The 57,671-nt window shown below is 58.6% G+C and carries 47 protein-coding genes and 1 tRNA gene (1 of these 48 running past the window's edge); 19 read left to right on the top strand and 29 right to left on the bottom strand.

Annotation, left to right across the window (positions count from 1 at the left end; translation table 11 throughout):
• Window positions 1-199: 199 nt before the first annotated feature.
• The 9 genes from BLQ12_RS06465 to BLQ12_RS06425 all read right to left on the bottom strand — a co-directional run bounded on the left by BLQ12_RS06465 (window position 200) and on the right by BLQ12_RS06425 (window position 10,342).
• The gene (locus BLQ12_RS06465; protein WP_175469543.1) at window positions 200-1,189 is read right to left on the bottom strand and encodes an ABC transporter substrate-binding protein; all 990 of its coding nucleotides are present in this window, start codon (window positions 1,187-1,189) and stop codon (window positions 200-202) included.
• Between the two features lie 311 nt (window positions 1,190-1,500).
• A complete protein-coding gene (locus BLQ12_RS06460; protein ID WP_092209446.1) occupies window positions 1,501-2,277 on the bottom strand; it encodes an ABC transporter ATP-binding protein in 777 nt (258 codons plus the stop codon).
• The gene (locus tag BLQ12_RS06455; protein WP_092209444.1) at window positions 2,274-3,062 is read right to left on the bottom strand and encodes an ABC transporter permease; all 789 of its coding nucleotides are present in this window, start codon (window positions 3,060-3,062) and stop codon (window positions 2,274-2,276) included. The genes BLQ12_RS06460 and BLQ12_RS06455 overlap by 4 nt, the downstream gene beginning before the upstream one ends.
• 338 nt (window positions 3,063-3,400) lie before the next feature.
• Window positions 3,401-4,309 (bottom strand): DMT family transporter, encoded by a 909-nt coding sequence (locus BLQ12_RS06450; protein WP_092209442.1) that lies wholly within the window; start codon window positions 4,307-4,309, stop codon window positions 3,401-3,403.
• A gap of 297 nt (window positions 4,310-4,606) precedes the next feature.
• Window positions 4,607-5,998 carry an SLC13 family permease gene (locus BLQ12_RS06445; protein ID WP_092209440.1) on the bottom strand — a complete coding sequence of 464 codons (1,392 nt, stop codon included), beginning with the start codon at window positions 5,996-5,998 and terminating at the stop codon, window positions 4,607-4,609.
• The gene (locus tag BLQ12_RS06440) at window positions 5,995-6,930 is read right to left on the bottom strand and encodes an NAD(P)/FAD-dependent oxidoreductase (RefSeq protein ID WP_092209438.1); all 936 of its coding nucleotides are present in this window, start codon (window positions 6,928-6,930) and stop codon (window positions 5,995-5,997) included. The genes BLQ12_RS06445 and BLQ12_RS06440 overlap by 4 nt, the downstream gene beginning before the upstream one ends.
• 206 nt (window positions 6,931-7,136) lie before the next feature.
• Window positions 7,137-7,445 carry a thioredoxin family protein gene (locus tag BLQ12_RS06435; protein WP_092209436.1) on the bottom strand — a complete coding sequence of 103 codons (309 nt, stop codon included), beginning with the start codon at window positions 7,443-7,445 and terminating at the stop codon, window positions 7,137-7,139.
• Between the two features lie 345 nt (window positions 7,446-7,790).
• On the bottom strand, window positions 7,791-9,314 hold the full coding sequence (locus BLQ12_RS06430) for a sulfatase family protein (RefSeq protein ID WP_092209434.1): 1,524 nt from the start codon (window positions 9,312-9,314) through the stop codon (window positions 7,791-7,793).
• A 317-nt stretch (window positions 9,315-9,631) separates the two neighbouring features.
• On the bottom strand, window positions 9,632-10,342 hold the full coding sequence (locus BLQ12_RS06425) for a Crp/Fnr family transcriptional regulator (protein WP_092209432.1): 711 nt from the start codon (window positions 10,340-10,342) through the stop codon (window positions 9,632-9,634).
• A 702-nt stretch (window positions 10,343-11,044) separates the two neighbouring features.
• Between BLQ12_RS06425 and BLQ12_RS06420 the strand changes: the two genes are divergently transcribed.
• From BLQ12_RS06420 to BLQ12_RS06395, 6 genes are all read left to right on the top strand, one after another.
• Window positions 11,045-12,565: an ATP-binding cassette domain-containing protein gene (locus BLQ12_RS06420; protein WP_092209430.1), complete on the top strand. Its 1,521-nt coding sequence runs from the start codon at window positions 11,045-11,047 to the stop codon at window positions 12,563-12,565.
• 266 nt (window positions 12,566-12,831) lie between these two features.
• Complete coding sequence (locus BLQ12_RS06415; protein ID WP_092209428.1) at window positions 12,832-14,427, top strand: aldehyde dehydrogenase family protein; 1,596 nt, start codon at window positions 12,832-12,834, stop codon at window positions 14,425-14,427.
• Between the two features lie 811 nt (window positions 14,428-15,238).
• Complete coding sequence (locus tag BLQ12_RS06410; RefSeq protein WP_175469542.1) at window positions 15,239-16,963, top strand: methyl-accepting chemotaxis protein; 1,725 nt, start codon at window positions 15,239-15,241, stop codon at window positions 16,961-16,963.
• 329 nt (window positions 16,964-17,292) lie between these two features.
• The gene (locus BLQ12_RS06405) at window positions 17,293-19,209 is read left to right on the top strand and encodes a RecQ family ATP-dependent DNA helicase (RefSeq protein WP_092209425.1); all 1,917 of its coding nucleotides are present in this window, start codon (window positions 17,293-17,295) and stop codon (window positions 19,207-19,209) included.
• Between the two features lie 440 nt (window positions 19,210-19,649).
• Window positions 19,650-20,078, top strand: a complete 429-nt coding sequence (locus BLQ12_RS06400; protein ID WP_092209423.1) for an Xre family toxin-antitoxin system antitoxin — start codon at window positions 19,650-19,652, stop codon at window positions 20,076-20,078.
• Window positions 20,075-20,551, top strand: coding sequence for an RES family NAD+ phosphorylase (locus BLQ12_RS06395; protein ID WP_092209421.1), 477 nt, complete (start codon window positions 20,075-20,077; stop codon window positions 20,549-20,551). Before BLQ12_RS06400 ends, BLQ12_RS06395 begins: the two co-directional genes overlap by 4 nt.
• Window positions 20,552-20,875: 324 nt before the next feature.
• Here the strand turns inward: BLQ12_RS06395 and BLQ12_RS06390 are convergent, their stop codons facing one another.
• The 5 genes from BLQ12_RS06390 to trhA form a co-directional block, all read right to left on the bottom strand.
• Window positions 20,876-22,111 (bottom strand): NAD(P)-dependent oxidoreductase, encoded by a 1,236-nt coding sequence (locus tag BLQ12_RS06390; protein ID WP_092209419.1) that lies wholly within the window; start codon window positions 22,109-22,111, stop codon window positions 20,876-20,878.
• Between the two features lie 437 nt (window positions 22,112-22,548).
• A complete protein-coding gene (locus tag BLQ12_RS06385; RefSeq protein WP_139163877.1) occupies window positions 22,549-23,643 on the bottom strand; it encodes a S1C family serine protease in 1,095 nt (364 codons plus the stop codon).
• 123 nt (window positions 23,644-23,766) lie between these two features.
• Window positions 23,767-25,758: a monovalent cation:proton antiporter family protein gene (locus tag BLQ12_RS06380; RefSeq protein WP_092209417.1), complete on the bottom strand. Its 1,992-nt coding sequence runs from the start codon at window positions 25,756-25,758 to the stop codon at window positions 23,767-23,769.
• A gap of 255 nt (window positions 25,759-26,013) precedes the next feature.
• On the bottom strand, window positions 26,014-26,877 hold the full coding sequence (locus BLQ12_RS06375) for an alpha/beta hydrolase (RefSeq protein ID WP_092209415.1): 864 nt from the start codon (window positions 26,875-26,877) through the stop codon (window positions 26,014-26,016).
• An 83-nt stretch (window positions 26,878-26,960) separates the two neighbouring features.
• On the bottom strand, window positions 26,961-27,611 hold the full coding sequence (gene trhA / locus BLQ12_RS06370) for a PAQR family membrane homeostasis protein TrhA (RefSeq protein ID WP_092209413.1): 651 nt from the start codon (window positions 27,609-27,611) through the stop codon (window positions 26,961-26,963).
• A 769-nt stretch (window positions 27,612-28,380) separates the two neighbouring features.
• Here trhA and BLQ12_RS06360 point away from each other — a divergent pair.
• The 5 genes from BLQ12_RS06360 (at window position 28,381) to BLQ12_RS06340 (ending at window position 33,822) form a co-directional block, all read left to right on the top strand.
• Entirely contained in the window at window positions 28,381-30,009 is a 1,629-nt protein-coding gene (locus BLQ12_RS06360) for a methyl-accepting chemotaxis protein (protein ID WP_092209409.1), read from the top strand.
• A 243-nt stretch (window positions 30,010-30,252) separates the two neighbouring features.
• The gene (locus tag BLQ12_RS06355) at window positions 30,253-30,543 is read left to right on the top strand and encodes a YciI family protein (protein WP_092209407.1); all 291 of its coding nucleotides are present in this window, start codon (window positions 30,253-30,255) and stop codon (window positions 30,541-30,543) included.
• 25 nt (window positions 30,544-30,568) lie between these two features.
• Window positions 30,569-31,117, top strand: coding sequence for an HD domain-containing protein (locus BLQ12_RS06350; RefSeq protein WP_092209405.1), 549 nt, complete (start codon window positions 30,569-30,571; stop codon window positions 31,115-31,117).
• Between the two features lie 127 nt (window positions 31,118-31,244).
• Entirely contained in the window at window positions 31,245-31,595 is a 351-nt protein-coding gene (locus tag BLQ12_RS06345) for a potassium channel family protein (protein WP_092209403.1), read from the top strand.
• 547 nt (window positions 31,596-32,142) lie between these two features.
• Window positions 32,143-33,822, top strand: coding sequence for a methyl-accepting chemotaxis protein (locus tag BLQ12_RS06340; RefSeq protein ID WP_254782003.1), 1,680 nt, complete (start codon window positions 32,143-32,145; stop codon window positions 33,820-33,822).
• Between the two features lie 14 nt (window positions 33,823-33,836).
• Here BLQ12_RS06340 and BLQ12_RS06335 read toward each other — a convergent pair whose 3' ends face one another.
• The 10 genes from BLQ12_RS06335 to BLQ12_RS06290 form a co-directional block, all read right to left on the bottom strand.
• Complete coding sequence (locus BLQ12_RS06335; RefSeq protein WP_092209399.1) at window positions 33,837-34,160, bottom strand: antibiotic biosynthesis monooxygenase family protein; 324 nt, start codon at window positions 34,158-34,160, stop codon at window positions 33,837-33,839.
• Window positions 34,148-34,642, bottom strand: coding sequence for a methylated-DNA--[protein]-cysteine S-methyltransferase (locus tag BLQ12_RS06330; RefSeq protein ID WP_092209397.1), 495 nt, complete (start codon window positions 34,640-34,642; stop codon window positions 34,148-34,150). The genes BLQ12_RS06335 and BLQ12_RS06330 overlap by 13 nt, the downstream gene beginning before the upstream one ends.
• On the bottom strand, window positions 34,639-36,117 hold the full coding sequence (locus tag BLQ12_RS06325; protein ID WP_175469541.1) for a DNA-3-methyladenine glycosylase 2 family protein: 1,479 nt from the start codon (window positions 36,115-36,117) through the stop codon (window positions 34,639-34,641). Before BLQ12_RS06325 ends, BLQ12_RS06330 begins: the two co-directional genes overlap by 4 nt.
• Window positions 36,118-36,316: 199 nt before the next feature.
• On the bottom strand, window positions 36,317-36,997 hold the full coding sequence (locus tag BLQ12_RS06320) for an amino acid ABC transporter permease (protein WP_226860042.1): 681 nt from the start codon (window positions 36,995-36,997) through the stop codon (window positions 36,317-36,319).
• A gap of 269 nt (window positions 36,998-37,266) precedes the next feature.
• Window positions 37,267-38,031 (bottom strand): transporter substrate-binding domain-containing protein, encoded by a 765-nt coding sequence (locus BLQ12_RS06315; protein WP_175469540.1) that lies wholly within the window; start codon window positions 38,029-38,031, stop codon window positions 37,267-37,269.
• Window positions 38,032-38,666: 635 nt separating this feature from the next.
• The gene (locus tag BLQ12_RS06310; RefSeq protein WP_092209391.1) at window positions 38,667-39,890 is read right to left on the bottom strand and encodes a dicarboxylate/amino acid:cation symporter; all 1,224 of its coding nucleotides are present in this window, start codon (window positions 39,888-39,890) and stop codon (window positions 38,667-38,669) included.
• A gap of 464 nt (window positions 39,891-40,354) precedes the next feature.
• The gene (locus BLQ12_RS06305) at window positions 40,355-41,653 is read right to left on the bottom strand and encodes an L-cysteine desulfidase family protein (protein WP_175469539.1); all 1,299 of its coding nucleotides are present in this window, start codon (window positions 41,651-41,653) and stop codon (window positions 40,355-40,357) included.
• Window positions 41,654-42,184: 531 nt separating this feature from the next.
• Entirely contained in the window at window positions 42,185-43,996 is a 1,812-nt protein-coding gene (locus BLQ12_RS06300; protein WP_175469538.1) for a sigma 54-interacting transcriptional regulator, read from the bottom strand.
• Between the two features lie 114 nt (window positions 43,997-44,110).
• The gene (locus BLQ12_RS06295) at window positions 44,111-44,548 is read right to left on the bottom strand and encodes a hypothetical protein (protein ID WP_139163876.1); all 438 of its coding nucleotides are present in this window, start codon (window positions 44,546-44,548) and stop codon (window positions 44,111-44,113) included.
• Window positions 44,549-44,762: 214 nt separating this feature from the next.
• Window positions 44,763-45,404, bottom strand: coding sequence for a DUF1326 domain-containing protein (locus tag BLQ12_RS06290; protein WP_092209383.1), 642 nt, complete (start codon window positions 45,402-45,404; stop codon window positions 44,763-44,765).
• A gap of 597 nt (window positions 45,405-46,001) precedes the next feature.
• Here BLQ12_RS06290 and BLQ12_RS06285 point away from each other — a divergent pair.
• Window positions 46,002-46,568 (top strand): YdgH/BhsA/McbA family protein, encoded by a 567-nt coding sequence (locus tag BLQ12_RS06285; RefSeq protein ID WP_092209381.1) that lies wholly within the window; start codon window positions 46,002-46,004, stop codon window positions 46,566-46,568.
• Window positions 46,569-46,713: 145 nt separating this feature from the next.
• Here the strand turns inward: BLQ12_RS06285 and BLQ12_RS06280 are convergent.
• A tRNA-Pro gene (locus BLQ12_RS06280) sits at window positions 46,714-46,790 on the bottom strand.
• 311 nt (window positions 46,791-47,101) lie between these two features.
• On the opposite strand from BLQ12_RS06280, the gene BLQ12_RS06275 reads away from it, so the two are divergent.
• Window positions 47,102-47,668 (top strand): hypothetical protein, encoded by a 567-nt coding sequence (locus BLQ12_RS06275; RefSeq protein WP_092209379.1) that lies wholly within the window; start codon window positions 47,102-47,104, stop codon window positions 47,666-47,668.
• A gap of 25 nt (window positions 47,669-47,693) precedes the next feature.
• Window positions 47,694-49,472: a long-chain-acyl-CoA synthetase gene (locus BLQ12_RS06270; protein WP_092209377.1), complete on the top strand. Its 1,779-nt coding sequence runs from the start codon at window positions 47,694-47,696 to the stop codon at window positions 49,470-49,472.
• Between the two features lie 389 nt (window positions 49,473-49,861).
• Here BLQ12_RS06270 and BLQ12_RS06265 read toward each other — a convergent pair whose 3' ends face one another.
• On the bottom strand, window positions 49,862-50,056 hold the full coding sequence (locus BLQ12_RS06265) for a hypothetical protein (protein WP_092209375.1): 195 nt from the start codon (window positions 50,054-50,056) through the stop codon (window positions 49,862-49,864).
• 318 nt (window positions 50,057-50,374) lie between these two features.
• Between BLQ12_RS06265 and BLQ12_RS06260 the strand changes: the two genes are divergently transcribed.
• The 4 genes from BLQ12_RS06260 to BLQ12_RS06245 all read left to right on the top strand — a co-directional run bounded on the left by BLQ12_RS06260 (window position 50,375) and on the right by BLQ12_RS06245 (window position 52,892).
• Window positions 50,375-50,863, top strand: coding sequence for a GNAT family N-acetyltransferase (locus BLQ12_RS06260; RefSeq protein WP_092209373.1), 489 nt, complete (start codon window positions 50,375-50,377; stop codon window positions 50,861-50,863).
• An 84-nt stretch (window positions 50,864-50,947) separates the two neighbouring features.
• The gene (locus tag BLQ12_RS06255) at window positions 50,948-51,133 is read left to right on the top strand and encodes a MerR family transcriptional regulator (RefSeq protein ID WP_092209371.1); all 186 of its coding nucleotides are present in this window, start codon (window positions 50,948-50,950) and stop codon (window positions 51,131-51,133) included.
• A 278-nt stretch (window positions 51,134-51,411) separates the two neighbouring features.
• Entirely contained in the window at window positions 51,412-51,990 is a 579-nt protein-coding gene (locus tag BLQ12_RS06250) for a MerR family transcriptional regulator (protein ID WP_217640247.1), read from the top strand.
• Window positions 51,987-52,892, top strand: coding sequence for a patatin-like phospholipase family protein (locus BLQ12_RS06245; protein WP_092209367.1), 906 nt, complete (start codon window positions 51,987-51,989; stop codon window positions 52,890-52,892). Before BLQ12_RS06250 ends, BLQ12_RS06245 begins: the two co-directional genes overlap by 4 nt.
• A gap of 217 nt (window positions 52,893-53,109) precedes the next feature.
• Here BLQ12_RS06245 and BLQ12_RS06240 read toward each other — a convergent pair whose 3' ends face one another.
• The 3 genes from BLQ12_RS06240 to BLQ12_RS06230 form a co-directional block, all read right to left on the bottom strand.
• Window positions 53,110-53,787 carry a lysophospholipid acyltransferase family protein gene (locus tag BLQ12_RS06240; RefSeq protein WP_092209365.1) on the bottom strand — a complete coding sequence of 226 codons (678 nt, stop codon included), beginning with the start codon at window positions 53,785-53,787 and terminating at the stop codon, window positions 53,110-53,112.
• Window positions 53,788-54,022: 235 nt separating this feature from the next.
• Window positions 54,023-54,772 (bottom strand): sulfite exporter TauE/SafE family protein, encoded by a 750-nt coding sequence (locus BLQ12_RS06235; RefSeq protein ID WP_092209363.1) that lies wholly within the window; start codon window positions 54,770-54,772, stop codon window positions 54,023-54,025.
• 18 nt (window positions 54,773-54,790) lie between these two features.
• The gene (locus tag BLQ12_RS06230; protein WP_092209361.1) at window positions 54,791-55,165 is read right to left on the bottom strand and encodes a rhodanese-like domain-containing protein; all 375 of its coding nucleotides are present in this window, start codon (window positions 55,163-55,165) and stop codon (window positions 54,791-54,793) included.
• 441 nt (window positions 55,166-55,606) lie between these two features.
• On the opposite strand from BLQ12_RS06230, the gene BLQ12_RS06225 reads away from it, so the two are divergent.
• Window positions 55,607-57,671, top strand: partial view of an alpha-2-macroglobulin family protein gene (locus BLQ12_RS06225; protein WP_092209359.1) — the start only. Its footprint extends 2,801 nt past the window's final position; 2,065 of the gene's 4,866 nt are visible here — the first part of the coding sequence; the start codon lies at window positions 55,607-55,609; its stop codon lies off the right edge, out of view.

The following is a 57,671-nucleotide window of genomic DNA, read 5'->3' as shown; positions in this document are numbered from 1 at the left end:
TGGTCAATGCTTGTTTTGACTTTGATGAAAAAAAATGATGGGTCGATTTTGGCTGGTTATTTTCAGTAAATCAGTAAAGAGAAGGCGGGGTGAGGCAATGCCTTGATGTCCTTGGGGATTGTGGCACGGAAGAAGGCCGGAATACCCGGGGCCGGAGGATCGTCTCCGGCCATTCAGGCATGGTGGTTTCATTCGTTTTTCAGCGCAGGTAGCGGTCTGTGGAGGCTGTGCTGAAATCAGGCACCTTTTGGACCTTTCCGTGGGCCTTTAAAAAGGCGGCGGTTTCCGAGAGGCTGGAGAGGATGGGCGCGTCCATGGTGAGGGCATAGGTGTGCCGCTCCATGGCCGATTGCATTACCTCCGGTGGGAGCCCTGTGGCCCGGGCCATGATGGCTGCCGTCTCCTCCGGGTGTGCCCGGACAAAGCCCTCGGCGGTTTTCAGGGCTTCCATGAAGGCGAGGGTGTCGGCTTCGCGGTTTGTCAGAAACTCGTTTTGGGCCAGGAGCATGATGGGGTACCGGTTTCCCAGCCCCCCGAAAGTCATGAGCTCCCGCCCCCCCTTGAGTTCTCCCATGGAAGGCGTGGGCTCACTGGCGGCAAAGGCTTCGATGGAGCCTGCGGCAAGGGCCTCCGGAAGGGTGGAGGGCGACAGGTCCGTTACGGTGATGGATCCGGCGGGCATGCCTGCGGCGGCCATGGCCGCAAGAAATCCCCCGTAGGTGGAGGTCCCCTTTTTGATGCCCACGCGTTTGCCCGAGAGATCGGCCAGGGTCTTGTACGGCGAGCCGTCGCGGACAATGAGGCGGTGGCGGTGTTCCCCGGTGCAGTGGCTGGCGATGATGGTGAGGTTTTCCGAGCGGGAGGCGCTGATGATGGCCGTGGTGTCTCCCATGGTGCCGAAGTCCGCCGAGCCGGAGTAAAGGGCCTCGGCGCAGGCCGGCCCGTTGTTGAACCGAAGGGGTTTGACGTCAAGGCCCTGGTCGGCAAAGAACCCTTTTTCAACCGCAATGACGGGAAGGGCACTGCCGATGCGGTTCTGGAAGGCAAAACGGATGGGCTCCGAGGCTGTTTTCGGCTTTTCCGTGCAGGCTGCAATGGCGACCAACAGCCCAAGGGTCAGGACCAGAAAAAGGGGGCGAGGGCATCGCCCCCGTGGTGTGATGGTGGTGAAAAGAGCTGTGGGTGCCATTTGCATGGTTCCTTTTGTCGTGTCGGTTGTCTGTGGAAGGGCTGGCATAAAAATTAACGGTTCAGATAGCAATGCCTTTCACGGTCAACGTGAGAAAAAAACTCCGGCGGCTAAGCTTCTAAAAAATTTAATGAACAGGCTTTAAAAAACAGATTCAGACCAATCAAAATCAATAGCGAATGTGATTTTCCCTGAGGAACGAAGGGGAAAGCGCATTCGCAACCTGCTTTCGAGGTGGCTCACCTCGCCGCCGGAGGCAAGCTTTTTCCACCCACTTTAACCATAGAAGGCATCGCTTTTGGATGCTTTATTCATGCATCGACCCTGGTGGGGCCGATGCAGCAGGGCAGGGCGTTGAGTTCGCGTCTCAGGTCCCGCACAACCGCCTCCATTTCCGGTGAGTAGCGTGTTCGGGGACGGGGCAGGCTGATGGGTTTGTCTGCTCGGATGTTGCAGGGGGACGGGCCCATGACGATGACCCGGTCTGCCAGGAAGGCGGCTTCCTCCACGCTGTGGGTGACGTAGACGACGGTTTGGCCGAATCGCCCCCAGAGTTTGAGGAGCTCGTCCTGGAGCCTCTCCCGGGTGTTGGCGTCCAGGGCGCTGAAGGGCTCGTCCATGAGCAGGACGTCAGGCTTTAAGGCCAGGACCCGTGCGATGGCCACCCGCTGCTTCATGCCGCCGGACAGGGTGTGGGGGTAGGCCCTGGCGTGGTCGGCCATGCCCACCAGCGCCAGGTGGTGCAGGGCCTCTTCGGCGCAGGTTTTTCCGGGTTGTCCCATCTGATGAAGCCCGAACGCCACGTTTTTCTGCACCGTGAGCCAGGGAAAGAGGGTGGCCTCCTGGAAGACGACCCCCCGCTCCGGCCCGGGGCCTGTGATCTCTTGATCGCGGAAACGAAGGCTCCCGGAGGTGGGGTGGGTGAACCCTGCGATGAGGTTGAGAAGGGTTGTCTTCCCGCACCCGCTGGGGCCGAGGATACAGGCGAATTCTCCCCGGGAAAGGGAGAGGGAGACATCCGCTAAAATAGACGGGCCCGAGGCCCCGTTGGTTCCGTAGGTTTTGTGGAGGCCGCAACACGAGATCATGATTCGTCGCCTGTGAGGTACCACCTGGCGATGGTTCGCTCTTCAAGGGGTTTGAACAGGAGGTGCTCCACCAGAAGACCGATGAGGCAGATGATGCCGATGCAGGAAAATGCCGAGGCGTAGTCCAGGGTCCAGCGCGCCTCAATAATGGCGTAGCCCAGGCCCGTGCCCGTGCCCACCACCATTTCGGCTGCCACAAGGACCCGCCACCCGTTGCCCAGGCCGATGCGAAGGCCGCTGATGGTGGCCGGAAGGGCCCCGGGCAGCAGCACGCGAAAGAGCAGGGTATTTCCCTTGGCCCCCATCATGCGCGCCGCCCGCAGGTAGGTTTCGTCGAGCTGCTGCACCCCGGATAAAACGTTCAAGGCAATGGGGGTAAAGGCGGTGACGGCGATCATGGAGACGGTGGCTGCCTCGCCGATGCCGAAGCAGAGGATGGCCACGGGAATCCAGGCGAGGCCCGGGATCAGCTGCAGAACATGGAGAATGGGAAGGGTGGCGTCTCGGAGCGCCTTGGACCACCCGGAGAGGAGGCCGTAGCCGATGCCGCAGATGGCGGCGATACCAAAGCCGGTGAGCCAGCGCAGGAGGCTGTCCCCGACGTGTCGGGCCAGGGGCGCTTCGGAGAGCGGGGCGCCTGCAAGAAGGGCCGCGAGGGTCCGGCCCACCTCCCAGGGGGTTGGAAAGGCCACGTGTCGGTTGGCCTGGATCATCAGGGCCATCCCCTCCCAGAATATGAGAAAAATGAGAAAAGGGAGCATTTTTCTTAGGATGGTTTTTGCCATGGGAGTTCCTGTCTTGGGGTTGGCTTTTCATTTTAGCGGTATGTACGGGGCGTTGCGGCGGTTTCTGATGGGACACGCACCCCGTGTGATCTTGAGATAATATGCAATTTTCAGTCCAAGAGTATCTCATGTTTTGGGCGGGGGGGCACGGAAAAAGTGGGCAGCGGGGACGTGTAAAAGAGGTGGGTTGGCGGAGGGCGTGTTTGGGGAGAGGGAACGGTTGAGCAACCGGATACCGCTGTGCATTGACCGGAGGCACCAGGGGCAAAACACAGCGGTAACACGCTTTCGAGGTGGCTCACCTCCTGAATCATTACGAAATGCGACTGCGCATCGTATTACGCATCGGCGCGTATCATGCCGGGCTCATCCCCTGCCTCTGTACTTTCCGGGGCTCCGGCCAGGAGCACGCCGCCGACGACCAGGGCCGCGCCCAGGTATTGCATGGGGAGCAGGCGTTCTCCGAGGATGAGGTAGGCCAGGACCAGGGTGGAGACGGGGATCAGGTTGGCAAAGAGGATAACGTGGGCCGCTTTGATCCGGGTGAGTGCGTAGTTGATGACAACGTAGACGAAGAAGGTGATCCCCACACCCAGGTAGACCATGCTGGCAATGGCTTTCCAGGAGATCTCGGCGGGCACGGGACCGGCCAGGGCGCCGGGGAGAAAGAGCAGAGTGGCGCCGAAGACCTGGATGGCCGAGAGAAAGAGGAAGGAATAGCGCTCGGCAAGGTGTTTGACGGTCAGGGCGTAGGCCGTGGAGGAGAGCACCCCGCAGAAGATGAAGAGGTTGCCGAGGAGGGGGCGCGAAGCCGCGGCGTCGGCCTTGCCGAAGGCCGAGACGACAACGACCCCTGCAACGGCGGCACAGATGCCCATCGCACATCGGGTGCTCACCTTCTCTTTGTAGAAAAAGAGGGCGCCCAGGGCCGCGGCAAGGGGGGCGCAGGCCACAATCATGCCTGCCTGGGACGCCGAGGTGTAGGCGAGCCCTGAGGTTTCAAAGCTGAAGAGGAGAAAGGGCTCACACAAAGCAAGGAGGAGCAGGAATTTCCAATCTCCCTTTTGATATGCGGGCTTGGGGATTTTGTGCCAGATCACAGCGTAGATCACCGCGGCCAGAAACACCCGGGCCAAAAGGATCTGGGGCAGGGTAAACGAGCCGATGAGCAGTTTGATGACGATAAAACCACCGCCCCAGATAATGTGGGCGACGACGAGAAGCAGGAATAAAAGGGCCGTGGGCATGGGATTTCCTTACATGTTAGCAGAAGAGAAAAAACTAAAAAAACAGCCTACGGCGGCAAGGTGTGCCACCTTGAAAGCTGGTTACCCCTGTGTTTTTCCCTTCGTTCCTCAGGGAAAAGCACAGGGGCTTTGGTGAATCAGGTTATCGGAAGCGTTTTGCCGTGTATCGCTCCAGGGTAGAAGGGGGGGCAGCCGTCGAGGGGTTCTTTGTCATCTCATGGATGTTTTCAGCCATGAGATGACAAAACGTGAATACCCCCGGTGGCCACGGGCAAAGCCCGGAGCATTCGCGAACCTTTAATAGCCGATCCACTGCCAGTAGGTGGTGGCCACGATGACCACGGCGATGCCGGAGAGGACCATGCGGGGGAGCATGATCTGGATCAGGTACTTCATGCGGACGTAGCCCGTGGCGAACATGATAAGGGCCGGAGCCAGCTCGTAGGGGAAGAGGAACTGGTCGAGTCCGTAGAAGAAGCTGTAGAGAAGGGGCTGGGTGTTGAGCCCCAGGTTCGCGGCGATCTCGGCCATGGGGATGCTCAGGGAGCTGGCCGCAGCCACGGGGGTGAGGGCCAGGTTGGCCAGGATCCCCACGCCGTAGGCAAAAATCGAGGTACCGGCCAGGCTCTCCATGTTTTGCAGGTAGGGCACGACTTTTCCCGCCATCCATGCGGGGATGCCGAGGCTTCCTGCCACGATGCCCACAGCCATGCAGGCGATGATGAAAAAGAGGATGGGGAACTGGACCTCTTTGACGTCCTCGACCTTGAAGAGGCTGAACAGGGGGGTGAATCCCAGGAGGATGACCCCGCAGAAGGCGTAGTACCCAGGGATGCCGTGGAATTTTTCCGTGGCAAAGGCGATGACGGCCAGGATGGTTAGAAAAAGGGTCTTTTTCTCATCACGGTTCATGGCGCCCATGGCCTCGATCTCTTCGTGGGCGTGGGCCCGGCACTGGTCGATGTATTGCCCAAGCTCCCGGCTTCCGAACACGTGGAGGATGCCGATGCAGAAGAGGGCGTTGATGAGGCTGTAGCCCAGGTTGTCGATGAAGAAGCTGAACCACTCGATGGGGACGCCCATGTCCTTGACCATGAGCAGGCCCACGATGCCGACGTTGTTGGGCAAAAAGTTGGTGGCAGGGACCGTGGCGCCGAAGAAGGCGGCCATGATCAGGGTGGTGGCCGCTTTGGACCCTTTTTCAAGCCCCATCTTGGCGCACATGCCCGAGGCGATGGTCATGAAGAGAATCACCACAGTGATGACGTCCGGGATGATGGCCCCCACCACGTACCCGGCGATGATAAAGGCTCCGTAGAGTTTCATGGGGGTGGAGCCGATGTGGTAGATGGTGAGAAGGGCGATGCGGTCCGAGAGCTTGGTGCGTTCCATGAGCCCGCCGATGAGCATGCCGCAGAGGATGACCCAGGGGATGGGGGTTGTCCAGCCCACAAAGGCAAGGTCCGGGGAGGCGACCCCTGTGACGATGTACATCATCAGGAGCAGCACCGCCGTGGTGAACAGGGGCATGATCTCAAAGGCAAAGCCGGAGATGGCAAAGATGGTGAGGAACCAGTAGGTGGTGACCTTCGGAGCCTCCGGGTTGTGGAGCAGAAAGGCGCCGAGGGACGCGAAGAGGAGGGTCAGGGCCCAGCCCCTTGTTTTTTGTGAAGTCAGCAATGCAGTCATGATACGTTCCCTTTGAGGTTGCGAATATAGCGTTCAACGGAGAGTGCTGCAACCGTTGCGTCACCCATGGCGGTGGTAATCTGCCGGTATACCTTTTCATTGATGTCTCCGGCGCCGTACACACCGGGGATGTCGGTGCCCATGTCGGCCCCGGCCAGGATGTAGCCTTTGTCGTTTAAGGCCACCTGGTCCCTGAAAAGATCATTGTTGGGGGTCTGGCCGAGGAAGACAAAGACCCCGTCCACGGGGAGGGTTTCCTGCTCCCCTGTGGCGAGGTTTTCGACGACGGCGCCGGTGAGGCGGCCTTTGTCGAGACGGAGGTCCACCAGTTTTGTGCCGGTGCGGGCGTCGGTCCGGTCATGGGCCAGGAGCTGCTTTTGCGTGGATTCGGCGGCAAAGAAACGGTCTTCGGTCTCCACGAGGGTGAGGTGGGAGACACCTATCTGAAGCAGGTAGAGGCTTTCGTCAAAGGCGCTGTTGCCGCCGCCCAGGACCAGGACGCGTTTGCCTTTGTAGGCACCGCCGTCGCAGACAGCGCAGTAGTGCACCTCATCGCATTCGTGGGGAAGGTCAAGGGGCACGGGTTTTCGCCCGGTGGCAAGGATCACCGCTTTACTGTGGTAGACCTCCTCGTCGGTCTCAACGGTTTTCATCTCCCCTTCAAGGCTGAGGGCCTCGATCTCGCATACCTCTTCCACGGGCACGGAGAGGCTGTCCACATGGGCGCGCATCTTCTCCACCAGCTCCATGCCGTGGATGTTCGGGTAGGAGGGGACGTTCTGCACCGTGTGGGTGGAATTGACGAGCCCGCCGGTGACGCTCTCTTCAAGGATCACGGTGTGTAAATTGGCCTGGGCCGCATAGATGGCGGCGGTCATGCCTGCGGGGCCTCCCCCGACAATGACCAGGTCGACGTGTTGTTCCGGTTTCATCTGTATCTCTCCAAATCAAGGTGCGCTTCACCCCGGCAGGGCGAAACAAAGGGTCCACACGTCGCGATCATGTGGGGGGATTGCTGGCAGAAAGACGTGCCTTCTAAAGCATGCCTCCGGCGGCCAGGGGATGATCCCCTGGACCCCAGGTTGCGAATGTGCTTCCCCCCTCGTTCCTCGGAGAAAATCACATCCGCCTTACAACATTAGGCGTTTTTATAAAAAGCGGTCATCTCCTTGGGGTTCATGAGGCCCGCCTTCGTGGCGACGATGGCCCCCCCTTTGATCACAAAGAGGGTGGGGGCGCGCTGGGCTCCAAGCTCTTCCCTGGCATCGGGGTTTGCTTCGGAATCCATGTTGTAAAAGCTCACGCCCTCATTTTTTTTGGAGAATTTTTCCAGCACCTTTTCCATGTTCTTGCAGTGGGGGCACTGCTCTTTGAAGCAGATGAGGATCCCGGCGTCGGTTCCGGAGATGGCGCTTTTGTAGGTGCTGTCGTCAAGGGTGGTAAACATGATGGTCTCCTGCAACTAAATGCATATTTTTTTAAAGAATTCAGTATGCCTCCGGCGGCCAAGGGCTGAGCCCTTGGAACCCAAGTTCGCAAATGCTCCGGGGCTCCGCCCCTACACATTTGCTGACGGGCTTCGTCCGTGGATAACCGTTTGACCTGCAGACATTTCGGTTGCTCCAGCCTTTCTTGTGACCCTGATAAAGCGAAAGGCTGGGGCGAATGTAAGCGAGTTTGGCGCATCGGTTCTGTTGGCAAGTCTCGGAGAATCGGTGTGGCCTTTAAAAACTGTTTGTCAAACGTTTCAAAAGTTTGGCCCCCGGCAGGGCTGCCGGAGGCGTTTTCGTGCTTACGTCGTGCGCAGCTCGCCGATGAAGAGTTTCAGCTTCTGGAGCAGCTCTTCGGCTTTTTCGGGGTTGTCGGCTGCGATGTTGTTGAGCTGGAAGGGGTCGGCCTTGCGGTCGTAGAGCTCGTTGTGTTCGGGCATCTCTACTTTGGCCCCTGCGGTGCAGGTCCACATCTCCTCGTCCATGGTCTTTTCGGAACCGGCCACGCAGTCGACGCTGTTTTTCTCCTCTTCGTCCACCAGCCAGTGCACGTAGCTGTGCTCTTCGGTGATGATGGACCAGGACATGCCGTAGTAGCCTGCGATGGCAAAATCTCTGATTTTCTCCACCTCGCCCTGCATGAGGGGCAACAGGCTTTCGCCCTGGAACTCTTCGGCCCCGAAGGTGTTCATGCCGTGGTCACTGACGCCGCTTTCGGTGTCGAGCAGGCCCATGACATCCATGATGGTGGCGGTGACGTCTACGTTCTGGACAAAGCTTTTGACGCGCTGGCCGCCTTCAACGCCTGGGATGTGCATCATCAGGGGCACGTGGACCAGTTCTTCGTAGGGCCAGGGGCGGGATTTACGCACGATGCCGTGGCCGTGCTCGCCGGTGCCCATGGGCTGGCCGTGGTCGGACATGAGGACCACCATGGTCTCGTCCCAGAGGCCCTGGGTGCGGATACTGTCGAGAACCTTTCCGATCCACTCGTCCACCAGGGTGATCTTCTCCATATAAAGGGCGCGGATGTGCTCGCACTCACGTTCTGTGATGCGGCCCTCCACCGGGGTCCAGGGGGCAAGGAGGATGGGGTTGCCTTCGTAGTCCGGGTCGTAGGGGCAGGGTTCCCCTTTCCAGACCGATGGGGGATCCCAGGGCTCGTGGGGATCAAAGGAGTCCACCCAGAGGAAGAAGGGGCGCTCCTTGTCCCGGCGTGTCTTGAGCCAGTCCACGGTGCGGTTGACCACCCGGGCCACGTAGCTGTCGGCGTCGGTGCGCCTGTGCTGCTGCTGGCGGAGAAAGCAGCCGATTTCGTCTAAGAGCTGCTTGCTGTCGTCGTCGATGAGGTTGCCTTCCTTGTCCCACACCATGGAGGCGGAGGTGAAGTCTTCGGGCTTCATGGCCGGGTCCAGGGGAACATCGGCAAAGGAGGTGTGGTCCAGCTCCTGACCGGGACAGAAATCCACGAAGTCAAAGCCTCGGGAGTAGCCGAACTTGGGCAGCCGCATGGGGGCGGTGTCGTAGATGAGGGCGGTCTGCATGTTCTTGCCCCACATGATGTCGGTGAGGGTGGTGTCGTCACCTGCGAGGGGCTCCCAGCCGCCGTAGGGAAGGGTGAACCGGCCCGTCATGAGGGCGCGTCGTACGGGTATGGTGGGGAGCCCTTCGCTGTAGGCGTTCTCAAAGAGGGTCGCCTGGCGTGCGAAGCGGTCGATATTGGGGGTTTTGATCTTATCGTTGCCGTAGCACCCCAGGTAGTTGAACTGCAGGGTGTCCAGCATGATGAAGACGACGTTTTTGATCTTGTCTCGGTTGAAAGCCATGTGTGTTTCCTCGGCACGATAGGTGGTCTGTCTGTCCGGCGGGTGATGCCTGCCGGTGGCGGGAGCGTTGCGGGCTCGCCGCGGACCTGTTTGACAATGGGGAAAGGGTAGGGCATCCGGCGGAAAAATTCTGCTTCACATGAGACACTTTTTGAAAATTGACTGAATTATATCATCAATAATTTTGATTAAAGAGGGGCGGGTCGGACAGCCGGAAAGGAGACCAAGGACGGCCACGGCCAGAGACAGGGCCTCAAAGAGTCAAAAGGGCTGGCTAAGGATGGGGATGTGCCATGGGAAGGCGACAGGTCTATGGGTTATTCGGGGGCGAGAAGGCAGAGGATCTTGCCGTGTTCCATGAGTTTGATGGGGGCCAGGACCTCCAGGCGGGTCTTGGAAAACCGGCCGATAACCCCTTCGTCCCGCAGCTCGTGGATAACGCGGCAGACGCTGCTTCGGTGGATGCCCAGGATATTGGCCATGTCCACCTGGGAGAGGTCGGGGTTGACGGTCTCCTTTTCCCCCTGCTCTCGCCAGATGTGGGAGAGCATCCGGCAGATCTGTCCCCGGGCGTCCAGGAGGTTGGAGTCGTAAATCTGGCTGAAAAACGCCCCGCCTTTGACACCCAGGGACTTGACGAGGTTGAGGACAAGATGGGGGTATTCCCGACAGAAGGCCAGGTCGTCCAAAAGGGTGTTGGGAAAGACGATGATCTCGCACTCCGTTAAGGTGCGCAGGCTGTGGAAATGGACGCTGGATTTGTGCATGAAGGTGATCTCACCGAAGAGGACTCCCTCCTCCATGATCATCACCACCCGTTCCTGGCCGTCCTCGGCGATACAGGAGAGGTGAAGGGTGCCCCGGTTGAGGAAGAAAAAGGTGCTTTCGTCGGCGTTGCTCAGCTCGTGGTGCCTGGGCAGGATTTTTCGCTCTCCCCTGTCCAGGATCTCCCGCCAGGGGGCGTTCAAATCCCGGATGCGAAACACGGCCAGGTCCTGTTTGTAGGTGTCGATGTCGGGGTGGTTCATGGCAAAACGCTCCTTAGTCTTCCTGTTCCGGGCGACGCCCTGGTCCTCTGTCCGTCATACGACATCGGCGAGGATTTGGCACGCGGGAATTGCCTGTGCCGATGCAAGCGTCGACACGGGCAGGCCAGAAAAACGTTGATGAAACGTTTCTGCCGGTATAAAGATTTGAGATCTCTCCTCGACGTCTTCACGTCGGGGCCCTTTTACTCCGTCAAAGGAAAGAACCGATGAGAAAATAGCCAAGGGAACCAGACCAGATCATGTGAATCGGTACACAAGGGCGACCGCTTTCGGGCCGTCAAGCCATAACCATTCCCATGTTCCGTTCCCCTCGGCTCTTTTGGTTTTGCGTGTCGGCTGAAGTCAGCCTCCTGACGCGTTGGACGCATCGGTTTTCCCCACCCACATCTGCACGTATGGCTTTTGAACCCCTTTTTTTCAGCAGGGCGCATTATCCACGGGCACACCAAACCGAAAAAAGAGCGTGTTACCATTGTTAGGCGTTAACGGAACATGGTCATAAGGGATCAGGCAAAAAATAAATATACACATCACCCAGGAATGCCGATGTGATTTAACCCGAGGAACGAGGGGTAAAGCGCAGCGGTAACAAGCTTTCAAGGTGGCTCACCTTGCCGCCGGAGGCATCGCTTTTGTGTGTTTTATTTTTGTACCGTCCCTAAGACGATTGATGAGGACACCATGGGCCATTCAACCATTGTTTTTGACGCGATTACCTTTTCTTATCCGGCGTTGTGCTCGCCTGTGTTTGATCACCTTTCCGCGACGGTTCCCGAGGGGTGGACCGGTGTCGTGGGGGGCAACGGCACCGGAAAAACAACCCTGCTCAAGCTTGCCACCGGAACCCTCGCCGTGGATTCCGGGCACGTCATGGCACCGGAACATGCGGTTTACTGCCGTCAGGACACCGACCGGATGCCCGACGATCTGGAAGATATGCTCGTTTCCGGAGACAAAGCCGCAGGACGCCTCGTCTCGGAACTGGAAATCGGCTACGACTGGCCGTATCGGTGGGAGAGCTTGAGCCATGGCGAGCGGAAGCGGGCCCAGGTGGGCACGGCCCTCTGGAAACAGCCCCGTTTGCTGGCGGTGGACGAGCCCACGAATCACCTGGACGCCCGGGCAAGGGGGCTCCTTTTTAACGCGCTGAAGGCCTTCGATGGCATCGGTCTTTTGGTGAGCCACGACCGGGAGCTTTTGGATTCGTTGTGTGATCGGTGCCTCTTTATGGATCCACCGGTTGTGCGCATGCGGCCCGGCTCGTATTCACAGGGCCGGGAGCAGTCCGAACTGGAAGAGCAATCCGCGGAAAAAGAGCGTGAAACATCAGGCCGGGCCCTTAAAAAACTCAGGCAGGAGGCGGCCCGGAGGCGAGACCGAGCCTCCCGTGCCCACGCCAGGCGGTCCAAACGGGGCGTTGACGCAAAAGATCATGATACAAAAGCCAAAATCGATCTCTGCCGTGTTTCAGGAAAGGACGGGGCAGACGGGCGGGCCTTGAAACGCCTGGCCGGCAGGATACGGCAGGCCCATGAAACGCATCGGAACACCCGGGTCGTCAAGCGGTATGACACGGGCATTTGGCTGCCGGAAAACAGGTCGAAACGGGACCTCCTGTTCCATGTCCCCGGGGGGACCATGGCCCTGTCGCCGGACAAAGGCCTTAGTTTTCCGGACCTCGGCATGGGGCCATCGGGCCGTGTGGGTGTCACCGGAGACAACGGGACGGGCAAGAGCTCACTGATTCGGTACGTTCTGGCCCGAACCCAGCTTCCGGAAGAGCGGGTGTTCTTTCTGCCCCAGGAGACAGATCCGGACCAAGCCCTTCGAATTGTCCAAAAGGTCCGCTCGTTGCCCGAAGAGGAGCTGGGGCGGATCATGACCCTCGTCCGCAGGCTGGGTTCGCCTCCGGCCAGTCTCATGGATACCCGGCAGCCGAGCCCGGGGGAGCTGAGGAAACTTGCCATCGCCATGGGCATTGTCAAACATCCCCATTTCATTGTCATGGACGAACCCACCAACCACCTGGACCTGCCCTCGGTAACCTGCCTGGAGGAGGCCCTGGCAACGTGCTCGTGCGCTCTTCTTGTGGTCAGCCATGACCACCGCTTTTTGGAGCGCATTGCCATGACCCGGTGGCATCTGACTCCTGTGGAGGGCGAGGACGGGGACGTGGCGCTGGGAGTGTCCGGTTTCTCGTGATGGGCAGGGGTGCGATCAGGGGCTGTTCTCCTGGTCGCGCCGGGGCCCTCCTGAGGTGATGCGTTGGGACCGTGTGTGCCGGTTCCGGGAACCTCTTTTGCTTTTGTGAACTACATTTTTTGCTGTGTATTGACAGTGTTGTCTCTGGAGGCTATGGTTGGAGTTGTTGTCGGCCGGCTGGCCGACTGAGAGGCTTGGCAATCAAGGCATGAACGGTTGGTCCATCACAACGGGTCCGTGTTTTACGGGTCGGAAAGGAGGCTCAGATGAGCGGTTCCATGGAGGCACAGGTTCTACCGGATAATGAAGCCACCCCCTGCTGCAACGCGGTTACGGGGGAACTTCTCGGGCACTCTCCCCTGCACACGACAGAGGAACTCAAAGAGGCCATTGCAGCGGGGCGACAGGCCCAGGCGACCTGGGCGGCGCTTCCGGTCAAGGAGCGGGTCCGGCGAATGATGCCGGTGCGGGAGTACATGATGGCCAACCTGGACGAGTTGGCCGAAACCGTGGCCCGGGATGTGGGCAAGACGCGTATCGACGCCCTGGTCTCCGAGATCGTCCCCGCCATGATGGCCCTGACGTACTACTGCGGCAAGGCAAAGGGCTTTCTCAAACCCCGGGGGATGATGCCGGGAAATATCTTTTTCGCCAACAAGTGGAGCAAGATTCACCGGGTGCCCTTTGGGGTGATCGGCATTATCTCTCCCTGGAACTATCCCTTCAGTATTCCCTTCTCCGAGGTGGTCATGGGGCTTTTGGCGGGCAACGCCGTGGTGCTCAAGACAGCCTCGGAGACCCAGGCCGTGGGCCTGGCCTTGAAGGAGTGCCTGGAGGCTGCAGACCTTCCCAAGGGCCTGTTCAGTTTTATCAACATGCCCGGCCGCGTCGCCGGGGACGCATTCCTGGAGTCCGGTGTCGATAAACTCTTTTTCACCGGATCGGTGCCCGTGGGAAAAATCCTCATGGCCAAGGCGGCCGAGACCCTGACCCCGGTCTCCCTGGAGCTTGGGGGTAACGACGCCATGCTGGTGTGCGAAGACGCGGACCTCCACCGTGCGGTGAACGGTGCGGTGTGGGCAGGCCTTCAGAACGCCGGCCAATCCTGCGGGGGCGTGGAGCGGATTTATGTGCACGCCGCGGTGTATGAGCCCTTTATGAAGATCTTGAAGACCAAGGTGGAGAAACTGCGGGTGGGTTACGACCGCAACCACACCACGGATGTAGGTGCCATCGCCACCTCACGGCAGCTGGAGACGGTGAAACGTCACGTGGACGATGCCCTGGCCAAAGGGGCGGTGATCTATGCCCAGTCCAAGTCCCCGAAGGACCCCATGGAAGGCCACTTCTACCCGCCCACGGTGCTCATCGAGGTGACCCACGACATGCTTGTGATGGCCGAAGAGACCTTCGGCCCGGTGCTGGGGGTGATGAAGGTGGCGAGCATGGACGACGCGATTATCCTTGCCAACGATTCCGACCTGGGGCTCACCGGCTCGGTGTGGACAAAAAAAGGGAAAAAGGGTGCCGCCCTTGCCCGGCGCATCATGGCCGGCGCCGTCACCGTCAACGATCACCTCATGAGCCACGGCCTTGCCGAGACCCCCTGGGGGGGCTTCAAGGAATCGGGCATCGGACGGTCCCACGGTGCCATCGGTTTTGCCGAGATGACCGAATCCCAGGTGGTGGTGCGGGACGTGCTTCCCTTTGTGAAGAAAAACCTGTGGTGGCATCCCTTCAGTCCCAGGGTTTACGCCACCATTAAGGGTGTGGCCCAGGCCCTGTACGCTCCGACGTGGAAAGGGCGGGCCAAGGGCCTCGGAAAGGTCCTCATGGGCTTTCCGCGGATGTTTATGAAGTAAGGGCCGGTTTTAAAAATAAATGAAGCGGTGCCGTCTATGCCTAAAGAGGCGGAAAAGCAGCCTCCGGCGGCAAGGTGTGCCACCTTGAAAGCAGGTTTCGAATGCATGGGGGGCATCGTGATGCTGGCGTTTTCGCGGCATTCGCGTGACGTGTGACATTCGGCAACCGTCACTGCAGGAGATGCCTGTTTCATTCATCAAAAAGGACGATGCGTGGCTCTTCGCATTGAATAGGTTTTCTCGGGCATAACTCCGGCGGCAAGGGCCGCTTTGGCATGTTGCCTGATGGCTTTGGTTGAACAAAAAATGCCTTTACCTGTGGCGGGAAGATTCCCGGCCATGGGCAAAGGCATTTTTTATGCTTGAGGCGGTTGTAAGGTGTGCCTTCCCCGTTTGGGCCCCTTGGGCGCTGTTGCGGGTGTTTTTGACATGGGATGGGGACCTGCATTTTTTTTCACAGGGAGTGTTTCGGAAAATCGGGGATTTGGCCTGTGGTTTTGCCTTGATGCCGCGTCAGGATTGAAAATTGAGCTAAATCATGGGGCATAAACGGCGATAGATGGAGCATGGAACGATGTTTGATGGCCTGATCAAACGAATTGTGGCTGAGAGTCATTCGTTTGGGGATGGTTACCCCTTTGTTTGGGCTGTTTTTATTGAAAATAACTGAATCGTTCCCTGTGAAAATTTATGTCCCGTATGTGTTGAAAAGTGGTGTTAAACGAGGCTGGTCCCTTTCAATGGCGAAAGGGGAAAGGGCTCATGACGGTTTTTTATCCGAGCCCAAATGCATGACTGTGAAGGAGAAGTGATGCTCAAAAACGTATCAATCAAAGCACGTCTGTTTGTTGTTGTCGGGATGGTTATGGTGTTGTTTGGTGGCATGTTGTTCGGCGTGTTTGAAACGGGACGTTTGGCAAAAGAGGTTGGTATTGAGGCCGCCGAGGCGGTGATGCTGGATGGGCAGAAGGAGACGCTGAAGGTGTCGTCCCATGCCATGGGTGTGATGTTGAGCAAGGCCCTTGCGGGTAAAAGCGATTCGGAGGAAGTTCGGGCCGTGGTGGAAGACCGCATCGCCTCGCTCCGGTTCGGCAAGGACAAGTCGGGTTATTTTTTTGTGTATGACAAGACCACAGCGGTGTGTGTCGCCTCCAACCTGGCATTGGCCGGGAAAGACCTGGCAGCTGCCAAGGATGCGGATGGGAATTATTATGTCCGCGACTTCCAGAGTGCCGCCAAAGGCGGGGGCGGGTTCGTGCGGTATCAGTACAAGAAGCCCGGCAAGGGAATCCAGCCGAAGCTGGGATATGCCGAGATGATCCCGGGCACCGACCTCTGGGTGGGGACCGGTGTCTACATCGATAACATCGATGAGGAGAAGGCGCGCATCGAATCCCTTGTGTCGGGCAAGGTGTTTCGCAAAGGGATGTGGGTGGCCGGACTTGCCGGGGCCTTTTTCCTTTTAATGATCCTTCCCGTCACCCTGACGATTTCTTTCGGTATCTCCCGCTCCCTGGGAGATGCCATCCGTGGGCTCCGGGGCATTGCCGAGGGCGAAGGGGACCTCACCACCCGCCTGGTGATCAAAAAACACGACGAGACCGGTGTGCTGGCCCACTGGATCAATGTCTTTATCGAGAACCTGCAGGGCATCGTCCGTGACGTGACGGAAAACGCCCGGGGGCTCAACAGCGCAGCAACAGAGCTTTCAGCCGTCTCGACCCAGCTCTCCCAGAACGCGGACGAGGCCTCTTCCAAATCGAAGACCGTTGCCGCGGCAGCCGGTGAGATGAGCGGCAGCATGACCTCGGTGGCCGCAGCCAGCGAGCAGGCCTCCAGCAACGTAGGCATGGTGGCGGCAGCCTCCGAGGAGATGAGCGTCACGGTCCAGGATATCGCAGCCAATTCCGAGAAGGCGAGCAGCATGACCCATGAGGCCGTGGACAAAGCGCGCATGGCCAGCCAGAAGGTGGACCATCTGGGGGGCTCGGCCCAGGAGATCGGCAAGGTGACCGAGGCCATTACCGAAATCTCCGAGCAGACCAACCTGCTGGCCTTGAACGCCACCATTGAAGCGGCCCGCGCCGGTGAGGCGGGAAAAGGCTTTGCCGTTGTGGCCAATGAGATCAAGGCCCTGGCCGGTCAGACCGCCGACGCCACCCAGGAGATCAAGCGACAGGTGGCCGGGATTCAAGGGGCCACCGACGAGACGGTTGTGGAGATCCGGGCCATTACGGACGTGATCGTGGAGGTCAACGACGTGGTCTCAACCATCGCAGCAGCCGTGGAAGAGCAGGCCGTGACCACCCGGGAGATCGCCGCCAACGTGGCCCAGGCTGCCCAGGGCATTGACGAGGTGAACTCCAACGTGGCCGAAAGCTCCATGGTTGCTGAAAATATCGCCGAAGAGATCGGCGCGGTGAACGCCACCGGGGTCGAGCTTGCCTCAAGCAGCACCCTGCTCAGCACCCATGCCGAAGACCTGACGAAACTGTCCGATTCCCTGACGGGCATGGTGGCGCGGTTTAAGGTGTGAAAAGAGAGTAAATAGTGAATAGTGAGTAGAACGTGGTGAGTGGCACCGCTGATTTTCGATGCGCTTTGGTTTCCGTTTATTCGGGCAAAGCGCATCATTTTTTTTGTGGGGGCTCGGCCAAGGTCTATTCATTTCAGTGGTATTTTAACCTTGTGTAAAGAGCCCTCCTTGGCTATGGGTTTGCTATGTATTATGCCGTGACAACGTTGGCCGTTCAGTATTGTCTTTAATACCTGTTTATCAAACTTTTCAAAAGTTTGGCCCCCGGCAGGGCCGCCGGAGGCGACAGCTGACTATCTACCATATTCTTCTTAAAGGGAAAGGACATCATGAACACAGCAGAGCTGCTTAATCGATTCGGTTTTTCGGGCTTTCGGCAGGGGCAGGAGCAGGTGGTGGAGCGCATCCTGGGCGGTGGGTCGGCCTTGGCGGTGTTTCCCACGGGGGCGGGCAAGTCCCTTTGTTACCAGCTTCCGGCCCTGGCATTGCCCGGGCTCACCGTGGTTATTTCGCCGCTTATCGCTTTGATGAAGGATCAGGAGGATTTTCTCAAGGGCAAGGGGATCCCGGCGGCCCGCCTGGACTCCACCCTGACGCGTGAGGAGTCCCGCCGGATCATCGGGGAGGCCATGGCCGGGACCCTCAAGATTCTGATGGTGTCCGTGGAGCGGCTTCGAAACGAGATCTTTCGGGAGCAGCTCAAGCGCATGAACCTTTCATTGCTTGTGGTGGACGAGGCACACTGCATCTCCGAGTGGGGGCATAACTTTCGCCCGGACTATCTCAAAATACCTGAGTACAAGGCCTTGTACCAGATTCCCCAGGTGCTCTTGCTCACGGCAACGGCCACGCCCAGGGTGTCCCGGGACATCTGTGAAAAATTCGGCATGGGAGACGAGAGCGTGGTCCGTACCGGTTTTTTTCGCCCCAACCTTCACCTGCGGATGATGCCGGCGGCCAGTTTTCAGGAGAAACGGCAGGCCCTTTTGGGGGCCATGCGGGACGAGCCCGGTGGCCCTGCGATTGTTTACACCACCCTTCAGAAAGGGGCAGAATCGGTGGCAGCCTTTCTGACGGAAAGCGGGTTCCCCTGCGAGGCCTACCACGCGGGACTGGCCCCCGATGTCCGTGCGTCCATCCAGAACCGGTTCATGGAAGGGGCTTTGCCCACCGTTGCCGCCACCATCGCCTTCGGCATGGGCATCGACAAGAGTGACATCCGCAAGGTGATCCATTTCGACCCGCCCAAATCCATCGAGGGATACAGCCAGGAGATCGGGCGGGCAGGGCGCGACGGCAACCTTTCCGCCTGCACCCTCATCGGCTCCCGGGAGGGCATCCACACCCTGGAGAATTTTGTCTACGGAGACACCCCGTCCAAAGAGAGCATTTTGACGCTGATTTCCGAGATCGCCTCCCATCCCGAAAGGAACTGGGAGGTGAGGCAGTTCGAGCTTTCGAAACACCTGGACATGCGGCCCCTGCCCTTAAAGACCCTTCTTGTGTATCTGGAGCTCTTCGGGGTGATCAAGCCCGTGCGCGTCTTTTTCGAGAGCTACGCCTTCAAGTACGAACGCCCCAAAGAGACGATCATCGGAGCGTTCCAAGGGGAACGGCGGGCCTTTGTGGAGGCCGTTTTCGCCTTGAGTGCCGACAAGAAGGTGTGGAGTTACCCGGACATGCAGGCCATCGGCGAGACCACCGGGTCCCCCCGGGAGCGGATCCTGAGCGCCCTTACCTGGTTTGAAGAGCAGGGAATGATCACCCTGAAGCAGGGCCGCGCCGTGGATGTCTTTGAGATTCTCCAGCAGCAGCTCGATGTGCCCGCCCTTGCAGAGCGCCTCCATGATCTCTTCAGCCAGAAGGAGGTCTCTGAGGTGGCAAGGATCCATCAGGTCCTCGACCTTGCCGACGGAACCGCCTGCCTGGCCCAGGCCCTCTCCGCCTACTTCGGGGAACCCCTTGCCTCTCCGTGCGGAAGCTGTTCGGTCTGCACCGGAGATCACCGTCCCATCCCTGCAGCCCCTGGTGTTCAGGACCTCTCGCTCCTTCGTCTTCAGGACGTGGCCGGCTCCTTTGTCTCCGGGCTCTCCAATCGGGATCCGCGCCTCATCGCCAAGTTCCTCTGCGGCATCCCGTCCCCCTCCCTGTCCCGTACCAGGGGAGAAAAAGGGTTCGCCGCCCTGGAGACCGAGCCTTTCCATGAGGTGATGGCTTGGTGTGAGAGGGAGATAGGAGATAGGTGATAGGGAATGGGGGATACACTCCATGTATTCGGCTGGAATGGAATCCTGCGGCGGTAAGCTCTGATTCCGTGGGCCGGGTCTTCATTCCCCTGCGTGCCGAGTTCCCGCTACCCTGCAATGTCCCCTTATCCCGCAGGGTGCACTCTGTGCACCATGTCCATCTCCCAACGACGTTGAAAGCTCCAAGGATAAACCGGGGGCAGAACCGCTTCGATATCGGAAGTTCCTCAGGGAGCGGGTCACACTGGATTTTCGGGGCGACGGGCAATATCAACGCCGGGGGGTGCGGGTACGCGGTGCACGGAGTGCGCCTATCGAGTCGCCGGTTTGGCGAACACGTCCGTGGCCTGCCGCATGCCTTTACTTGACGTGGCCATGTGTCTTTTGTAAAATAGACATATGGTTTACGTGTGAACAACAGCCAAAGTTTTGGAGGGGTTATGTTTGCAGAAGAACGATCGGCCTACGGGTGCCATACCCTTGGGGTGGAGACGGACGACCTGGACGCCGTGATCGCCGCCCTCAAGGCTGGATTTCCTTACAGCGCGTTTGAAGCGCTGTGGCAGTCTGTGGGCATCCCGCAGAAAAAGCTCGCGGAGGTTGCCAACATCAACCAGCGGACCCTGTCCCGTCGCAAGCGGGAGATGCGGTTTCATGCCGATGAGTCGGAGCGGCTGCTTCGGGTCGGAAGGGTGGTGGAACGGGCCATTGAGTTGATGGACGGGGACTCGGAAGCGGCGGCGGTCTGGCTGATGAAGCCCAGCCGCGCCCTGGGGGGAAAAACCCCATTGGACTACGCCGATACGGAGCCCGGTGCACGGGAGGTCATGGGCCTCATCGGGCGTCTTGAGCACGGGGTGTTCAGTTGATCACCCTGTATCGCATTACTTCGCGCCGATTTGGCCGCGATGCCGCAGAGGCCTTCAGCGGGGACGGCGCCAGGCTCTACCCCGGGCGCTGGAACAGCGGAGGCACGCCCGTGGTCTACACCGCTGAAACGCTGTCCCTGGCCATGCTTGAGATGCTGGTCCATCTTGATGAGGCGATGCTCGCACAGCGCTATGTCTACTTTACCCTTGAGGTGCCGGATGCCTCCGTGATTTCCCTTTCGCCTTTGCTCCTTCCCGAAGGCTGGGCAAGCTACCCCGCACCTTCCGCCACCCGACAACTTGGGGATGCCTGGCTGCTGGCTGGAGAATTCCTCGCCCTGAAAGTCCCCAGCGCCCTTAACCCCGTGGAACACACCTTCCTGATCAACCCGTCCCACCCCGATTTTTCTCATTGCACCGTTTCAGGTCCCATCAGCTTTGTTTTTGACGAGCGATTAAAAGACAGGACATAGGACATAGGTTATAGGTTATAGGTGACAAGGCGCAACAATGACCTGATGCGGCATACCTGCGGTGGTGGGATAGCAAACATTTTTAAACCAAGATGATAGACATTGGTAAAAGTTTGGCTCCCGGCAGGGCCGCCGGAGGCTTGTTTGAGCTGAATAGTTACATTCTGTTTAGGGCTTGCGCAAAAAATAAATGCACAATTTTTGCGAAAGATGCCGCAGTGATTTAACCCGAGGAACGAGGGGTAAAGCACTGCGGCAACCCGCTTTCAAGGTGGCTCACCTTGCCGCCGGAGGCATCGTTTTTTTCTATGTTTGCGTCATCTCTTACTTGCTGTCCATATACGTTTCCATGGCAGCCACGGCCCGTTTGGAGAAGGCCACGGCTTCCACCACGGTCTTGGCGCCGGTGACCACGTCCCCGGAGGCGAAGACTCCTTCCATGGTGGTTCGGCCGCAGTCGTCTGTGATGACGAGGCCGCCTCTGGCGACCTCGATGCCAGTGGCCGTGGCCACGATATTGGCCTGGGGGGTCTGGCTTGCGGCGATCATGACGGCGTCGGCGGGGAAGAGGGTCCGGGTGGCCGGGTCCGGGGTGTAGGTGGCCTTGCCCTCGGCATCTTCGCTTCTGACCGTGGACTCCACCACAAGGCCCTCGTCGGTGATGGCAACGGGGTTGGTCTGGAAGGCGAACTCCACCCCTTCCACTTTGGCGTAGTCGTACTCAAAGGGGGTGGCGGGCATCTCGGCTTCGCTGCGTCGGTAGACGACTGTGACCTCCTGGGCCCCTTTTCTCAAGGCCGTGCGGGCCACGTCCATGGCCACGTTTCCTGCGCCGATGATGGCCACCCGGCGGCCCAGGCGATAGACATCCGGGTTTTTGAGGTAGTTGATGGCGTAGTGCACGTGGCCGAGGCTTTCGCCCTGGATGCGTAAGGGGCGTGGTTTCCAGACACCGGTGCCGATGAAGATGCTCTTGTAGCCGTCCCGCTTGAGGTCGTCGATGGTGATGACCGGCCCGATGAGTGTGTTGGGGCGCACCTTGACGGCGAGCCGCTCCAGGAGGTCGTCCAGGCTGTCCAGGACCTTTTTGGGCAAGCGGTATTCGGGGATGCCGTAGCGCAGGATGCCGCCGGTGCGTTCCGCTGACTCAAAGATGGTGACCTTGTAGCCCTTGAGGGCCATGATGATGGCCACGGTGAGACCGGCCGGGCCCGATCCGATGACGGCCACGCGTTCCTCTTTCGCCTCCCGGGGTGCCATGTCGTGGCGGGTGAGGTAATACGAGGAGATGTACTGCTCGATGGTGCTGATGGCCACGGGCTTTTTTTTGGCCGACAGCACGCAGTGGCCTTCGCAGAATTTTTCGTGGGGACAGATCAGGGAGCAGACCACGGACAGGGGGTTGTTCTCAAACAGCAGGCGCCCGGCTTCCATCATTTCGCCCTTGCGGAAGAGCTCGATCATGTCTCGGATGGGGGTGGATACGGGGCATCCCGCGGTGCAGCGCGGTTTTTTACAGACAAGACACTGGTTGGCCTCTTCGATGACATGGGTTCCCAAGGCAGACTCCTCACGGTTTGGGTGGCGCCTTGGGGACAGGTATTTCGTGGCGGTGCGCGGTAGGTGAAAGCGGCTTGCGATGCGTGAAACAGCGGTCCCCAAAGGCATGCCCGGACGCCCTTTTGAAAAGGGCTGCCGGAAAAAATGACTCCCATTATCGGGGGCGTTACTATGACACATCCCCCGGGAAATGGGAAGAGGGCCAGCCTGGAGCGCGGACGGCAAGGAGGGAGCAAACCATAGAGCCACAGAGGGCTCAGAGAAAAACCAAAAAGATGCCTCCGGCGGCAAGGTGTGCCCCCTTGAAAGCAGGTTGCGAATGCGCTTTTGGTTCAGGTTAAATCGTATCTGTCTTTAAGGGCTGTTTGTCAAACTTTTCAAAAGTTTGGCCCCCGGCAGGGCCGCCGGAGGCTTTTTTTTAAAAGCTGTGCAATCCCTTAGTTTTTCAATTCCCCAAATTCATCCAGGGCAGCCTCAATGGGGATGGCAAAGCCGATGCCTTCGGAGTCGGAGAGGACCATGGTGTTGATGCCCACCACGCGGCCTGTCTCATCAATGAGGGGGCCGCCGCTGTTACCGGGGTTGATGGGGGCATCGGTCTGGATGTAGGCGTGGTCGTCATGGCTTCGTTTTCCGGAAACGATGCCGGAGGTCACGGTGTGGGAGAGGCCCAGGGGGTTGCCGATGGTGAAGACCGACTGGCCGATTTTCAGGGCATCGGATTGTCCCTTCTTCAGGCAGGGGCACTCTTTTTGGTCCAGCCGCAGGAGGGCCAGGTCATGGGTGTCGCTGAAGGTGACCTCCGTGGCGGTGTAAGTGGAGTCGTCGTAGAGGATGACCGTGTAAGAGGGGTTGTCCCGGTTCTCTTCGATGGCCGCAATGCGGCTTTTCAGCTCGGCGTACTGCTGGGCGAGGGAGGCGCTGTCCTCCTGCTCCTTTTGGATGTAATCGTCGATTTCCATGGAGAGCTTGGGATCCGCCACAAAGGGGGCAGTGCCTTCGGCATCTTCGATGCTCCTTTGCTTGCGGCTGATGACATAGTCAAGCAGGAGCATTTCTTGCCGAAGCCCCTGGATGTCCTCTTCGCTTATGGTGAGGACATGCTTGTTGGTGATGATGCGGCAGTCGGCGTCGATGAAGAACCCCGAGCCCGAACCCCAGGGCGTTTCGATGAACACCGTTGCCAGCTGGCTCTCTTCGATGGGGTTTCCGGGTTGCATGAACTCGTAGAGCTGCCGGGTGATGCCTGTGGCCGCCTGGGGTTGGGGCGATGCCCCGGGTTTCGGGGTGGAGGATCGGGTGGCAAGGTGCATGGCACCGGCAATAAAAACCCAGACAAGACCTATGCTGACCGTGACGCGTGCCCATCTGGGGAGCGGGATCACGGGCAGGCGGACGGGTGCCCGGTCCGAGACGCTGTGGATGGGGTCCTTGAGGCGTTCCTGCATGATTCGGTATTTTTCGAAGACGATGCCGCAGGCTTCGCATTCACTCTCCGAGCTTTGTTCGTGATTGCATTTTGGGCATTTCATGGCGGTTGTCCGTGCTTGGGTGAGCACCCCGGGGTGCGGGGCGCGTGACGGGTCACGATCGATTACCACTGTTTAAGGGTGGCTCCTGCCCAGAAACGGCACAGGGCCACCGTTTATTTTGCTTTATTCCAGCACCTCGGTGTCGAGGTCCGGTGCGTTGATGCCGGCCAGGACCTGAAACTGGCTGCGGGCGTCATCGGTTCCGATGATGGCCACAAGGTCGCATGCCGTGAACCTTAAGTTGATGTCGGGGTTGGGGATCAAAGTGCTGTCTCGGAGGACGCCCACCACGGACACGCCGGTTTTCGTTCGGATTTTTGCTTCGCCCAGGGTGCTGCCGATGAGGGTACCCGAGGGCTCCAGGCGGACCCATTGAAGGTCAAACTGCTGCTCTGCCCTGGTGAGCTGATCCAGGGTGGTCATGTGTTCGTGGCTGGCCAGCATGGGGGAAAAAATCTTCTGCCGCAGGGCCTCGGTGTGGTGCTGGATCTCAGTTACCGGCACGCGCAGATGGAGCAGGGCCTTTCGGGCCATCTCCTGTCCGGCTTCAAATTCGGGGAGGATTACGTCAGAGACGTCCAGGTCCTTAAAGGTTTCGATGGATTCCCTGCCCGATGCCCGGGTGATGATGGTGATCCCTTCGGCCATGTTCCGGGCGTGGGTTACCACGGACCGGGCTTCCACCGGTCCGGGCAGGGTGATGAGCAGGAGACGGGCCCTCAGGATATCGGCGGCTTCCAGTACGATCTCGTGGCAGGCGTCTCCGAAGACCACGGGCATGCTGTCCTGTTTCGCCAGCTCCACGCGCCGCTGGTCGATTTCAATAATCACAAAGGGAAGGCCCATGCCTTTGAGGACGTGGGCGATATGGCGCCCCACGCGCCCGCCCCCTGCGATGACCACATGGTCTTGAAACCCTTCTACCGGAACACCCACGGTCTCCAGGGGCTCATGGCGAAACCAGCGTTTCTTCAAGGTGTAGAGGCGTGGGGTCAGGCCCGAGACAATGGGGGTGAGCACCATGGTGATGACCGCCGTGGTGAGGACAAGGGTGTAGAGATCGTGGCTGATGGAATCCGTTGCCACCCCCACGCGGGCCAGGACAAAGGAGAACTCCCCCACCTGGAACAGGCCCAGCCCCACGGCCAGGGGCACCACGTTTCCGTATCGGAAGAGGCGGGTGAGGCTGATGAAGATGAGGCCCTTGCCCAGGCTGATCACCGTGACCAAAAGCAGCACCGCGCCCAGGTGGTTCATGAGGAAGGGAAGGTCCAGGAGCATCCCCACCGAGGCGAAGAAGAGAAGCCCGAAGAGGTCCCTTAAGGGGATGATGTCGCTTAAGGCCTGGTGGCCGTAATCCGATTCGCTCAGGACCATGCCGGCCACAAAGGCGCCGAAGGCAAAGGAGAGGCCCACCAGATACGTAAGGTAGCCGATGCCCAGGCCGATGGCGGTGATGGCCAAAAGAAAGAGCTCCCGGGAGCCGAGGCGGGCGATGTGTTCCAGCAGCTTGGGCAGCAGGCGGGTCCCCAGGAAAATCATGCCAAAGAGGAAGACCGCTGCCTTGACAGCCGCAGCTCCCAGGGTTTCCATGCCCATGCCAGGGGTGCTGAGCTGGGGCAGGATGATCATAAAGGGCACCACGGCGAGGTCCTGGATGATGAGCATGCCCACCATGACCTTGCTGGAGAGGGTGCCCATCCACCCCTGATTCATGAGGGTTTTTAAGATCACCATGGTACTGGACAGGGAAATGAGGGCGCCGAGCCAGAGGGCGGGCAGCCAGTTCCAGCCCAGGGCCTTGCCGATGCCGAAGCCAAGGGCAATGGTAAGGGCCATTTGCAGGGGCGTGCCCACAAGGGCTATTTTCTTTACCGGCTTGAGGTCCTTGATGGAAAATTCCAGGCCCAGGGCAAAGAGCAGCAGGGCCACGCCGATTTCCGCCAGGAGTTCAATGTCATGGATATTGGCGATGGTGGTCAGCCCGGTGTAGGGCCCCAGGGCGATACCGGCGGCAATGTACCCGAGGATGAGGGGTTGGCCGATGCGCTGCATGATCAGGCCGCAGAAAAATGCCGCGACCACGATAAGGGTGATGTCTGTTGCGATGCCCATGGAAACCTCGGTTGCTGTGGCTGAACAGGTGGATGGAACCAGAAGCCCGGAATAACAGATCAATATTAAAGCATGGATTGAGCGTTTCTGTGAATAGAATAAACGCGCGGTGGGCACCTGCTTGAAAAATCCCATGGGCGCTGCGGTCTGCAAGCGTCCGGGCGATACCGGAACGCTCTCTAAGGCGGTTGACAGGTGGCGCCTTTTAGAGCCCCCGGAGATAGAAGGGGCCACAATGTTTTTTAAGGATCTTTCTTACGGCGTTTCCAGGTTGTCCAGGAACTGGTTTACTTCGTCAAAGAGTTCAAGGGCGATGGGGCCGCGGACGATGCCGTGGAGGTGAAAGGGGATTTCCCGGTAGGTTTTGTTGTCGTGGCAGATGCGGGTGAAGATCTTTTGGCCGCTTTTGTCGCTCACCTTGGGGTCGCCTTTTCCCTGGACGATGAGGGCTGGGGCGGAAAGGGCCGGGAGCTTTTTCCACACCCTGTTCATCAGGGCCTTGACCTGGACGAGGCCGGCGATGGGGCTTTTCAGGTAGTTGATGTGGGGGTTGTCCGCGTGGTTGGTTACAAATTCTTTTGCGAACCAGGAAAGGCCCAGGGCCCGGCAGAGCCGGTTCCAGTCGTTTAAGGCTTCCGCACCTGCGACGGACGGGCTTTTGAATTTCAAAGGGGCGCTCACGGAGATGACGGCCTGAAAGGCTTCCGGCTTGAACAGGGCCTGGGCCAGGGCCAGGCCGGCACCGGTGGAAAAGCCCGCCACCACGATGTGGGGGCAGCACCCCTTGAGGATGGCATGGCCCCGGTCCACGGAGTCCATCCATTCGTCGCAGGTGCGCCCGGCAAGGTCTGCAGGGGAGGTGCCGTGGCCGGCCAGCCTGGGGGCGTACACCGTGTACCCCTTTTCGTAGAGGCACTCGGCCCACTCTCTTACCTCCTCGGGGGCGGCCATGAAGCCGTGGATGAGGAGGATGCCGATGTGGGCGTCTGGGTGATGAAGGAACACGGGCGCGCCGATGTCCCGTGGTTTGGATACGCCTTCCTCAGCGAAGGTCTCATACTCCTCGTAAAAGCGGAGCATCTCTTTAAGGGCGAGGGTCTCCCATTCCCGGCTTTCCACCTGTTCTCTCCGTGATTCAATCAATGCGTCTGGTTTTCCTGTCTTTGCTTGGCGTGCTGTGAAATCAACTGTCCAGGGGTCGGTTACGCAAGGGATGTGGCGTAGACCCGGTAGATCAGGGCGTAATGGAGGACTCCCCCCAAAAGGACCATGATGTGAAAGAGTTCATGGAAACTGAAGATCCCCGGGACGAGGCGGGGTTTTTTGATGGCGTAGATGAGGGCCCCTGCCGTGAAGGAGGCGCCGCCGGTGAAGAGCAGGACCGCCTGTCCGGTGGAGAGGTTGGCCAGGACCTGCTTGATGGGAAAGACCGCCGACCACCCCATGGCACTGTAGATGATGGCGTAAAGGGCCCTGGGGGCCCTGGGGAAGAAGAGCTGCGAGACCAGGCCGAAGCCCACGACGCTCCACTGAAAGGCGATCATGAACCACCGGGTGTTGCCCTCAAGGCAGAAGTAGCTGATGGGGGTGTAGGTTCCCGCGATCATGAAGAAAATAGCCAGGCGGTCCATTTTTCGCCAGAAGGAGAGCTCATTTTCCTGCTTTTTAAACGCGTGGTACAGGGAGCTGGCCGAAAAGAGAAAGACCAGGGAGAGGGCGTAGACAAGGGCCGTGATCATCATGGATGCGGAGTGGCTGGCGATCCGGAGGAGGTAGACGGTTCCCACGAGGGAGGCCACGGCTCCTGCGAGGTGTGAATAGAAGTTGAATGATTCCTGAGTTTTGATTCCCATGTCACTTTCCTTAAGAATGGATGGGGGCGTCGTGGAGGCAACGGGTGTCGTATGGTGCACCCTGTCACGTCCGTGTCCCTTGCCTGACCTTGGTTTATAATATTTTACCGGGGTGAAAGACAGGAAAAAATGATCCCTGATTCAATAATTTATCATGGAAAAACGGACCGCGCCAGGCCTGCTCCCCGGGGATGCCCACCGGCCGGAGTTTTTTAAGAATCCGGGGGGTAAAGGCTGGGCCGTCGAGGACGGATGCCATCCTGAGAAACAATGGGGCTCCATGTGGTGGGTGCACATGTCGCCTGTTGCCGGGTTCATAAATAAAAATAAGGGGTGTGCCAGGTGGGGTGTGATACAGATCTGCTTGAAATTGGACGGGGTGGGACAGGTTTGACGGCTTTGGTGAACCGGTCGAAGCCTTTCGGCAACGATGGGCATTCATGTCGGTTGACCGCTCCCTGTCGGCGGGGTGAAGCAACGCGCATCCATGGTAAGGGGTTGATATGTCATCTTAAGTATTTTGCAGGGCGGGCCGGTCGGCCTTGCGGTCGGGTGGACAGACGGCCCGCTCGGTGGTGTGTTTTTGTCTTTTTGAGGAAGGAAAAGGCAGGGCTGGCATAGTTGTTGATATAACGAAAAAGTATAAGTGATAAGTGAAACAGTGGGCAGGAGGCCCCTTCCGGGATGCCGATGGATCAGGGTTGATCTGTGTCACAACGGGTGAGACAGGTATGTATACTAAAAATAAGTTGCAGCGGAGTTTGAAAAGATGAGTATCAAGGCCAGGCAGACGCTTTTGATGGTTGGGTTTTCGGTGATTGTTGTGTTTATGTTTTGCTCCACCGTGGTGGTGTCCGGACGGATGAAAGACGACGGACTCGTCATCAACCTGGCGGGCCGGCAGCGTATGCTGACCCAGAAAATGACCAAGGAGATCCTTGATTACACGTCCACCTCCGATGCCTCCCTTGCGGGCACCATCCGCAACACGGCCAAGGTGTTCGATCTAACCTTAAAGGCCCTCACCGACTCCGGCAACGCTCCTCTCACCCTGAACCTGAACACCACGGCATTCCGCCATTGCCCCGCAGCCCGCGGGGAGGTGCGCCACCGGCTTGAAAAGGTCTCCTCCCTCTGGGACGCTTTTTACGGCCACCTTGAGACCATTGTCTCAGGGGGCAGCGGGGCTGACGACAGCCTTGCCTGGGTCAAGGCCAATAACCTTGCCCTGTTGGGGGAGATGAACAAGGCTGTGCTCCTGATGCAGAAGGCCTCCGAGAAAAAACTCTCCCTTCTCTACACCCTTCAGATCGGCGGGGTCGCCGTGGGGTTTCTGGTCATGCTCCTCGGCATCCGCATGACCTTCGGGCTGTTGACCCGCCTTGCACGGGTGGAAAAGTTCTCCAGCCGCCTGGGCTCCGGTGACTTAAACGCCACCTCCGGCATCGACGGAGACGACGAACTCGGACGCATCGGCAGGAGTCTCGACGGCATGGCCGGAGAGATGAAGGTGATGCTCCAGGGGGTCGTGGACAACTCGAAAACCCTGTTTGTCACCTCAGGCGAGCTGAGCACCCTTTCAGGGGGCATGAATGTGAGCCTGTCGTCCATCGCAGGAAAGTCCCAGTCCGTGGCCGCGTCCGCCGAGCAGATGAGCGGCAACATGAACTCCGTGGCAGCCGCCATTGAAGAGGCTTCCACCAACGTCGGCATTGTGGCGGAGTCCGCCGGGCAGATGATGGAGACCATCGGCGAGATCGCCGGAAGTACGGGCAAGGCCACGGAAATCACCGCACAGGCCGTAAACCAGGCCGAGTCCTCGGCCACCCGCATCGCTTCCCTGGGCGAGGCGGCCAAGGAGATCGGCAACGTCACCGAAGCCATCACCGAAATCTCCGAGCAGACCAACCTGCTGGCCTTAAACGCCACCATCGAGGCCGCCCGTGCCGGTGACGCGGGCAGGGGGTTTGCCGTCGTGGCAAACGAGATCAAGGAGCTGGCCCGCCAGACCGCAGCAGCCACCGGAGATATCCGCACCCAGGTGAGCATGATCCAGGAGGCCACCCGGGATGCCGTCAGCGAAGTAACGGGCATCAACGAGGTGGTCCACGGCATCAACGAAGTGGTGGGGGGCATCTCCGCCGCCGTGGAAGACCAGTCCGTCACCACCCGCGAAATCTCCGAGAATATCGGGCAGGCTTCCCTGGGCATCCAGGAAGTGGCGGCCAACATTGCCGATACCTCGGTGGCTGTGGGCAGCGTGGCCCACGATATCACCGAACTGAACCGGGAGACCACAGGGATCAATGAGGGCAGCTCCAAAGTGGCCTCGGAGTCCTTTACCCTCAACCGCCTCTCCGAAGAGCTGCAGACCGCCGTGGGCCAGTTCCGCCTGTAGGGAAGAGGCCGTGAAGGGCCTTGGCCCGTGCATTCAATAAACCTTTGGTGAGGAAAGGGGCTTGCTCTGCCTGGCAGCCCCTTTTTTCGTGGAAGGAAATCCTTGAAGCTTTGCTTTGTCTGTGGTTCCCTTGTGCCGTTGTGATGCCTGGCTTCCTTAGGAAGCCCAGGGGCACGGAGGAACGGCTTGCAAATTCAAGTCCCCCCGTTTTCGTGATAGGATAAAGATGCAAAGGACCACCCAATGTATATTGTTTCCCTGACCTATGTGTGCGAGATGGACAAAGTAGACGCACACTTGGACGCCCACGTCGTTTTTCTCAAAAAACAGTATGAAAAAGGCCACTTCATCGCCTCCGGCCGCAAGGTGCCCCGTACCGGTGGAGTGGTCCTTGCGGACATGCCTTCCAGGGAGGCCCTTGATGCCGTGCTGGCCGAGGACCCCTTTTACACCGAGGGCGTGGCACGCTATGAGGTGACGGAGTTTGTCCCCTCCATGGCGGGCGACGGCTTCGAGTGCCTGCTGCCGACATAACCTTTATTTTTTAAGGATTGTACCCATGACTGTCTGGAATCAGGATCTTATCCTTGCCGCCTGGAATTTTGCCTCAAAGGCACACAACGGGCAGACCATGCCCGGCACCGATATTGCCTACATCAACCACATCGGTACGGTTTCCATGGAGGTGATGGCCGCCATCACCTCAGATCCCGCCTGTACCGACAACCCCAATCTTGCCGTACTCTGCGCGCTGCTGCACGACACCATCGAAGACACCGACATCTCCTTTGAGACGGTGGTCGAGGGGTTTGGCGCTGAGGTGGCGAAAGGCGTCCAGGCTTTGTCCAAGGACAAGGGGTTGCCCGGCAAGCGCGAACAGATGGCCGACAGCCTCGTTCGTATCCGGCAACAGCCCAAAGAGGTGTGGATGGTCAAGCTTGCCGACCGCATCACCAACCTCCAGGCCCCACCTTCCCACTGGAACCGGGAGAAGATCTCGTTTTACCGGGACGAGGCGAAAACCATCCTTGACGCCCTTGGTCCGGCCAATGCGACCCTGGCCGAGAGGCTTCGGAACAAAATCGAGAACTACGTGCAGTACTGCTGATTCCGGCCCGGTTTTTCGCGTTGTGGTCTGGAACAGGTGCCTTTTCTGTTGATCAATGATTTTATCTTTCGTATGAATCTCTTGCGGCTGCATTTACCCGGGTGAACCTCATGAAAGGCGCTTCCCTATGGAATTTACCCTGACATTCATTCGATTTCTGTTCTGGGCCCTTTACTTTGCGGCCCCTTTGATGCTGTTTTTACTGCTTGTGATCATCGCCCTGGGGCAGGGCGTGGGGCGCCTTGAAAAATGGGGTCGCTTCGACGCCCTCTACTGGACCTTCATCACGGCAACCACCGTGGGCTATGGGGACATGCGTCCCGTAAGGCGGATGTCCAGAACCCTTTCCGTGCTGATTGCCCTGACGGGCATCATGTTTACGGGAATCCTCGTGGCCATGACGCTTCATACGGCCACCATGGCCTTTGAAAGGCACGTGGACATGGGGATGGTCAAGGAGATCAAAAAGCAGATTTAAGCTAAGCGGCAGGGGCACACTGGCCCTGCCTTTACGCTTCCCCTGGTGGCCCCCGGGGCCATGGCGCACTCTCTGTTTGTGCGCAGTGCCTTTTCGATTTGTTTCCTTTCCGTGATACCTCGCTCCGATCATGCCCTTTCGCGATGTTTTCCCCTTCCCGACCGAATCCCGTTCTACACGCTGCTTGTCACATGACCCAAACCTCTGGCCACGGCAGTTCCGCCGCAGGCAACAGCATGCAGAGCCGTTTCACTTGAAATTATATTGCAAAAATAAAGAAAGAATTATTCAAGGCTGTTTTGGAATTGTCGATGGATGGAGTGTAGTATTGTGTCCGGGTTTCTTTATGTTCCTCTAAAACACACGCAGGCGGTTCCTGCCGATGAGCGCGTGTGATTGTTTTTTTAATATAGAGGCATACCCCGTTGGCGTGCGCAGGGGGCTCGGAAAAACCCATTGGGCAGCCCTTCAGGCAGCCGGTCCATGGCCGCTTCGTGATGGCTCTTGTGCCCCTCCTTTTGTGACCGATTGGTAAGGAATGATAGAGATGGTGTCTAAACTCAATGATGTGTCGGTAAGGGTCAAGCTGTTTGCGGGGTTCGGGATTGTCTGGGTGCTGTTTGCCGTTTCGGGGTTCTGCATCACCCGGTACACCCAGGCGACGGTGGAAGAGCTGACAACGGCTGAAGGTGAAGTCCTGCCCCATACGTTCAATTTTATCGAAACCAAACGGGATATCGAGCAGATCCAGGGCTGGCTCACGGACATCTCGGCCACCCGGGGGGCCCAAGGGTACGATGATGGCTTTGACGAGGCGAAAACCTACTACGACGATGCGGTCAGGCGCATCGCCTTTGCCGTTGACGAGCATGAGAAGTACGGTGAAGCCGAGACCGTGGCGTTGTTGAAACGGATGCAGGCAAGCCTGGACCGGTACTACACCATGGGGCAGTCCATGGCCCGGGCTTATATCGACGGGGGGCCGGAGCTGGGAAACCCCATGATGGAGAAGTTTGACCCCTTTGCCGAAGAGCTTACGGGCATGATCGACCACCTGGTGGCCCAACACGTGAAAGAGCTGGACAGCTCCCTTGCCACCATGCGGGAGCACAGCTCCCTGACGGCTCGCACCGTGTGGGTATCCATCGGCCTTGTGCTCGTGTTCTCCGTGGTGGTGGCCCTTGTCATCGCGCGGCCCATCGTCACCTCCCTGGCCCGGGCCGTTGATTTTGCAGACAAGATGGCGCAAGGGGACCTGCGCCAGCAGCTGGACATCCACCGCAAAGATGAAACCGGCCTGCTTGTTGAGGCCCTCAACAGCATGTCGTCAAACCTCAAGACCATGTTCGGAGACGTCCGTGACGGGGTGGCGGTGCTGACCTCCTCGTCTGCGGAGCTGTCCGCCGTGTCGGAACAGATCACGGCGAATTCGGATCGGACCGCGGAAAAATCCGGCACGGTGTCTGCGGCTGCCGAAGAGATGACCGGCAACATGAACCATGTGTCGGCATCCACGGAGCAGACCACCATGAGCATACAGATGATCGCCGCGGCCTCCGAGGAGATGACGGCCACCATTGAGGAGATTGCCGGAAACACGGCAAAGGGAAGTGAAATTACCCGAGGTGCCGTGGAGGAGGCCCGCATGGTCTCCGAAAAGGTGACGGAGCTGGGGAGCGCAGCCAAGGAGATCAATCAGGTGACGGAGGCGATCTCCGAGATTTCCGAACAGACGAATCTTCTGGCCCTGAACGCAACCATCGAGGCGGCGCGGGCAGGGGAGGCCGGGAAAGGTTTTGCGGTGGTGGCTGAAGAGATCAAGGTCCTTGCCCGTCAGACGGCCGAGGCCACAGGAGAGATCAAAGGAAAGATCGCCGGGATTCAGAACGTGACCGCGGATTCCGTTGCCGCCATCGAATCCATCGTGACGGTGATCCATGACATCAACCAGGTCGTGACCACCGTGGCCGCGTCCATTGAAGAACAGTCCGCCACCACCCGGGAGATTTCCCACAGCGCGGCCCAGGCCGCAGCCGGGGGCCAGGCGGTGAGCGACAACGTGGCCCAGGCCTCCTCCGCAGCGGAAGGGGTGGCCCGGACCATCACGGAGGTGAGTGGGGCCGCGCGGGAGATGAATGAGGGCAGCCTCCAGGTCCGCACCAAGGCCCGGGATCTTTCCGGCCTTGCGGATCAGTTAAGCGGCATGGTGGGCCGGTTTACCCTGTAATTGGGTGGCGGAGCTCATCCGGGGGCCTGGTCGCGTCTGTCGTGGGTGTAGTCCCTCACCACCTCGGCCACGCGGATGCGGTAGGAGGTAAAGAGGGAGTCTCTTCCTGTTTTCTGGGCTGTCCGGTGGTCCAGCATGGTGCGCCACTCCTCGATGGCGTCTTCGTCCTCCCAGAAGGAGAGGCTCAGGAGCTTTCCCTCGTCATTGAGGCTTGCGAATCGTTCAATGGAGATAAAGCCCCGTCGGCTCTCAAGGAAACCCCGGATCTCCGAGGCGATCTTGAGGTACCGGGCCTTGCCCTCCTCCTTTGGGGTGACTTCAAATATTACGGCAAACATGGGGTGGTTTCCTGCTCCAGTCGAATCAGTCTCTCTTTGATGGCAAGGCCGTGGGCAAACCCGGTGAGCTTGCCGCCTGCCCCGACCACCCTGTGGCACGGCACGATGAGGGGAATGGGGTTTTTGCTGTTGGCCATGCCCACGGCCCGTGAGGCGTTGTCGTTGCCCATGGCCGCCGCCACCTCTTTGTAGGTCCTGAGCTCACCGAAGGGGATTTTGGTGAGCTCGGCCCACACCCGCTTTTGAAACGCTGTCCCGGCAGGGTTCAGCGCCACATGAAACTCTTTCAGCTCCCCATTGAAATAGGCCAGGACCTGGCCGGCGGTCTCTTTAAAAAACGCGTCGTTTCTCTCCCACGCGGGGTCGATCTCAAAGACCCTTTTGCCTTCGCCCGTGCAGAGGTGAAGGTGGGAGAGTCCGTGGTGGTCGCCGGCTAAGATCACCCCGCAGAAGGGGGCATCAATGTGTGTGTAAAAGGTCATGGTGTTGCTTCCTTCTTGGGTTCCGGAGGACGGTTCCACAGGCACAGGGTGGCATAGCTTCGATAGGGACGCCATGCGTCGGCCCGGGCCTGGGCCTCTTTCGGGGTCGGTTTTTTGCCTTGGGTCAGGGCCTTGATCACCCCCAGATCGGAGGCGGGAAAGCAGTCTTTCATGCCCAGTCCCCGCATGGCAACGTAATGCACGGTCCAGTCCCCGATGCCTTTAAGGCTGGAAAAATCCCGGTGAAATGTTTCAAAGGGCTGGTTGACCGTCAGCTTTACCCGGCCGTCCCGAATGGCTTGGGCCGCGGTATGGACGGTGGCCCTTCGGGTGCGGGTGAGGCCCATGGCATCAAGGTCAAGGGCCAGCAGCTCGTCAGGGTCCGGGAAGAAGCGGGTCAGGCCCTCCGGGAACGTCCCGTCGGTTTTCAGGGCCGCCCTTTCTGCGATGCGCCCTGCAAGGGTGGTGGCAGCCTTGACCGTGACCTGCTGGCCGAGGATGGCGCGCACCGCGAATTCGAAGGGAGAAAAAGCCACCGGGAGCCTCGGGACATGCCCGTCGGCCATGCCCCGGGCCAGCTCAGGGTCCCGGCGAAGTGCCGGGTTGATCCTGGAAAAGTCGGTGTCGAGATCGAACATGGTGCGCACGCGGTTGTGGATTTCCATGAAACAGCGGATATCGTCGCAGCCGATTCGCAGTTCAAGGGCGGATACCTTCGGGGCGTGGGTGACGGTGAAGTACCCCCGGGCCGTGGCGGTGCGAAAGGTCCGGCTGTAGCTGTTTTCCGTGACCACTTCTACGCCGCTCACGGCACGTGGCCGGAGGAAATCGAGGATCCGGGAAAAGCCAACGGGGGAGCTGCAGGGGAGGCGCAGCAGGGTGTTGTGACCGGGGTTTCCGGTACCGGACTGCGGTGCGGGGGCTGCCTCCTGCCGAACCCGGGTGGGGGTGTTGCCGAAGACCTTTTTAAACACCTCGTTGAACTGACGGATGGATCCGAAACCCGAGGCGTAGGCGATGTCGGTGATGCTCTGGTCCGAGTAGAGGAGGAGTTTCTTGGCGAAGAGGGCCTTGTGATAGCGGGCGATGGTTACGGGTGGGGCGCCCAGGTTCTCCACAAAGAGCTGCCGCAGGTGCCGGTCCGATACCCCCACGGTTGCGGCCAGCTCCTGAAGGGAGTGGTCGTGGAGGTAACCGCCGTAGATTTTTTCCAGGGCCTCTTTCACCAGGAAGGTCCCGCGGATGTTCCCGTTGGTGTAGGCCACCTCCACATCGGGCCTGCAGCGGTAGCAGGGCCGGAACCCCTGTTCCAGGGCTTCGAAGATCGTGTGAAAGTAGGCCACGTTCTTCTCGTGTGCCACAGGGGACGGGCACGACGGCCTGCAGAAAATTCCGGTGGTTTTTACCCCGAAAAAGAACCTGCCGTCGTAGGTTTTGTCTTTGGACCGTCTTGCCTTGCTGTACTCCTGATGCATACCGCTTCCATTGGGGCTCTTGGGTTGTGCGGGCATGCGTGACAATGCGCTTTTTCAGGTGGTCTCGGCGTGCCCATGGGTTATGGAAAAGAGGGTGGGCACAAGGTGCACCCACCCCTTCCACGTCCATGGATATCGTTCCGGGCAATGCCCTGGCAAGCGGTTTTCGGAGATGGCATTTTATTTTTTTATGGAGGCGTTAGCCGTTGCCGGTGACGCCCAGTTTTCGTTCCAGGGCGGCCAGGGCCTGGGAAATGATAAAGGTCAGGGCCAGGTAGACCAAGCCGGCACCGAAGAGGAACTGGACATAGTCGTAATATCGGGCGCCCATGACCTTGGCGGAGTACATCAGCTCACCGGCACCGATGACGGAGACCAGGGAGGAGTCCTTTAAGAGGACGATGAACTCGTTGCACAAGGGGGGGATGATTTTGCGGAAGGCCTGGGGCAGGATGACGTCCCACATGGCGCGGCCGTGGGGCATGCCAAGGGACCGGGCTGCCTCCATCTGGCCGCTGGGCACGGCCTGGATCCCTGCACGGACAATTTCGGCCACATACGCCCCGGAGTTGATGCCCAGGGCGATGATACCGGCCTTGATGGGCGAGAACATGATGGGGTTCCCGGTGAGGGACAGGTAGATCTGGGGGAGGCCGAAATAGATGAAAAAGATCTGGAGCAGCATGGGGGTACCGCGCAGGACGTAGACATAGACACCGGCCACAGCGCGGATCAGGCGGTTTCTGGAGATGCGGCCCATTCCGGCCAGGCAGCCGAGGATAATACCGATGATCAGGGCCCCGGAGGTCAGCTGGATGGTGACCACGGCTCCTTTAAGCAAAAATAACTTGTGCTGCCAAACCAGCGCAAAATCGATCACTGTGATGGTCCTTCTATGGGGTTTCCGCCGGCGGGCCTGCCGGGGGGGGTAACTATTGGGTTGTCAGTTGAGGGGTGCGCACGGCACACCCGACGGGTGGCCCATGGCGGGATGCTGGTACGATTCGCATCCCCTATGGGTAATGGTGCATCCTGCAAGGACAACACCCCAACCGGATTGCCGGCTGGGGTGATATCATTTCACGATCAAAGCTGAGGCTCATACAGTACAAGGGGCGCAGCCGGTGACGGCCGGGCTCCGTTGCAATCCTATACGCCCCACTTGGTGCGGAGCTTGGTGATGGTGCCGTCGGCTTCGAGTTTCTTGATGGCCTTGTTGAGGGCGTCCAGGAGCTCGGGGGATCCTTTGCGCACGATGGCGGCGGTCTCTTCGTAGCTCAGGGGCTTGGCAAAGAGGGTGAACTCGGCTTTTTTGGCGTAGTTCTCAGCGATGGCTACGTCAAGGACCGCACCCTGGACCGCGCCGTTTTTCATCATCATCACGGCGATGTTGGCGTCGTCCACGATCTGTGCGTCGCAGCCTTCGATCTTCTTGGCCGCCTCAGCGCTGGTGGAGCCGATCTGGGCGGCAACGCGCTTGCCCACCAGGTCTTCAACGGTTTTTACGGGAGAGTCCGCCTTGGTGAGGACCGTGGAGCCGTTTTTGTAGTAGGGGATGGTGAAGTCGACGCTCTGCTTGCGCTCTTCGGTGACGGAGAAGCTGGACATGCCCAGGTTCACCTGTCCGTTTTTCACGGCAATGATGATGGAGTCAAAACCCATGGCCTGGAATTTGGTTTTAAGGCCCAGCTCGGCTGCCACGGCGTCGATGAGGTCAATATCAAAACCAACAATTTTGCTGTTGGCCGGGTCCACGCTTTCAAAGGGGGGGTAGTCGGGGCTGGTGCCGATGGTGAGGACGCCGGATTTTTTGATTTTTTCCCAGTTCTTGTCCGCGGCGGATGCCGTGGAGACCATTGCCATGCAAACCCCTGCCATGACCATGACGGTCAGCAGTTTTTTCAATCGTGCCATGTTCGTCTTCCTCCTGGTTATCATATGGAGACGGCCCCCAAACAGGCGGTTGCCCTCCGCGTCCCGGTGAACCGGGCCTTCGGCAAAAGGCCCCGAAGTGAGAGCCCTTGTCTTTGTCCCGTGGTGGAGAAGCGGCATCCTGCCTTTGATGGATCCGTCCAGTCAAATCAAAATTTTATTTAGTATGACTGAAGGGCTCGGATGTCAAGATGAAACCGGCAAAAGGCAGGGGGAAGGGACTGCAAGGTCCGGCAAAACAGAGACCTTCTCAAAGCGATACCTTCTATGGTTAAAGTGCATGGAAAAAAGCCTCCGGCGGCGAGGTGTGCCACCTCGAAAGCATATTGCGAATGCGCTTTCCCCTTCGTTCCTCAGGGAAAATCACATTCGCCTTTGATTTTGATTGGCCTGAATCTGTTTTTTTAAAGCCTGTTTGTTAAACTTTTTAAAAGTTTAGCCCCCGGCAGGGCCGCCGGAGGCAGTTTTAACTTGGCTGCCTCCGGCGGTATTGAACGCAGTTTGCCGCTGAGCCTTCCCCTTCGCTTATCGGGTTAAGGCCCAGCGGCATGTTTGATGGACTTGTCTCTTTGTTTTTGGGGTGCCCCCGGCAGACCCGCCGGAGGCAACCATTGGGGCTATTTGAGTTCGGTGCCGAGTCCTGCTTCGCAACCGCGCTCCTTCTGGAGCTCTCCGTTGCGGTTGAACAGGCCTTCGAGCATCAGGGAGAGGGCGCCGTCTCCGGTGACGTTGCAGGCGGTGCCGAAGCTGTCCTGCAGGGCGAAGACCGCCACGAGAAGGGCCACGCCCGCGGGATCGAATTGAAGGACCCCCACGACGATTCCAAGGGAGGCCATCACCGTGCCGCCGGGGACGCCGGGTGCGCCGATGGCAAAGATGCCGAAGAGCAGGATGAACAATGCCATGACGCTCACCGAAGGCAGGTGGCCGTAGAGCATCATGGAGATGGTCATGGCAAAGAAGGTCTCGGTGAGCACGGAGCCGCACAGGTGGATGGTGGCACCCATGGGGACCATGAACTCCACGGTGTCCTTGCTGAGCACACTGGACTTGGAGGCACAGGAGAGGGAGACGGGAAGGGTTGCCGCGCTGGACATGGTGCCCACGGCGGTGATGTAGGCCGGGGAGTAGTGCTTGACGACCTCGATGGGGTTTTTCCCCGAGATCATGCCCGCGATGAGATAAAGGATGGTCAGCCAGAGGAATTGCCCGACCAGCACAATGGCGATCACCTCCAGGAAGACGGGAAGCTGTTTGGTGAGGCTTCCCTCGTAGGCAAGGCAGGCAAAGGTGGTGGCGATAAAGACCGGAAGGACAGGGATGACAATGCGGTGAACAACCTGCATCATGATCTCTTCAAACTCGTTCATGAGCTTGGCAAAGGTCTCGGCCTTGGTCCAGATGGTTGCGCTGCCCAGCAGGATGGCGGTGACCAGCGCGGTCATCACCGACATGACCGGCGGGATGTTCAGCTGAAAAACGACCTCGGGCAGTTCCCTGAGCCCCTCCACCTGGGTGGCGATGGAAAGGTTCGGGATAATGAGATACCCCGCAACGGCAGCCATGGTGGCCGCACCGGCGGCGGACAGGTAGGCAAGGAGCACGCCCGCGCCGAGCATCTTGTTGGCATTGTTCCCGAGCTTGACGATGGACGGTGCAATAAATGCCATAATGATCAGGGGCACCGTGTAATAAATAAGCTGCCCGATCACATATTTTATGGTTGTAACAACTTCGATAACGGCCTCGTTGGCCACAAGTCCGATGACAATACCGGCGGCGATCCCGCCGATGAGCTTGATAATCAGTGCAAATTCGCCAAATCTGTTTTCCAATGACATCCTATCATCCCTCCTGGTTGAACATGTTGGGCTCGGGCAAAAAAGCATCCTGCGGGTGGACGTTCCGGGGCGTCTCAACGGTGAGGCGACTCCCTGTGGCGTCCATGTCGGCTGCAGCGTCTCCAATCGTCCTGCTGCCGATTGCCGTGCTTTCTATGCCGGGGCCTCTATTGCCTGGGGGGCGGCTTCCGGGCCAGGGGGCCCGAATCGTACCTGCCCTCCGTTTTTTTACACGTGTTTGTCAACTCCCTTGCATATGGGTTCCCCGGCAGGGTTGCCGGGGTGCTTTTCGTTGGCCAAGGTGACCATATAGCGCGATTCCGGCCATGTCCCGTGAAAAATAGGGGCCGGTTAAAATAGTTCCGATGTTCCGCAAAAAGGAACGCGATCCGGGCGGATGATCGCCGTGACCTGGGAGGGAAGAGTACCCTTCGGCGGGTCGCTTTTCCCCCTCCCTGCCCTTGTTATCCCACCTTTTTGTACTGTCTCTCCATGATATCGAGAATGGAGTTATTGGCACCGGCCAGGCCTGTGTTGCAGAGGTATCCGAGGTTTTCAAACAGCTGACGGAAGCTGAAGGCCAGGATGCCGTTGTCCTCATGGACGGCGACCCCTTTCTGGGCCAAAAGGGCCGCCTTGACGGCCCAGCTTGCCGACAGGGCCAGCTTGTAGGCGCACCCCTCTTTGCCGCCGTCACAGATCAGGCCCGTGATGCTGCCCACCATGTTGAGCATGCTTTTGAAGATCTGGCTTTCGCTTGCGCCCATCATGTAGGAAACCCCGGCACAGGCCCCGATACCCGCGGCCACGCCGCATCCGCACATGGCAGACAGGGTGCCTGTAAAGGATTTGATGTAGACGGTGATCAGGTTGCTGAAGGCCAGGGCCCGGAGCATGGCTTCGGGGGAGGCCTCGGTGGATTCGGCCACCCCGGCAATGGTCAAGAAAACGGTGATGCCGTGGTTACCGCTTCCCGCGCTGCTCATGGCCGGCAGGGTGGAACCGGACATCCGGGCTTCCGAGGCCGCCGCGCAGAGCATTTCCGCCTTGGTGACCATCTGGTCGTTTAAGATCCCCTCTTCAACGATCTTCTGGTACGCCTGACCGATGCCGCCGTCAAAGGAGAGGCCTTCTTTGGCCAGCATCATGTTCTTTTCGACCCCTTCCTGAAGAAAACGGATCTCATCCACCGGCACGGTATTGGAAAAGTCCAGCAAGTCTTTGAGGTCGTATGCCTGGATCAGTTTTTTGTGGGCCTGCTCGTCCACGGCACCGGGCTCTTCATGGGTAAGGTTGATCCCCTCCTCCACCTTGACGATGTTGTTGTGGCGATCCACGGCCATGACCTTGATCTGCCTGCCGTCGGTGAGGGTGACAAAGATCTCCACAAAGAGCCTGCTGCAATTGCCTTTGATGCACACGGAGATCAGTTCTTTTTCCACCAGGGCTTCCGCCTTTTGGTTTTGCTCCGGCTCGATGGTTTCCAGGACCCGCAGTTCCTTGTCCGGGGTTGCGATGACAAGGCCCAGGGCCGCGGCGATCTCCAGGCCCCGTTTCTTGATGCCCGGGATGCCCACGCGAAGGCCGTTTTTGAACAGGGCGGCATCCACGCAGACCTCAACCGCTTTGATCATGGAGAGGTCCTTGATTTTAGCCCCCGCCACAGAGGCTGCGTATGCCACGGCAATGGGCTCGGTACACCCTGTGGCCGGGACAACTTCCCGCTTTAAGATCCCAACCAATTCGTAATAATCGGTGGCCATGTTCTGACTCCTTTCTATGGTTCGTACGTGTCGTACATGATCGTTCAAGGTTTTTTGTTTTCGTTCCATGACTAAGGGCAAGGAGCATGCCATTTTTGACGAAGGGGGGGCATATCGCCCCAAATTTTGCGTTTGGATATGGCGGATGGGTGATGTAAGTGCTCGAAGAAAGGAGACGTTTGTCCGGTGCGGCGCAGGCGGGACCAACGCCTTGTGTCGGAGTGCCATGGGAAGGGTACAAGAAGCTTAGTTTCACATGTGCTACAAAAATTTGTGTCAGATGTGATACTGTATCAATGTTGAAACAAAACAAGTAAAAAGCAAGGCCTTCGGCGACTGTGCCGGGGGCCAAGCTTTTAAAAAGTTTGATAAAAAAGCCTTGAAAGTAGATTCAGTTTAACCTGAATCAAAGGCGAATGTGATTTTCCCTGAGGAACGAAGGGGAAAGCGCATTCGCAACCTGCTTTCGAGGTGGCACACCTCGCCGCCGGAGGCATTGCTTTTGTTTTTTCCTCTGCAGTAAGGCCTGCGTCAGGAGCGAGGGATGGTGATGGCGTGTTTGCGGAGTCTTCGGTAGAGGGTGGTGCGGCTGATGTTGAGGTCCCGGCAGACGTTTTTGACGATCTCTTTGTGTTTCAGGTCGCTGTAGGCATCGATCTTTTTCCGAATCAGATCTTTTTCCACCAGATTCATATCCGTTGAGAGGGTGGCGCCGGTGTGGTTGATGGGAATGCCCACGGAGCCGGAATGGGCACGGGGCTCTTTTCTGCCGCCGGAGAGTCTTCGTTTGATGAGGTCTTCGTGGATCTCGTTGCCGGTTTCAAAGTTGACGGCATACTCCAGGATGTTTTGCAGCTCCCGGACATTACCGGGCCAGGCGTAGGCGGTGAAGAGTTTCTCCGCGTTCCGGGAGAGTTTTTTGACTGTTTTGTTGAACCGGAGGTTGTACTGCCCGATATAGAATTGGGAGAGGTAGACGATGTCGTCGTACCGTTCACGTAAGGGGGGGATGTGGATGGGGATGATGTTGAGCCGGTAGTAGAGGTCTTCCCGGAAGGTGTTTTCCTCGATGCGTTCCCGCAGGTCGGCGTTGGTGGCTGCGATGATGCGGATGTCGATTTTTCGGGTCTCGTTGCTGCCCACCCGGCAGATCTCTTTTTCCTGCAGCACCCTGAGGAGTTTCACCTGAAGGGCGTAGGGCATCTCGCTGATCTCGTCCAGGAAGAGGGTGCCTTCGTCAGCCCCTTCGAACTTGCCGATGCGGGTGTTGATGGCACCGGTGAAGGCCCCTTTTTCATGGCCGAAGAGCTCGCTTTCCAGGAGCTCGTCGGGGATGGCCCCGCAGTTGATGGCGATAAAGGCGTTGTCCCGCCTTTTGCTTCTGTTGTGGATGGCTCGGGCAAAGAGCTCTTTGCCGGTGCCGCTTTCGCCGTAGATGAGCACGTTGGAGTCGGACTCGGCGGCTTTGGTTGCGGTGGCCTTGGTGTCCAGGAGGCTCTCGGACACGGTGAGGATGCTGTCGAAGTCCACGCTGACCTGGTTCTGCTGGGTGTAGCGGATCATCTTTTTTTCGAAACGGATGAATTCATGGAGCTTGACGATGAACTCGCTGCCCTTGGTATCCATCAGGTACACCGAGGCGATGAGGGTGTATGCCTGGCCGTGGAACCGGATACGGATTTTCCTGTTCTCCACGACCTCCCTGTTCAGGGCCTTGTCCTTGAGCTGGCCCCACAGGTCTGCCAGGAATCCCCCGGCATCGGTGATGGCCAGTTCGGCCAGGAGCTGCCTCAGGGGATCATTTTTGTAGAGGATGTCCCCTGTGCGGTTGAAGACCACCAGGGCCTCCTGCATGGTGTTGAGGATGGTCTTGAGCCGGAGGGCCAGGAGCTGGTTCTCCTTTGACATCCTCTCTTCCGAGAGTTTGGCTTCCAGGAGCTCGGCCATCTTCTGGATGAAGTTGATATACTGGGCCTTGTTCCGGATAATCTTGTCCCGCTGCTCGTCGCTGAAGGCAATGACCCCGATGACACCGATGGGCACATCTCCCCGTTTAAGGGGCATGCACACCTCCGCCTTTTCGCTGCACCGCCCCCGCCTTTCGCACACCGCGCAGATCTCGCTCTCCCGGGCAGTCTCCACCACATAGTGCCGTCCGGTTTTCAGGGCGTACCCGAAGGCTGTCTGCTCCTCGATCTTGAGGCCGATCCGGTCTTTGTAGATGCCCGTCCCGGCAATGCGCACCATGTTGCTGTCCATGACGGTGACATCGATATTGACCACCGCCTCAATGGCCTCCGCCACCTTCTGGGCAATCACGGCAAATATTTTCTGGGTTTCCATGGGTAACGTCTCCAACTTCATCCTGTGCGGCAATCCAAGTGAACAGGAAAAACGTACCACACCATGGGGGGGCAGATGTGGATTTTTCACCTTTGCATCTGGTTTGCCGGAAATCTAATCCTCTTCGAATATGATGTGGGCCGCACCGGCGTCACTCAAACCATCCATGATTATCTGCCGCTGATACCCATGCAGTACAGGTTGCAGCTCGTCGACGCCGCGTACAATAAACGTGGGGCGTATCATGGCAAACTTTGGTGAAATGGATGCGGTGCAATGCTTTAAAAACGCTGAGAGGCACTGGTATTTGTCGCGGCTCCCATCCTCTGCATGATGCGTGGCAAACAGATCAACTTTAAAGGACTCAAAAGCCCTGGCCGGTACCTCACCCACAGAGGTGATACGGGCGTTTTCACCCTTGGAAAGATAGATATAGGTGTGAATTTTTTGGGTTACGTTACCCTTCGTGAAGGTGAAGGACTCACGTGAAATATCGACATCTATCTTTGCTGAAAATTTCAGGAGGAAATTATCTGGTGTTACGCTTTTCATAATGTATATCACGGGCTTTCACCGGAAGGGCCATGGGCACCAAACCGGTACAAGAGGTTCAACAGGCTGAAAAACGGGAATGCCACCGGAACGGTATTGCGGAGTTATTTGCTAAAAGCGACCCTGCCGGAGGCAGCTGAATAGTTACTATGAATCTTTTGAAAAGGGAACGCCCCCGGCAGGGTTACCGGGGGCAGCTCCTTTTTTTTTCAGGTTACTGCAAGGTCCCCGAGGCATCGATTTTGGAGGTGAGGCCGTTGGTCCCGGTGTGCTTGAACTCTTTGCCTTTGCTCTTGTGGGTCAGGGTGACGGCTTTGTACTGGGTATGGTCTTCCATGAAGGGCACGGGAAGGTTTTTAATGCGGATGGGGTTGCCGTTTAAGCCTTTCATCTTTTTGATCTCTACCTTGGAGGCCGGCACCGAAAAGGTGACCCAGGTGTCGGTTTTATCCACGGCGATGGGAACCCTTTCTTCAGAGAGGATTTTTGACCCGCCGGAATAGATGATGCCGAAGGTCTCGTCCAGTTTCAGGAGTTCCACCACGGCCTTGGCCTGTTCCACCGAGGCGTTTTCATCGACGTACACCTTCAGCCATTTCCCGAGGCTGAAGGCCGTGACCACGGAGACACCGCCCAGGTCCACGTCTCCGTAATGGCCCTCCTTGATCTCGATGAGGTTGTTGCCCTCACAGTAGCCCCGTGTCGGGGGAGAGCCGAAAAGGCAGGGGCAGGTCGGGTTGCAGCTGCAGCTCTCCGTGTAATCGGCTTTGATCGACCAGCCCTGTGCCTGTACCGTGGCCGCTGTGATGCCCATCATAAAAAGGGCCAGCACCCATAGTGTGATGTGATGTTTCATGATTCATTTTCCTCTGACGGATGAATGCATGCCGGATTCCCAGGCATGAAGGTGCCCGGTCATCATTTTTTTTCGAGTCGATGACGGCGTGTTGCCGTCACCATGGAGGCTGAACGGGAAAAGCGGAAGGGGCGATACGAAGGGTCGGCTGTCCTGCCGGAATGGAAGCCATGACAATCAGGCTTGGTGCGGATTCACGGGGAAACACAACGGGGGATTACGCGCACATGCTATCTGTTAAAAATACACCACGGTCCTTTGTATATCAACATCGAATCCCCTGGTTTTTTCCTTGAATATACGGCGGGGGGCGAGTGCCTTCCCATTTGACAAAAGGGGCGTGGCCCCATAAGGATAGTAAACTGATCACCGTGTCCCGCTGCCCCTGGTTTCAGGGACCTGCCGGGTTTGTCGCCCCATGGCTGGCCTTTGGGCCGGCAGGGTGTGGCACGGGAAACGGGGCTCGCCCGGGGCCCGGGCAATCACCACAGGGGATGCCGGTCCCTTTGAGGTGGTGGCAATTGCCGGTATGCGCCGGCATGTCTTATTGATTTGTCTTACAGACCGTATGAACCCATTGGAGTTGAAGGAATGATTATGTGTGACATCACGAAGGCCCGGATGAACCCTCTGATGAGGGCAACAATTGTAGTGTCTCTTCTGATCCTGCTGAGCGGTTGCGGAATGATAAAAGAGTGGCGAAAGCCTGAACCGCCCAAGCCCACCTACAAGTATATCCCCAGCGTCGGTGACAGCGTGCGGTTTGTGGTGCTGCCGTTCAACAACTACATCAACCAGCTGGAGTTTGCCGCCAAAGTCGAGAACCTTCTCCTCGACGCCGGGTTGAACCTCGTGGCCCCGCCGCGCGGGACCAAGACCGTTGAGGAGCGAAAGGGCGCGGGCTTTCCCCGGTCCGCCGCAAGCGGCAAAGCGATGAAGACCGTCCGTATTGAGAGGTACATCGTCTCCGATGCAGTGGATGCCGAATACATGGTGGAGACGATGCTGAAAGACTCCTATGGGACCATCAAATTTACCCGGCTGAGCGACCACAAGATCATGGGCGTCATCACCTTGAGCGGGTCAAAGAAAAAGTTCAAAAAGGAGTTGTACAAAAAGCTTGAGGGCATGCGGTTTGTCTCAAGGACCATTGTCCACGGGTAGCATGGGCTGAGGAACAGGCCAGAGGTAGCCTCCGGCGGCCCTGCCGGAGGCGAACCGAGTGGGTATAGCGCCCCCAAAAAAAGAGCAAAAAAAAAGGATCTGATCGGTTGCGATCAGATCCTTTTGTATTTTTTGTGTCGTGTTTTGGTCGGGGCGAGAAGATTCGAACTTCCGACCCCTTGACCCCCAGTCAAGTGCGCTACCAGGCTGCGCTACGCCCCGCCAAAAACAGAACGGGTTATACGCCCTTGAGCGGCGTGATGTCAAGGGAAAAGGGCCAGGGGGTTCGGTTTCCTGCCTTATGGCCCGGAGAGCCAGCCGGCGCATCGTTTCTTCCAGCCGGGACGGGGGCGGGGCTTTTTACAACAGAATGGTAAACAATGATTATTGTTGTTATGGTAATTGGCGCCTGGGGTCGGTTGGTTTTGGGGTGGGGCCCCGGTGGCGTTCTGTGTGGCGGGGCGTCTCCCCACGGGCAGGGCGAGTGTGCTTTTACTTGCAGTTCCAGACCGCTTTTCAATTGAGGAGGGCCCATGAGCGAAGTGCAACGGCAAAAGTGTCTGCAGGCGGTGACCCGGAAGCTGGTGATGGTGACAACGGGGTGCCTGGTCTTACTGGCTGTCTTCTTTTATGCCGTCAGCCCGTCTGAGGCGACGCGGACCTACCTGGTGAGTTACGTGTTCATGGCGGGGCTGATAGGTGGCTTTGTCAGCATCCAGCAGCGGCTGCCTTCCCTGGGCTTAGATGAGCTGCGGGAGCTCTCCAACTCCTGGTTTTCCATCCTCCTTATTCCCATCAACGGGGGTGTGTTCGCCCTGGTGCTCATGATCCTGTTTCTCTCCGGCATACTGGAGGGGGCCATGTTTCCCGAGTACACCCACGGGGTCATCAACCACGACGACCTGGTGGGCAGCTTTGCCCAATGGCTCAACACCACCTTTCCAAAAAGCGGGCCGGACATCGCCAAGCTTCTCTTCTGGTCCTTTGTGGCCGGATTCAGCGAACGCCTGGTGCCCCAGATCATCCGGTCCGCCACCCACAATCTCAGGGAGACCCGCGATAACGAAGAAGAAGAGACACCGCCTGTCTCTGAAACATAAATCACCCAGCAGATGAAGGAATGCTATGAGTCAGGTTAAGCAATGTGTGTCCATGGTCAAGGGGGCCCTGGGGCCGTTTTTTCTCTCACCTTCAAGCCGGAAAAATGTGGGGATTGTCCTTGAGCGCCAGGCGGCAAAACGTCCCAGTCAGGCCCTGATCCGCTTCGAAGACCGGGAGGTGACCTACCTCCAGGCCAATGAGCTGGCCAACCGGTATGCCCGGCTGTTTCTCTCCCGGGGTTTTGCCAAAGGGGACACCGTGGCGCTGCTTATGGGAAACCGGCCCGAGTACCTCATCATCCACGCAGGCCTTGCCAAGATCGGGGTGGTGCCCGCCCTTGTCAACACGAATATCCGGGGGCGGGTCCTGGCCCATGCCCTGAACATCGTGGAGGCCAGGGCGGTGATCGTAGGCCTTGAGCTGGCAGAGGCCTACGACGCCGTTGCCGCTGAGGTGAATGTGCCGGGGCCGGTGTTCGTGGAGAAGGAGGGACTGGCGGCTCCCACCCCGTCAGGTATGGAGGACCTTGCCCCCCTGATTGCCGACCAGCCCGACACCAATCCCGTTCCTCCTGAGCCCGTGGTGGCTGCGGATACCCTGGAGTACATCTACACCTCCGGTACCACGGGCATGCCCAAGGCCACGGTGTTGACCCATCGCAAGTGGTTTCAGATGGGGTATGCGGCGGGTGGGTTCGCCATGAACGTGATTCCCGGGGATGTGCAGTACCTCTGCCTGCCCCTCTACCACAACAGCGGTGTTAACATCGCCTGGCCCCATTCTCTCATGTGGGGAGGGACCGTGGCCCTTGCACGGAAGTTTTCAGCGGGGCGGTTCTGGGACGATGTGAGGCGGTTCAAGGCGTCTCACTTTATCTACGTGGGAGAGCTGTGTCGTTACCTCTACAACCAGCCCCCCCGGCCCGACGACAAGGACAACCCCCTGCGGGTGATTCTGGGAAACGGTATGCGGGCGGAGTACTGGGAGGCGTTTCAGGAGCGGTTCGGCATCGAAAAGGTTCTGGAGGTCTACGGCGCCACCGAAGGGGTGGGGGGGCTGATGAACCGAAAAGGGGTTCCCGGAATGATCGGACAGCTCTCCCTTGCCGGCATCGTGCGCATGGGGGAACTGGCCCGCTGCGATGTGGAAACCGGTGAGATCCATCGCGACGCCAGGGGCTTTGCGCAAAAATGCGCGGTGGGAGAGACGGGGATGTTTCTTCCTAAGATCAGCCGTATCAACCAGTTTTCCGGATACAAGAACAACAAGGCGGCAACCAGTGAAAAGATCCTGAGCGATGTCTTTGTCCCGGGGGACCGCTATTTTCTGAGCGGCGATTTGATGCAGCTTCACGACAAGGATTACGTCTCCTTTGTGGATCGGCTGGGGGATACCTTCAAGTGGAAGGGAGAGGTGGTCTCCACCAACGAGGTGGGGGACCTTCTTTTTCGGTTCGGGGATATCGAAGACGCCAATGTCTACGGGGTGGAGGTGAAGGGGTCAGAGGGCAGGGCGGGAATGGCTGCCCTGACCCTTCTCCCGGGCCGCGAGATCGACCTTGCGGCCCTGGGGGCCTATGTGGCGGAGCACTTGCCCGTGTATGCCCGGCCCTGGTTTTTGAGGATCCGCGAGCAGTGCGATGTGAGTGTCTCCTTCAAGCAGCAGAAGGTGACCCTGAGAAAAGAGGGGTTTGACCCCGGGCAAATCGACGATCCCCTCTATTTTTATCATCCGGGCCAAGGGTATCTTCCCCTCACAAGGGCGCTCTATGACGATATTCAGGGGGGTGAGGTGCGTTTTTAAGGCCGGTCGCATGGGACATACACGCTGAGCCTGAGGAACGAAGGCACAAGAGTACTCCCGAACCTGGGGTCAAGGGGCTCAGCCCCTTGCCGCCGGATGCAGTCCGGTTAAAGATGCCTCCGGCGGCCCTGCCGGGGGCCAAACTTTCGAAACGTTTGATAAACAGGTTTTAAAAATAGACTCAGGCCAACCAAAAATAAAGGCGAATGTGATTTTCCCCGAGGAACGAGGGGGAAAGCGTATTCGCAACCTGCTTTCAAGGTGGCACACCTTGCCGCCGGAGGCTTTTTTCCATACACTTTAACCAGAGAAGGCATGCTTCTTTGCTTCGTTTTTGCATCGTGCCGAGGGGCAGGCTGGAAACAGAAGGGACCGGCTTGTGTCCGTCCTTATGCGGCAAGGCATAAGAAGGGGCATAAACCGGCCCCGCAGGGCTCCCAGTTGCGCTTGTGCTTTTCCCGTCGTCGGTATTTGGACTTGTCGGCAAAGGTTTTGGACGGTGGGGCCGTCGGGATGCGGCCCATCTGCCGGGTGAGGTCCACCTGGCCTGTGATGGGTTTTTGTTTTTTTCGTTTTTTCCCCATGGAACGCTCCGTGTGATGCTGGGTTGTGTCTCTGCGCGCCGGGCCCTGTGCCCGGCGGCGGTATTGATTACGGGACCATACGTCATCAAGACGTTTGTATCAATGGCTTTTCGCGCCATGGGACCCCTCCTTCTATCGGTATACAGCTTCGACATCTTTGCTGATCCCCGGAAAAAGAAGCGAATGTGTGGACGTGTCGCCCGTAAGGGGGTATCTCGAAAGAGAGACGCGGCGTTGGCTGCTTGGTCGGGCCGCCTTTTTCAGGGCCTTGTTATTTGTTTGCCGCGGCAGGGATGCCGCCATGGAGCTGGACACATCATGTCATATGTCATCGAAGAGATCCGTCCGGAATGGGACGGTGTTATTTGTGAGATCATCAAACAGACCGGCGCTGAGTTCGGGGCTGTGGGGGAAGGGTTCGGGCCTTCGGATCCTGAAGTCACGGCCATGAGCCGCCACTACACCCGGGACGCAGGGAGCCTTTACCTCATCGCGCGGGTGGGGAACCGGGTGATAGGGGGCTGCGGGGTGGCCCCGTTTCAGGGGAGCCGGGAGGTCTGCGAGCTGCGCAAGCTCTTTCTGCTGCCCGAGAGCCGTGGTCTGGGGGCGGGCAGGGCCCTTGCCGAGAAGTGCCTGGCCTTTGCCGAGTCCGCGGGCTACCGTCGCTGCTACCTGGACACCCTGCTCACCATGACCTCTGCCATTTCCCTGTACGAGGCCCTTGGCTTCAAGCATTTGGACAGGCCCCTTGACGGCACCATCCACGGGGGGTGCGATGTTTGGATGCTGAAGGAATTTTCCGGTTGACCCGATTATGGCTTCACAGTTTATACCCTTTCCTGTCATGGCCGTGACGCATCCAAAAACACATGAACGGTAAGGAAAAAGACCATGGAAAAAAATGTCAGCAAAGAGCAGTGGGTTGCCATGTTTCAGGAGATCGGGTTGTCCGAAGAGCAGATGATGGCATGGCACCAAGTGTTTGAAACGCGTCACCCGGAGGTCCACGACCAGTTCCTGGCGTGGCTGGGGATGTCCGAGGCGGACATCGTTGATGTCAGGAACCGCTGCCGATAGGGACTAAATCAGAGATAAAATAAGCACGCCTCCGGCGGCCAGGGGATGATCCCCTGGACCCCAGGTTGCGAATGGGCTTCATTCGTGGCTCTGCCGGGGGCCAAATGTCCAAACAATTGATAAACATGTTTTGAGAATCGATTCGGTTCAATCTGAATCAAAGGCGAATGTGCTTTTCCCTGAGGCACGAAGGGGAAAGCGCATTCGCAACCTGCTTTCAAGGTGGCCCACCTTGCCGCCGGAGGCATTTTTTGTTTTTTAAAATCCGGGGAGGTCCCGTGAGAACCTATACCATTTCGCAGCTGGCCCGGGCCTTCGGGTTGTCCCGGAGCACCCTGCTGTACTACGACCGCATCGGGTTGCTGCGGGCGCCTGAGCGCACCTCGTCCGGTTACCGGGTCTACACCGGGGTCGAGTACGACCGCCTGGCACGGATCTCCATGTTCCGGGGAGCGGGCATGGCCCTTGCCGATGTGCAGGCGCTCCTGGACAGCGGAGAGGCTCCCGGCGTGAAGATCCTTGAGCGTCATTTAAAAGAGCTGGAGGCCGAGATCCTTTCGCTTCGGCAACGGCAGCACACCATCATCGGGATACTGAAGACCATGCCCGGGGGCGCTCCGGCGCCTGTGGTGGACAAAAAGATGTGGGTGACCATGCTGGAGGCTGCCGGCATGGACGAGGCGGCCATGGCCGTCTGGCATGCCGAGTTCGAAGAGCGCGCCCCGGAGTCCCATTTTGAGTTTCTTCTCTCCCTGGGCATCTCCCGGGAGGAGGCGGAAAAGATACAGGCGTGGTCGCACGAGAACTGTAAAAAGGGCATACAGGCCCGTGGGCCGGAAGGGGAAGACAGGGCATGAACAAACAGAGCGACAACGGAAAAGATGGAAAAACGGTCTCCCTTGTTCTGGGGAGCGGAGGGGCCCGGGGCCTTGCGCACATCGGCGTCATCCACTGGCTGGAAGAACACGGTTTTCACATCGCGTCCATCTCCGGGTGTTCCGTGGGGGCCATGGTGGGGGGCATTTATGCGGCAGGTCACCTGGACGAGTTTGAGGCCTGGGTGCGATCCATTACGCGCATGGACCTGGTGGCGCTCATGGACCTCTCCTGGGGCAAGAGCGGCCTGGTGAAGGGCGACAAGGTGATCAGCACCCTGGTGGGGCTGGTGGGCGATCAGTGCATCGAAGACCTGCCCATTCCCTTTACGGCGGTGGCCACGGACATGTTGAATGAGAAGGAGGTCTGGCTGACCTCCGGGAGTCTCTTTGACGCCATCCGCGCCTCGTGCTCCATCCCCTTTTTTCTGACGCCCGTCCGCCTGAACGGGGTGGAACTCATCGATGGCGGGGTCCTGAACCCCGTGCCCATTGCCCCCACCTTCGGGGACTCCACCGAGATGACCCTGGCGGTGAACCTGGGGGGCCCGGCAGAGGAGCCCCTGGGACCTGAGGTGGAGCACCCTGAGCCGGTGGAAGCCTCGTCGACGATGCGTCGCAAGATCAATCGCTTTATCCACCGGTTCAAAAACAATGGGAAAGAGGCCCCCGGCAGGGACTGGGGCGTTTACGGCATTGCCCATCAGGCCTTTGACGCCATGCAGGGCACCATCGCACGGCAAAAGCTTGCCGCCTATCCGCCCGACAGGCTCGTGGTGATTCCGAAAAACGCCTGCGGCACCCTGGAGGTGTACCGGGCGGCGGAGATGATTGAGCTGGGGTACCGGCGTGCCGAGAGGTGCTTCAGTGAGCTGCTGGCGTAATGCTTGCGTGGGTATCCGGGGAGACGCAAAAAAAAAGGGTAACTATTCAGCTTGCCTCCGGCGGGTCGCTTTTTTGAAAAAAAGCTCCGCAAAAAACGTTTCTAATGTGAAAAAGTGGAAATTATTTCGGCGGAGCCTGGAAAGGCTTGCTTAAGACCTGTTTGTCAAACTTTTTAAACGTTTGGCCCCCGGCAGGGCCGCCGGAGGCGTTTTCCCATCAGGCCGCCAGGCATTCCCGCTTCAGGCGTTCGTTGTCTGAGAACATGACGTCTTCAAGGGCCAGTCGGTGGTCTTCAAAGGCGCTTTCGCTGTCTGTTTCGGGAAAGGTCAGTTCCTCTCCGAACCGCAGGATGACTTTGGAAAAGGGTTTGGGGAGCAGGAACTTGTCCCAGCTGTTTGCATACCAGGCGCGATTGGCCTGGATGTAGAAGGGGACAATGACCGTCTCTTCCCCATGGGCAAGGCGGATGGCCCCGGGTTTGACTTTCCCGAAGGGGCCCCGGGGGCCGTCGATGATGTGGGCGGCGAGTCTGTGGGTGCCCAGGTGGTCGATCATTCCTTTCAGGGCGTCTCCTCCCCCCTTTGATGACGATCCCCGTACCGTGGTCCAGCCGGTTCGGTTGGCCACCGCCGCGATAAGCTCCCCGTCTTTGCTCTGGCTGATCATCAGCCCGGGGCAGTAATCCCTGTACTTTTGAAAATACCGGATGGCAGCGAAAAACTGCTGGTGGTGGACGCACAGGAGGATGCGCTTGTCATTTTTGAGGTAGGCATTGAGCCATGCCTCTTCGTTCTGGACTTCAAGCCTGAAACTCAATGAATACATCCGGATGAATTTGTAGAGCAGCCATTGGGTAAACCTGGACGAGAGCATCCTGTTGATCTTGATCGCCATGATCACCTCGAAAGTTGGGGCGGTTGCATCACCGGCTCTGCCTGGGCTCTCTTTATTAAAATAAAGAGGACGGCGCAGGGCAGGCGAGGGGAGGTGTGTCTCTGCCTGAGACCCCAAAGGGTATTACAAAGGAAATGAACACACGGGAATACAACAAGATCTATCCCAAGTCGGGGGTGAAAGCAAACATCATCTTCAGGGTAAAAGGCCATGGGGTGACATGGCCCCATGGTGATTACATGAGTTTCATGGAGAGTCTGACAGCCAGGAGGAGCAGGACAACCCCCAGGCATTTTTTTACCGAAGAGGCCTTCATGTTTCGCTGCATCACACGGGTTCCCAGGTATCCGCCGGCCCAGGCGGCAAGGCCCGCACAGGCCAGGATGCGCAGGGAGACCGACCCCATGGCCGCATAGGCAAGAAAGGCGGAAAATGAGGAAAAGGGAACGGCAAAGGCCGTCACCGCTGCGATTCGTTTTGGGTTGAACCCCTGGGCCATCATCAGGGGCGAGATGAGCCCTCCGCCCCCCACCCCCAGAAGCCCGGAGAAAAAACCGGCAAGGGCACCCACCAGAAGGGGGCCGGCCACCGGTCGGTCCTCCCGATACTGGTCCGCATATTTAGACCCTTTGAAAAAGAGCATCATGGACCCGGAAAAGGCGAGGAACCCCACAAAGACCATGAGGACGATGCGGGTGGGGATGCGGTGGCTGACCCAGGCCCCCAAAGGGGCCAGGAGAACGGATGCCGCGATGATGGGAACCCCCAGCCTGATGTCCAGGCGCTTTTCCCGAACGTTGGAGACCGTTGCCCCGAGCATACTCACGGTGTTTACAAAAAGGGCCGTGGGCCGTGCCTGGGCAAAAGGGATGCCCAGCCAGGTCAGGGTGGGTATGAGGACCAGGGCTGAGCCGACGCCCCCCAAGGCAAATAGGAAGCTCAGGCCGAAGGAGATGACGCTGACGACGAGTGTGAGGTGATCCATGATGCGAATCCCTGTCCCTTACATTTTGGCCAGGGGGCCGGGTTTGAAAATCTTGACCAGTTCCTCCATGGACGCGGTCAGGCCCTTGACCTCGTCGAACCCATTGGCCATCAGGTAGGTATAGGCCACGGCGCCGCGAAAGACCGATGAGCAAAAGGCGACGATGCACTTGTCCCGTGGCAGCTCGTCCAGGCGGTGGGGCAGCTCATGCAAGGGGATGTGAACGGCAAAGGGGAAGGCGGTGTAGGCGATTTCCTGATCCGTGCGGATGTCCAGGAAGACGAAGTGATCGTTGCCGAGGACTTTTCGGACACCGTCCACGCTCATGGCGTGGTCCCCTGCCCCCAGAAAATCAAAATCCATATCGGCGATAACCTGATCCAGTGCGTTCATTTTGTTGCTCCTTATGTTTGATGCGTCGGTGTGCGGGTGTTGATATATCTTTATATCCCCATATTGCCAAGTAGAAATATACTCCGATTGTTCCGCGTGTCAACTCCGGAGAGGTGTCGCCCATGGGGCTCGCGTGTCTGAAGGCCCCATGCGGCGGAAGGGTTTCGGGACCATGGCGATGGCCAGAACCACGGACCGTGGGGGTGTCCTGGCTTTTGGCGAAACCTCTGGTTGGTACAAATAGAGTAAAAGGGGAACCGTTCGAATTACCTCGTGATTCAAATGTAGAAAAATGATTGACAAGGTGATCAAGGGGTGGTTATTTTGCGCTGATATATCTGGACTGAATTTTAGTTAACTGTAAGAAAAAGCGCGACATGAGGTGAACTTACCGTGAGAAGGTATTTTTTACACAGGAGCGGTCCCATACTCCGAGCAACAATGACCCTGGTGATCAGCCTCATGCTGCTGGTCCATACCGCCTCTGCCTTTGATCTAGAGAAGGCAAAAAAAGATTACAAAGGTGCCGGTTTCAGCGTGGCATCCATCAAAGAGGTGCTTTATGAAAACGCACCGGCCATTACCGTCAGCTTCACGGCGCCTGTGGACCGGGATCGCCTGGAAGATACCCAGGTCACCCTGGAAGGCGGCAGCTCCGACCACTGGGTGGTGAGCGACGATCACACCAAAGTGATCTTTCCCTTTGTGACGCCGCAGACCAAGTACACCGTGCGTGTCTCCAACACCGTTAAAGATATCAACGGTCAGAACCTCGGGTTTCCCGAGAGCAAGAAGGTCACCACCAAGGCCCTGAGCCCTGCGGTGAACTTTACCTCAAGCGCCCATATCATCAGCAGCTCCAGCCCCAGGCACCTGCCGGTCACCACCTTGAACGTGGATGAAGTGACCATCGATTTTTTCCGCATCAACGGCAAGAGTCTTCCGAAGATGATGGAGGAACTTGGTCAAAACGGCATGGACGGCTATTATCGGCTCAACAAACTCAAGCAGTACGGAGCCCATGTGCATACCGGCCGGTTTGCCTTGAACCCCAGAAAGAACCAGCGCACCGACTACAACATCGATCTGAGCGGCATTGAGGGGCTGAACGCTCCCGGGGCCTATGTGGCCGTCATGTACCAGCCCGGTCAGTACCAGTACGAGTACGAGCACGCCTTTTTCATGCAGACCGACATCGGTCTGCATATCCGCAGGTACGGGAAGCAGTTTGCCGTCTATGCCCAGGATATTGCCACGGGCAAGCCCATGGCAAAGGTCCGGATGGAGGTCACCGACAAGGAAGGCAAGGTCCTCGACTCAGGAGAGTCCGATGAGCTCGGGCGGATTTCGTTTCGCATCAAGTCAGGCCAGCACCATCTTATCGCCACCTCAGGGAACCAGTTTTCGGTTCTTCGCCTCAACCGCAATGCCCTGGACCTCTCGGGCCTTAAAAATGCGGTGACCGTCCACAGCGAATACCAGATTTACCCCTGGGGCCCCCGGGACCTCTACCGACCCGGAGAAAAAATTGAAGTCAACATGCTGGTGCGGGACTTCGACGGCAAGCTTCCGGACGGGCTGCCCCTGGGCTATGCCTTCTACAAGCCCGACGGCAGCCGGGTCACCTCCGGCCAGATCCAGCCCCAGGAGACCGGCTTCTACCGTTTTGCTTACCAGACATCGGATTCAAGCCAGACCGGAACCTACACGCTCAAGCTGACCTATGCCGGGGCCAATGCTTGCCGGTACAAGGTCAAGGTGGAGGAGTTCCTTCCCGAGCGCCTGGACCTCACCCTGTTTGACGGACCGCAGGAGGGCAAGAGGACCCTGATTTCTCCCAAGAACTTCACCGTACCGGTGTCGTCCCAGTATCTTTACGGCGCCCCTGCCTCGGGGAACAAGGTGGACGGTTTTGTGACGGCGAATGTGGACCGTCACCCCTTTGAGAACCTGCCCACCTATTTTTTCGGTGACAAAAAAGAGAGGCTGACGGCAACGCGCCGTGCCTTCAAGACGATTACCCTGGACAAGGAAGGCAAGGGCACCCTGGCCATGCCCAACGCGTGGACCGGCACGAAATCTCCGGTGCGACTCCGCGTGAACGCCAGTGTGTACGAAACCGGCGGGCGCCCCGTTACCCGGTCTACCCGTCTGACCCTGCTGAACGGAGAACGCTTTGTGGGGATCGAGCCCCAGTTCAAGGGCAATCCGGACTCCAGCACCACCGTGGATATCAAGGTGGGATCAGCCGACCAAAAGGGCCAGTGGCAGGCCGCCAAGGACCTGCAGCTCTCCCTGATCCGCCAGGACCGAAACTGGTACTGGCGTCACTCCAACAGCCGTGGCTGGCACTGGGACTGGGACGAGAGCCCGGTGACGGTGTTCACCAAGTCCCTTTCCACCCGCAAGGGGGAGACCACCACCGTGAGCCTGCCCCTGAGCTGGGGCCGCTATCGGGTGGAGGTGTCCGACGGCACAACCCGCACCACCTTTGGGTTCAAAACCT

This window comes from Desulfoluna spongiiphila (genome assembly GCF_900101345.1).
In the GTDB taxonomy this organism is placed as follows: domain Bacteria; phylum Desulfobacterota; class Desulfobacteria; order Desulfobacterales; family Desulfolunaceae; genus Desulfoluna; species Desulfoluna spongiiphila.
The sequence above is the reverse complement of the archived record's forward strand: the minus strand, read 5'-3'. Positions and strand labels throughout refer to the sequence as shown.

Coding starts and splice junctions, on each gene's coding strand:
- BLQ12_RS06450 (WP_092209442.1), bottom strand. CDS start 4,309: ATGCCCACGGCCCTTTTATTCCTGCTTCTCGTCGTCGCCCACATTATC.
- BLQ12_RS06265 (WP_092209375.1), bottom strand. CDS start 50,056: ATGGGGAAAAAACGAAAAAAACAAAAACCCATCACAGGCCAGGTGGAC.
- BLQ12_RS06315 (WP_175469540.1), bottom strand. CDS start 38,031: ATGGCACGATTGAAAAAACTGCTGACCGTCATGGTCATGGCAGGGGTT.
- BLQ12_RS06350 (WP_092209405.1), top strand. CDS start 30,569: ATGACTGTCTGGAATCAGGATCTTATCCTTGCCGCCTGGAATTTTGCC.
- BLQ12_RS06400 (WP_092209423.1), top strand. CDS start 19,650: ATGTTTGCAGAAGAACGATCGGCCTACGGGTGCCATACCCTTGGGGTG.
- BLQ12_RS06255 (WP_092209371.1), top strand. CDS start 50,948: ATGGAAAAAAATGTCAGCAAAGAGCAGTGGGTTGCCATGTTTCAGGAG.
- BLQ12_RS06380 (WP_092209417.1), bottom strand. CDS start 25,758: ATGGGCATCGCAACAGACATCACCCTTATCGTGGTCGCGGCATTTTTC.
- BLQ12_RS06305 (WP_175469539.1), bottom strand. CDS start 41,653: ATGGCCACCGATTATTACGAATTGGTTGGGATCTTAAAGCGGGAAGTT.
- BLQ12_RS06410 (WP_175469542.1), top strand. CDS start 15,239: ATGCTCAAAAACGTATCAATCAAAGCACGTCTGTTTGTTGTTGTCGGG.
- BLQ12_RS06270 (WP_092209377.1), top strand. CDS start 47,694: ATGAGTCAGGTTAAGCAATGTGTGTCCATGGTCAAGGGGGCCCTGGGG.
- BLQ12_RS06295 (WP_139163876.1), bottom strand. CDS start 44,548: ATGAAAAGCGTAACACCAGATAATTTCCTCCTGAAATTTTCAGCAAAG.
- BLQ12_RS06300 (WP_175469538.1), bottom strand. CDS start 43,996: ATGGAAACCCAGAAAATATTTGCCGTGATTGCCCAGAAGGTGGCGGAG.
- BLQ12_RS06355 (WP_092209407.1), top strand. CDS start 30,253: ATGTATATTGTTTCCCTGACCTATGTGTGCGAGATGGACAAAGTAGAC.
- BLQ12_RS06435 (WP_092209436.1), bottom strand. CDS start 7,445: ATGTTTACCACCCTTGACGACAGCACCTACAAAAGCGCCATCTCCGGA.
- BLQ12_RS06245 (WP_092209367.1), top strand. CDS start 51,987: ATGAACAAACAGAGCGACAACGGAAAAGATGGAAAAACGGTCTCCCTT.
- trhA (WP_092209413.1), bottom strand. CDS start 27,611: ATGGGAATCAAAACTCAGGAATCATTCAACTTCTATTCACACCTCGCA.
- BLQ12_RS06460 (WP_092209446.1), bottom strand. CDS start 2,277: ATGATCTCGTGTTGCGGCCTCCACAAAACCTACGGAACCAACGGGGCC.
- BLQ12_RS06325 (WP_175469541.1), bottom strand. CDS start 36,117: ATGCATCAGGAGTACAGCAAGGCAAGACGGTCCAAAGACAAAACCTAC.
- BLQ12_RS06260 (WP_092209373.1), top strand. CDS start 50,375: ATGTCATATGTCATCGAAGAGATCCGTCCGGAATGGGACGGTGTTATT.
- BLQ12_RS06455 (WP_092209444.1), bottom strand. CDS start 3,062: ATGGCAAAAACCATCCTAAGAAAAATGCTCCCTTTTCTCATTTTTCTC.
- BLQ12_RS06310 (WP_092209391.1), bottom strand. CDS start 39,890: ATGTCATTGGAAAACAGATTTGGCGAATTTGCACTGATTATCAAGCTC.
- BLQ12_RS06330 (WP_092209397.1), bottom strand. CDS start 34,642: ATGACCTTTTACACACACATTGATGCCCCCTTCTGCGGGGTGATCTTA.
- BLQ12_RS06405 (WP_092209425.1), top strand. CDS start 17,293: ATGAACACAGCAGAGCTGCTTAATCGATTCGGTTTTTCGGGCTTTCGG.
- BLQ12_RS06415 (WP_092209428.1), top strand. CDS start 12,832: ATGAGCGGTTCCATGGAGGCACAGGTTCTACCGGATAATGAAGCCACC.
- BLQ12_RS06290 (WP_092209383.1), bottom strand. CDS start 45,404: ATGAAACATCACATCACACTATGGGTGCTGGCCCTTTTTATGATGGGC.
- BLQ12_RS06340 (WP_254782003.1), top strand. CDS start 32,143: ATGGTGTCTAAACTCAATGATGTGTCGGTAAGGGTCAAGCTGTTTGCG.
- BLQ12_RS06235 (WP_092209363.1), bottom strand. CDS start 54,772: ATGGATCACCTCACACTCGTCGTCAGCGTCATCTCCTTCGGCCTGAGC.
- BLQ12_RS06440 (WP_092209438.1), bottom strand. CDS start 6,930: ATGAAACCGGAACAACACGTCGACCTGGTCATTGTCGGGGGAGGCCCC.
- BLQ12_RS06275 (WP_092209379.1), top strand. CDS start 47,102: ATGAGCGAAGTGCAACGGCAAAAGTGTCTGCAGGCGGTGACCCGGAAG.
- BLQ12_RS06345 (WP_092209403.1), top strand. CDS start 31,245: ATGGAATTTACCCTGACATTCATTCGATTTCTGTTCTGGGCCCTTTAC.
- BLQ12_RS06230 (WP_092209361.1), bottom strand. CDS start 55,165: ATGAACGCACTGGATCAGGTTATCGCCGATATGGATTTTGATTTTCTG.
- BLQ12_RS06360 (WP_092209409.1), top strand. CDS start 28,381: ATGAGTATCAAGGCCAGGCAGACGCTTTTGATGGTTGGGTTTTCGGTG.
- BLQ12_RS06240 (WP_092209365.1), bottom strand. CDS start 53,787: ATGGCGATCAAGATCAACAGGATGCTCTCGTCCAGGTTTACCCAATGG.
- BLQ12_RS06445 (WP_092209440.1), bottom strand. CDS start 5,998: ATGACTGCATTGCTGACTTCACAAAAAACAAGGGGCTGGGCCCTGACC.
- BLQ12_RS06465 (WP_175469543.1), bottom strand. CDS start 1,189: ATGGCACCCACAGCTCTTTTCACCACCATCACACCACGGGGGCGATGC.
- BLQ12_RS06430 (WP_092209434.1), bottom strand. CDS start 9,314: ATGGCTTTCAACCGAGACAAGATCAAAAACGTCGTCTTCATCATGCTG.
- BLQ12_RS06285 (WP_092209381.1), top strand. CDS start 46,002: ATGTGTGACATCACGAAGGCCCGGATGAACCCTCTGATGAGGGCAACA.
- BLQ12_RS06420 (WP_092209430.1), top strand. CDS start 11,045: ATGGGCCATTCAACCATTGTTTTTGACGCGATTACCTTTTCTTATCCG.
- BLQ12_RS06425 (WP_092209432.1), bottom strand. CDS start 10,342: ATGAACCACCCCGACATCGACACCTACAAACAGGACCTGGCCGTGTTT.
- BLQ12_RS06385 (WP_139163877.1), bottom strand. CDS start 23,643: ATGAAATGCCCAAAATGCAATCACGAACAAAGCTCGGAGAGTGAATGC.
- BLQ12_RS06335 (WP_092209399.1), bottom strand. CDS start 34,160: ATGTTTGCCGTAATATTTGAAGTCACCCCAAAGGAGGAGGGCAAGGCC.